At 66.8% G+C, this 56,853-nt stretch carries 49 protein-coding genes (2 of these 49 running past the window's edge); 23 read left to right on the top strand and 26 right to left on the bottom strand.

The genetic code is table 11. From position 1 onward, the window contains the following. Nucleotides 1–355, top strand: the final stretch of a protein-coding gene (locus tag RM543_RS02495) for a polysaccharide biosynthesis/export family protein (RefSeq protein WP_432280430.1). Its footprint begins 1,052 nt before the window's first position; only the last 355 of its 1,407 coding nucleotides appear in the window; its start codon lies off the left edge, out of view; the stop codon is at nucleotides 353–355. 21 nt (nucleotides 356–376) lie between these two features. Here the strand turns inward: RM543_RS02495 and RM543_RS02500 are convergent, their stop codons facing one another. From RM543_RS02500 to RM543_RS02515, 4 genes are all read right to left on the bottom strand, one after another. Next, the gene (locus tag RM543_RS02500) at nucleotides 377–1,813 is read right to left on the bottom strand and encodes a mannose-1-phosphate guanylyltransferase/mannose-6-phosphate isomerase (RefSeq protein ID WP_311689304.1); all 1,437 of its coding nucleotides are present in this window, start codon (nucleotides 1,811–1,813) and stop codon (nucleotides 377–379) included. 119 nt (nucleotides 1,814–1,932) lie between these two features. Beyond that, nucleotides 1,933–2,217, bottom strand: coding sequence for a hypothetical protein (locus RM543_RS02505; protein WP_311689306.1), 285 nt, complete (start codon nucleotides 2,215–2,217; stop codon nucleotides 1,933–1,935). Between the two features lie 123 nt (nucleotides 2,218–2,340). Continuing rightward, entirely contained in the window at nucleotides 2,341–2,961 is a 621-nt protein-coding gene (locus tag RM543_RS02510) for a YjbF family lipoprotein (protein ID WP_311689308.1), read from the bottom strand. After that, nucleotides 2,958–5,144: a YjbH domain-containing protein gene (locus RM543_RS02515; RefSeq protein ID WP_311689310.1), complete on the bottom strand. Its 2,187-nt coding sequence runs from the start codon at nucleotides 5,142–5,144 to the stop codon at nucleotides 2,958–2,960. Before RM543_RS02515 ends, RM543_RS02510 begins: the two co-directional genes overlap by 4 nt. A 160-nt stretch (nucleotides 5,145–5,304) precedes the next feature. Here RM543_RS02515 and RM543_RS02520 point away from each other — a divergent pair, with 160 nt between their 5' ends. Further along, a complete protein-coding gene (locus RM543_RS02520) occupies nucleotides 5,305–6,120 on the top strand; it encodes a metallophosphoesterase family protein (protein ID WP_311689312.1) in 816 nt (271 codons plus the stop codon). On the opposite strand, the gene RM543_RS02525 is transcribed toward RM543_RS02520, so the two are convergent. Continuing rightward, nucleotides 6,108–8,222, bottom strand: a complete 2,115-nt coding sequence (locus RM543_RS02525; protein WP_311689314.1) for a GumC family protein — start codon at nucleotides 8,220–8,222, stop codon at nucleotides 6,108–6,110. The genes RM543_RS02520 and RM543_RS02525 overlap by 13 nt on opposite strands. A gap of 408 nt (nucleotides 8,223–8,630) precedes the next feature. On the opposite strand from RM543_RS02525, the gene RM543_RS02530 reads away from it, so the two are divergent. The 8 genes from RM543_RS02530 (at nucleotide 8,631) to RM543_RS02565 (ending at nucleotide 13,987) form a co-directional block, all read left to right on the top strand. After that, on the top strand, nucleotides 8,631–9,203 hold the full coding sequence (locus RM543_RS02530; RefSeq protein WP_311689316.1) for a sugar transferase: 573 nt from the start codon (nucleotides 8,631–8,633) through the stop codon (nucleotides 9,201–9,203). A gap of 84 nt (nucleotides 9,204–9,287) precedes the next feature. Next, a complete protein-coding gene (locus RM543_RS02535) occupies nucleotides 9,288–9,899 on the top strand; it encodes a ribonuclease D (RefSeq protein ID WP_311689318.1) in 612 nt (203 codons plus the stop codon). A gap of 1 nt (nucleotide 9,900) precedes the next feature. Then, nucleotides 9,901–10,905 (top strand): KpsF/GutQ family sugar-phosphate isomerase, encoded by a 1,005-nt coding sequence (locus tag RM543_RS02540; RefSeq protein ID WP_311689320.1) that lies wholly within the window; start codon nucleotides 9,901–9,903, stop codon nucleotides 10,903–10,905. A gap of 2 nt (nucleotides 10,906–10,907) precedes the next feature. Further along, complete coding sequence (lptC, locus tag RM543_RS02545; protein WP_311689322.1) at nucleotides 10,908–11,522, top strand: LPS export ABC transporter periplasmic protein LptC; 615 nt, start codon at nucleotides 10,908–10,910, stop codon at nucleotides 11,520–11,522. Then, nucleotides 11,519–12,037 (top strand): lipopolysaccharide transport periplasmic protein LptA, encoded by a 519-nt coding sequence (gene lptA, locus RM543_RS02550; protein ID WP_311689324.1) that lies wholly within the window; start codon nucleotides 11,519–11,521, stop codon nucleotides 12,035–12,037. Before lptC ends, lptA begins: the two co-directional genes overlap by 4 nt. A gap of 8 nt (nucleotides 12,038–12,045) precedes the next feature. Beyond that, nucleotides 12,046–12,783 (top strand): LPS export ABC transporter ATP-binding protein, encoded by a 738-nt coding sequence (gene lptB / locus RM543_RS02555; RefSeq protein WP_311689326.1) that lies wholly within the window; start codon nucleotides 12,046–12,048, stop codon nucleotides 12,781–12,783. Nucleotides 12,784–12,907: 124 nt separating this feature from the next. Beyond that, on the top strand, nucleotides 12,908–13,486 hold the full coding sequence (hpf, locus tag RM543_RS02560) for a ribosome hibernation-promoting factor, HPF/YfiA family (RefSeq protein WP_311689328.1): 579 nt from the start codon (nucleotides 12,908–12,910) through the stop codon (nucleotides 13,484–13,486). A gap of 36 nt (nucleotides 13,487–13,522) precedes the next feature. Beyond that, nucleotides 13,523–13,987: a PTS sugar transporter subunit IIA gene (locus RM543_RS02565; RefSeq protein WP_311689330.1), complete on the top strand. Its 465-nt coding sequence runs from the start codon at nucleotides 13,523–13,525 to the stop codon at nucleotides 13,985–13,987. A 2-nt stretch (nucleotides 13,988–13,989) separates the two neighbouring features. Here RM543_RS02565 and RM543_RS02570 read toward each other — a convergent pair whose 3' ends face one another. The 9 genes from RM543_RS02570 to cysQ form a co-directional block, all read right to left on the bottom strand. Further along, nucleotides 13,990–15,426 (bottom strand): nodulation protein NodH, encoded by a 1,437-nt coding sequence (locus RM543_RS02570; protein ID WP_311689331.1) that lies wholly within the window; start codon nucleotides 15,424–15,426, stop codon nucleotides 13,990–13,992. Next, nucleotides 15,423–17,126: a DUF5927 domain-containing protein gene (locus tag RM543_RS02575; protein WP_311689332.1), complete on the bottom strand. Its 1,704-nt coding sequence runs from the start codon at nucleotides 17,124–17,126 to the stop codon at nucleotides 15,423–15,425. Before RM543_RS02575 ends, RM543_RS02570 begins: the two co-directional genes overlap by 4 nt. Continuing rightward, nucleotides 17,123–18,109 carry a glycosyltransferase family 2 protein gene (locus tag RM543_RS02580; RefSeq protein WP_432280431.1) on the bottom strand — a complete coding sequence of 329 codons (987 nt, stop codon included), beginning with the start codon at nucleotides 18,107–18,109 and terminating at the stop codon, nucleotides 17,123–17,125. The genes RM543_RS02575 and RM543_RS02580 overlap by 4 nt, the downstream gene beginning before the upstream one ends. A 64-nt stretch (nucleotides 18,110–18,173) precedes the next feature. Further along, nucleotides 18,174–19,370 (bottom strand): glycosyltransferase family 4 protein, encoded by a 1,197-nt coding sequence (locus tag RM543_RS02585; RefSeq protein ID WP_311689334.1) that lies wholly within the window; start codon nucleotides 19,368–19,370, stop codon nucleotides 18,174–18,176. After that, nucleotides 19,360–20,343, bottom strand: coding sequence for a UDP-glucose 4-epimerase GalE (gene galE, locus RM543_RS02590; protein WP_311689335.1), 984 nt, complete (start codon nucleotides 20,341–20,343; stop codon nucleotides 19,360–19,362). Before galE ends, RM543_RS02585 begins: the two co-directional genes overlap by 11 nt. 73 nt (nucleotides 20,344–20,416) lie before the next feature. Then, nucleotides 20,417–21,310: a UTP--glucose-1-phosphate uridylyltransferase gene (locus tag RM543_RS02595; protein ID WP_311689336.1), complete on the bottom strand. Its 894-nt coding sequence runs from the start codon at nucleotides 21,308–21,310 to the stop codon at nucleotides 20,417–20,419. 65 nt (nucleotides 21,311–21,375) lie between these two features. After that, nucleotides 21,376–22,668, bottom strand: coding sequence for a glycosyltransferase family 2 protein (locus RM543_RS02600; RefSeq protein WP_311689337.1), 1,293 nt, complete (start codon nucleotides 22,666–22,668; stop codon nucleotides 21,376–21,378). Beyond that, nucleotides 22,665–23,456, bottom strand: coding sequence for a 3-deoxy-manno-octulosonate cytidylyltransferase (locus RM543_RS02605; protein ID WP_311689338.1), 792 nt, complete (start codon nucleotides 23,454–23,456; stop codon nucleotides 22,665–22,667). The genes RM543_RS02600 and RM543_RS02605 overlap by 4 nt, the downstream gene beginning before the upstream one ends. Continuing rightward, nucleotides 23,453–24,265: a 3'(2'),5'-bisphosphate nucleotidase CysQ gene (gene cysQ / locus RM543_RS02610; RefSeq protein WP_311689339.1), complete on the bottom strand. Its 813-nt coding sequence runs from the start codon at nucleotides 24,263–24,265 to the stop codon at nucleotides 23,453–23,455. Before cysQ ends, RM543_RS02605 begins: the two co-directional genes overlap by 4 nt. 158 nt (nucleotides 24,266–24,423) lie before the next feature. On the opposite strand from cysQ, the gene RM543_RS02615 reads away from it, so the two are divergent. Both RM543_RS02615 and RM543_RS02620 read left to right on the top strand, forming a co-directional pair. Beyond that, nucleotides 24,424–25,248 (top strand): ABC transporter permease, encoded by an 825-nt coding sequence (locus RM543_RS02615; RefSeq protein WP_311689850.1) that lies wholly within the window; start codon nucleotides 24,424–24,426, stop codon nucleotides 25,246–25,248. After that, a complete protein-coding gene (locus RM543_RS02620; protein ID WP_311689340.1) occupies nucleotides 25,248–25,832 on the top strand; it encodes a COG3650 family protein in 585 nt (194 codons plus the stop codon). The genes RM543_RS02615 and RM543_RS02620 overlap by 1 nt, the downstream gene beginning before the upstream one ends. On the opposite strand, the gene RM543_RS02625 is transcribed toward RM543_RS02620, so the two are convergent. Continuing rightward, nucleotides 25,829–26,455, bottom strand: a complete 627-nt coding sequence (locus tag RM543_RS02625) for an alpha-ketoglutarate-dependent dioxygenase AlkB family protein (protein ID WP_311689341.1) — start codon at nucleotides 26,453–26,455, stop codon at nucleotides 25,829–25,831. The genes RM543_RS02620 and RM543_RS02625 overlap by 4 nt on opposite strands. 168 nt (nucleotides 26,456–26,623) lie before the next feature. On the opposite strand from RM543_RS02625, the gene dnaK reads away from it, so the two are divergent. The 3 genes from dnaK (at nucleotide 26,624) to radC (ending at nucleotide 30,674) form a co-directional block, all read left to right on the top strand. Then, nucleotides 26,624–28,549, top strand: coding sequence for a molecular chaperone DnaK (dnaK, locus tag RM543_RS02630; RefSeq protein WP_311689342.1), 1,926 nt, complete (start codon nucleotides 26,624–26,626; stop codon nucleotides 28,547–28,549). 83 nt (nucleotides 28,550–28,632) lie between these two features. After that, on the top strand, nucleotides 28,633–29,793 hold the full coding sequence (dnaJ, locus tag RM543_RS02635) for a molecular chaperone DnaJ (RefSeq protein ID WP_311689343.1): 1,161 nt from the start codon (nucleotides 28,633–28,635) through the stop codon (nucleotides 29,791–29,793). 74 nt (nucleotides 29,794–29,867) lie between these two features. Continuing rightward, nucleotides 29,868–30,674: a RadC family protein gene (gene radC / locus RM543_RS02640; protein ID WP_432280425.1), complete on the top strand. Its 807-nt coding sequence runs from the start codon at nucleotides 29,868–29,870 to the stop codon at nucleotides 30,672–30,674. Nucleotides 30,675–30,677: 3 nt separating this feature from the next. Here radC and RM543_RS02645 read toward each other — a convergent pair whose 3' ends face one another. Both RM543_RS02645 and secA read right to left on the bottom strand, forming a co-directional pair. After that, complete coding sequence (locus RM543_RS02645) at nucleotides 30,678–31,577, bottom strand: hypothetical protein (protein ID WP_311689344.1); 900 nt, start codon at nucleotides 31,575–31,577, stop codon at nucleotides 30,678–30,680. A gap of 112 nt (nucleotides 31,578–31,689) precedes the next feature. Beyond that, nucleotides 31,690–34,449, bottom strand: coding sequence for a preprotein translocase subunit SecA (gene secA, locus RM543_RS02650; RefSeq protein WP_311689345.1), 2,760 nt, complete (start codon nucleotides 34,447–34,449; stop codon nucleotides 31,690–31,692). A 169-nt stretch (nucleotides 34,450–34,618) separates the two neighbouring features. Here secA and RM543_RS02655 point away from each other — a divergent pair, with 169 nt between their 5' ends. The 4 genes from RM543_RS02655 (at nucleotide 34,619) to RM543_RS02670 (ending at nucleotide 37,462) form a co-directional block, all read left to right on the top strand. Further along, on the top strand, nucleotides 34,619–35,497 hold the full coding sequence (locus RM543_RS02655) for a foldase protein PrsA (protein WP_311689346.1): 879 nt from the start codon (nucleotides 34,619–34,621) through the stop codon (nucleotides 35,495–35,497). 9 nt (nucleotides 35,498–35,506) lie between these two features. Next, nucleotides 35,507–36,754, top strand: coding sequence for a bifunctional glutamate N-acetyltransferase/amino-acid acetyltransferase ArgJ (gene argJ / locus RM543_RS02660; protein WP_311689347.1), 1,248 nt, complete (start codon nucleotides 35,507–35,509; stop codon nucleotides 36,752–36,754). Next, nucleotides 36,751–37,149, top strand: a complete 399-nt coding sequence (locus tag RM543_RS02665; RefSeq protein ID WP_311689348.1) for a (deoxy)nucleoside triphosphate pyrophosphohydrolase — start codon at nucleotides 36,751–36,753, stop codon at nucleotides 37,147–37,149. Before argJ ends, RM543_RS02665 begins: the two co-directional genes overlap by 4 nt. Before the next feature lie 172 nt (nucleotides 37,150–37,321). Beyond that, nucleotides 37,322–37,462 carry a hypothetical protein gene (locus tag RM543_RS02670; RefSeq protein ID WP_311689349.1) on the top strand — a complete coding sequence of 47 codons (141 nt, stop codon included), beginning with the start codon at nucleotides 37,322–37,324 and terminating at the stop codon, nucleotides 37,460–37,462. Between the two features lie 225 nt (nucleotides 37,463–37,687). Here the strand turns inward: RM543_RS02670 and infB are convergent, their stop codons facing one another. The 6 genes from infB to pip all read right to left on the bottom strand — a co-directional run bounded on the left by infB (nucleotide 37,688) and on the right by pip (nucleotide 46,149). Next, nucleotides 37,688–40,228, bottom strand: a complete 2,541-nt coding sequence (gene infB, locus RM543_RS02675) for a translation initiation factor IF-2 (RefSeq protein ID WP_311689350.1) — start codon at nucleotides 40,226–40,228, stop codon at nucleotides 37,688–37,690. Then, a complete protein-coding gene (locus RM543_RS02680; RefSeq protein ID WP_311689351.1) occupies nucleotides 40,215–40,859 on the bottom strand; it encodes an RNA-binding protein in 645 nt (214 codons plus the stop codon). The genes infB and RM543_RS02680 overlap by 14 nt, the downstream gene beginning before the upstream one ends. 22 nt (nucleotides 40,860–40,881) lie before the next feature. Then, nucleotides 40,882–42,522, bottom strand: coding sequence for a transcription termination factor NusA (gene nusA, locus RM543_RS02685; RefSeq protein WP_311689352.1), 1,641 nt, complete (start codon nucleotides 42,520–42,522; stop codon nucleotides 40,882–40,884). A 3-nt stretch (nucleotides 42,523–42,525) separates the two neighbouring features. Then, nucleotides 42,526–43,146, bottom strand: a complete 621-nt coding sequence (gene rimP, locus RM543_RS02690; protein ID WP_311689353.1) for a ribosome maturation factor RimP — start codon at nucleotides 43,144–43,146, stop codon at nucleotides 42,526–42,528. 210 nt (nucleotides 43,147–43,356) lie between these two features. Then, nucleotides 43,357–45,144 (bottom strand): gamma-glutamyltransferase family protein, encoded by a 1,788-nt coding sequence (locus RM543_RS02695; protein WP_311689354.1) that lies wholly within the window; start codon nucleotides 45,142–45,144, stop codon nucleotides 43,357–43,359. 12 nt (nucleotides 45,145–45,156) lie between these two features. Next, nucleotides 45,157–46,149, bottom strand: coding sequence for a prolyl aminopeptidase (pip, locus tag RM543_RS02700; RefSeq protein WP_311689355.1), 993 nt, complete (start codon nucleotides 46,147–46,149; stop codon nucleotides 45,157–45,159). A gap of 80 nt (nucleotides 46,150–46,229) precedes the next feature. Between pip and ubiG the strand changes: the two genes are divergently transcribed. Continuing rightward, nucleotides 46,230–46,982: a bifunctional 2-polyprenyl-6-hydroxyphenol methylase/3-demethylubiquinol 3-O-methyltransferase UbiG gene (gene ubiG, locus RM543_RS02705; protein ID WP_311689356.1), complete on the top strand. Its 753-nt coding sequence runs from the start codon at nucleotides 46,230–46,232 to the stop codon at nucleotides 46,980–46,982. On the opposite strand, the gene RM543_RS02710 is transcribed toward ubiG, so the two are convergent. Beyond that, a complete protein-coding gene (locus RM543_RS02710) occupies nucleotides 46,973–47,776 on the bottom strand; it encodes an undecaprenyl-diphosphate phosphatase (protein WP_311689357.1) in 804 nt (267 codons plus the stop codon). The two genes, ubiG and RM543_RS02710, sit on opposite strands and share 10 nt — an antisense overlap. 217 nt (nucleotides 47,777–47,993) lie before the next feature. On the opposite strand from RM543_RS02710, the gene RM543_RS02715 reads away from it, so the two are divergent. The 3 genes from RM543_RS02715 (at nucleotide 47,994) to gltB (ending at nucleotide 54,930) form a co-directional block, all read left to right on the top strand. Next, complete coding sequence (locus RM543_RS02715) at nucleotides 47,994–49,430, top strand: NAD(P)-dependent oxidoreductase (RefSeq protein WP_311689358.1); 1,437 nt, start codon at nucleotides 47,994–47,996, stop codon at nucleotides 49,428–49,430. A gap of 79 nt (nucleotides 49,431–49,509) precedes the next feature. Further along, the gene (locus RM543_RS02720) at nucleotides 49,510–50,244 is read left to right on the top strand and encodes a hypothetical protein (RefSeq protein ID WP_311689359.1); all 735 of its coding nucleotides are present in this window, start codon (nucleotides 49,510–49,512) and stop codon (nucleotides 50,242–50,244) included. Between the two features lie 147 nt (nucleotides 50,245–50,391). Beyond that, the gene (gltB, locus tag RM543_RS02725) at nucleotides 50,392–54,930 is read left to right on the top strand and encodes a glutamate synthase large subunit (RefSeq protein ID WP_311689360.1); all 4,539 of its coding nucleotides are present in this window, start codon (nucleotides 50,392–50,394) and stop codon (nucleotides 54,928–54,930) included. A gap of 170 nt (nucleotides 54,931–55,100) precedes the next feature. Here gltB and RM543_RS02730 read toward each other — a convergent pair whose 3' ends face one another. Together RM543_RS02730 and RM543_RS02735 are read right to left on the bottom strand one after the other, a co-directional pair. Next, nucleotides 55,101–56,471 carry a glutamate--cysteine ligase gene (locus RM543_RS02730; protein WP_311689361.1) on the bottom strand — a complete coding sequence of 457 codons (1,371 nt, stop codon included), beginning with the start codon at nucleotides 56,469–56,471 and terminating at the stop codon, nucleotides 55,101–55,103. A gap of 37 nt (nucleotides 56,472–56,508) precedes the next feature. Next, nucleotides 56,509–56,853, bottom strand: partial view of a hypothetical protein gene (locus RM543_RS02735; protein ID WP_311689362.1) — the 3' portion only. 192 nt of this gene lie beyond the right edge of the window; 345 of the gene's 537 nt are visible here — the last part of the coding sequence; the start codon falls outside the window, past its right edge — the gene reads right to left on this strand; it ends in the stop codon at nucleotides 56,509–56,511.

Below are 56,853 nucleotides of genomic sequence, written 5' to 3' on the forward strand. Positions count from 1 at the left end.
CGTCTATCTCGCGGGGGAGGTTCAGACCCAGAGCCGCTTCGCCATGCCCTACGAGAACGACACCACGCTCGCCGATGCGCTCTATGAGCAGGGCGGCTACTCGAACCAGACGGGCAACTCGCGGCAAATCTATGTGCTGCGCGGCTCTGCCGATCCGCGGGACTTCTCCGCCGTGACGGCGTGGCATCTCGATGCCACCAACGCGGCCAACTTCGTGCTGGCGACACGCTTCGAACTCCGGCCGAACGACGTGATCTTCGTGGCCGAGCAGCCCGTGACGCGCTGGAACAGGGCAATCTCCCAGATCCCGCCGGCGATCCTCAACCCGGTCAACCGGGCCGTCAACGACACCTGATGCAGATCCGCCGGCGCCGCCTTATTCGGCGGCGTCGCGGCGATAGACGTCTTCGTAGCGGATGATGTCGTCCTCCCCGAGATAGGCTCCGGTCTGCACCTCGATCAGGTGCAGGTCGAGCTTGCCGGGGTTTTCCATCCGGTGAACCGAACCGAGCGGCACGAAGATCGATTCGTTTTCTGTCACGAGCCGCACCTCGTCGTCCACGGTCACGCGCGCCGTGCCCGACACGACGACCCAGTGTTCCGCGCGATGGACATGGCTTTGCAGCGACAGCGCAGCGCCCGGATGGACCATGATGCGCTTGACCTGGAAGCGCGGAGCGAGCGCAAGCGTCTGGTACCAGCCCCAGGGCCGGTAATCCCGCGGCAGCTGTTCCGCCTGCCTGGCGCCCTTCGCCTTCAGCGCCGAGACGGCGTGCTTCACCTCCTGCGTGCGGCCCCGATCCGCGATGAGCACCGCATCCGGCATGGCGACGGCGACGATGTCGCTGAGGCCAAGACCGACGATCTCGAGGTCGGGATCCTCGGAGCGCAGCAGCGTATCGCGGCACGCGATCGCCGTCGCCGCGCCGGACAGGGAGACGCCGTTTTCATCCGGTCCGGTCTCACGCCAGACGGCATTCCAGTCTCCGAGGTCAGACCATCCCGCGGCGAACGGCACGACGGAGAGGTTGCCGGCCTTTTCCATCACCGCGTAGTCGATCGACACGTCCCGCGCCTCGGCGAACGGGCCGGGGGCGAGACGGAGAAAGCCCAGATCCTGTGTCGCCTCATCGACCGCACGCGTTACGGGGTCCACAAGGTCCGGCGAATGGGCTTCGAACGCGGCGATGATGGCGTCCACAGGGAGAAGGAAGATGCCGGCGTTCCACAGGTGCCGGCCGCTTGCGATCATCTCGGCGGCCGCGGCGGCATCCGGCTTCTCGACGAAGCGGGCAAGGGGGCGGGCGCCGGCTCTCTCACCGTCTCCCAGTTCGAGATAGCCATAGCCCGTCTCGGGCCGATCCGGGGCGATCCCGAAGGTGACGAGCTGGCCCGAGGCCGCGGCGGGCCGGGCCTCCTCCACGGCCGCGCGAAAGGCGGCGTCATCGGGAATCACATGGTCGGAGGGGGCGACGAGCATCAGCCCGCCTGGATCGGTTTTCCTGAGCCAGAGCGCCGCGGCGAGAATAGCGGGTGCGGTGTTGCGGGCTTCCGGCTCGATCAGGATCGCACCGGGGTCGATCCTCGCCGCAAGGAGCTGCTCGGTCACGATGAAGCGGAAATCGGCGGCTGTAACGACAACGGGCGGTGCATAGGACGGCCCGGTCAGACGCTTCGCCGACTGCTGGAAGAGGGTGTCCTCCCCGGTCAGTTTCGCGAACTGCTTGGGGTAGGACTTGCGGGACAGAGGCCACAGCCGCGTTCCGGATCCACCGCAGAGAATCACAGGAACGATGGTCGCCATATCTTTCATCCCGCAGCTACGGTCACGAAACCGGGCCCGCGCAGAACGGCGCGGGCCCGGTTTGAGGTCATTTCAGGCTATCCCCCGCGGACTGCTCCACATGGAGCGTTCCGGAGGTCACGTCCGACTTAGTCGATCGTGCCGGAGGGGATATCCGATTCGCTATCGTTGTCGTCATCGTCGTCGTCGCTCAGGGCGCTCGCTGCGACGGTCACGGCGGCGAGAGTGGCGACGCTGATCCCGATGATCGCACCGGTGCCGAGAGCGCCGGCCCCGGCAGCAGCGCCTGCGCCAGCGCCTGCACCCGCTCCGGCAGGAAGGGGCGCGTTGCCTTGCGCTTGCACTTGCTGAGCGCTGGCAGCGTTCGAAAGCGCAAGGGCGGCGACGCTTGCGAGAAGGGCAATTCTCTTCATGGTGCCTCCATTCTGGAAGTTGGGGCGCGATTGCCCCGTGGTAGTCCAATTTCAACCAAAGGTATCAGTTCCACCGCGAATACACCACGAAGAAACGGGGCTCTCGCGGAATTCCGCGCCTTGTCAGGGCCTCAAATGCGTTATTTCCGCATATCCAGTCTCCGGACCGACCCATTCGATGCTCTTGCGAAGCGTTCCGCCGGGGGCGATCCAGTACTTGTTGACGAAATCCGCCTCCGGGCCCGTGCATGATTCGCGCAGGAGTTGAGTGCGGACGGACTGACCGGCTATGGCCAGCGTGTCCGTCCCCGCGGGACGAAGATCGCAGACGAATGACGAGATGACCTCGTGGCGCTCCCCGTCCAGCGTGCGGTGGACCCGGACCAGGGCGGAGCCGCCGCCACTGCGAAGGGCGGTGCGGGTCTCCTCGTTATCCGCGAACATCAGATCGTAGGAAAAGCCGCGCGTGGCGACGAGCGTACCGTCCCGGAGGACGAGGCCGATCTGGTCGGGGCTGATATAGGTGCGGTGCGGTCCGTTCGTCGCGGCAAGGCCGAGCCGGGCCGACGCGCCGGTGACCGGCAGGTCCACCCGGATCAGGGGGCCGGGGAGCGCGGCGAGTTCCGCCGCCGTGATCGGCGGCAGTGGCTCGGGCGCGGCGCCGCCGAAAAGAGGGATCGCTTCGCGGACGCGGTCGCAGCCGGTGAGCAGGGTCAGGGCGAGGCAGAGGACGAGCGATCTCATTTCCAGAAGGCTCCAGAGCGGTCTTCGTATTCCGGGCGGTGGTAATCGCGAACCGCCCCGTAGAGCCTGTTGCGCACGTTCAGCCGCTGACCGCCATCACGCTGCACGAGCCGAAGCGACGTGCCGGTGGAGGACCGGTCGGGCTGGCCCGTGAGGTAGTTGAGGGGAATCGACACGCGGATGCCCTTGTCGAACGACCCTTCGCCGAACTCCTCGGCGGAAACGTCCGTCCGGGTGAAGAACGCGCCGACCCGGGCTCCGTTGTCGAACTCCCGGTCGAGCGAGAAGGTCGCGCCCCAGTCCCCTGCCAGGTACCGCCCGGCATCGATCTGGCCGAGATAGCCGCCGCCGAAATCGTAGTAGGCGGAGGCATGACCCGTGGCTGTCTCGTAGTCCTGGAAGTCGAACAGGATGTCGTAGTCCCGCTTCCGTGCGTAGTTCAGCTCGACGCCGAGGCCAAGGCGGCTGTCCACCGGCTTCCACAGGACCTCCCCGGAGACGCCGCCGTACATGCGCTCCAGAAGGCCCGCCGTGACACGACCGTAATAGTCCTGGCCGGGGCGGAAGAAGTACTCCCCGGTCAGGTATTCCAGCGCGGGATCGCCTTCCTGGGCGTAGCGGGCGATGTCAGACCGGACGACGGGCAGCTCGGAGGGGTCGTCCCTGTCCGCCTCGTCCCGGTTGCCGAGAAGCCTCTTCTTGAGCGAGCCGGACAGGACGAGGCCCGGCGATGGCTCGTAGGAGGCGGTAAACCTCAGACCCACATCGGCGCGGAGCGGATCGTCCGGATCGAAGAGCGCGGGCTGAAGATAGGGGGAAATGCCGAAATCGAGCTTCGGATAGAGGTCGTCCGGGTAAGCGGCAGGCGGCAGTTTGCCTTCCGCGGCGCCGCCGGTCAGGCGGGACCGGGCGTAGATCGTCCACGCATTGTCGGGGGCGTATTCCAGATCCTCGAGATCCCCGCGGCGGAGGGTGACGGCGCTCGCCGGAATGCCGTTGACGATCGGCACGATGACGAACGTGTCCACCTGCGAGGGCATCACGGCGGTGAGGACGCGGGCCGCCCGGCCCACGGCCATCGGCGCCGATTCGTACGTGGTGTTGTACATCCGCAGCGTGGCGCGGCGGCCGGAGATCTCGAGCGCATCGAGGCCCAGCCCGTAGGCGTCCAGCGCCGTGCTGACGGCGTCCCGCAGGGCCGTCGACACGGCCGGGGTCACGCTCAGGGGCTCGGCGCCGGGGGCGCGGCGCAACACCGGAAGCGGCGCGCCGGCGGCAAAGCCGTTCGGCGGCGTCTTGGGATTGAAGGAAATGCTCGCGGTAATGCCGATCTCGGTGCCGTAGAGCGCGTAGCCACCTAGCGTAATGCTGTCGTTCACCTTGTACTTGGCGCCGAAATTGAAGGGCGACTCGCGCTCGAAGAGGCCCCGGCCCGTCTCGTAGACGTAGTCGTCGGTCGAGTATTCGGCGACGACGCTGAGCCGGTCCGTCGGCCGCCATTCGACGCCGCCGAAGACCGCCGCATCGCCCTGGAAATAGTTCCCGGAGAGCTGCCCGCCGGGATCGTCCCGCTCGGTCTCGCGCACATCGAAACCGTCATCGAGCGCGCCGAGCGGATTATCGAACCCGTCGTAGGTGCCGAGCCGCCCCCAGCCGAGACCGGCGGTGATGGCGACCTTCGGGGAGAGGTGCTTGGTCGCGGCGACATACTCGCTCGACAAGACGCTCGTTCCGCCGATGTCCCGCAATCCGATGGCGATGCCGGGCAGGCGCCGGTCCTCCTCGACGAGTTGAAAGGCAAGGTCGAGGCTGCGGTCGTAGAGCGTTCTTCCGCCGGCGTTCTCGTTTTCGATGATCGAGTAGCGGAACGCGCCGGCGAGCCGGGGGAAGATCTGGAAGGTCAGCGTATTGCGGGTGGAGCCGGCGAAATATGCGGTGGAGAAGGCGAGTTGCCCGTCCGGCAGGGCCTCTGCCGTCGGCATGTCGATCAGGCCGGGCGTGCCGTAGAAGGAGAGCGTCGGCGGAGGGGGCGCGGGCGGAAGCGCCCCGGCGGCGAGGCGGATATCGGTCTCACCGGTCATGTACTGCCCGAGCGTGGCCACGGGAGCCAAGAGGGCCAGAAGCGCGGCCGACATGGCCAGTACCCTTCGCCCCGCTCGCCTCGTGCCGATCGCTGCCATCATGCCGGATGTGTCCTCCGTTTGGCCCGGTCCATTCGCCGGCTCTCTGAACGCTCCGGTTGTAACCACGATTGCGTCGCGTCACCAAGCCGGGAACGCCCGGATCCGGACCTCTACCGGGCCTGATTGCGTTCTTGCATCACCTCGAGACCACGGAGCCCGGATGAGACATCTGATCGGCAGGATCCTGCGCAGGGTTCGACGAAAACGCCAGGCGGCAGTCCTTCCGTTCGAAGGCGGCCCGCCCGCGCCCGAGCGCGACGTCTATGCGATCGGCGATGTGCACGGCTGTTCCCGGCTTCTGGAGCAGTTGCTGGAGACGATCGACGCGGATGCCAAGTCCACTGCCGGCGCTCCGCCGATGCTCCTGTTCCTCGGCGATTATATCGACCGCGGCGATAGTAGCCGGGAAGTCCTGGAGATCATTCACCGCCGGGTGCGGGCCGATCCGGAGAACGTCATCGCACTGCGCGGCAATCATGAGCAGATGCTGCTCGATTTCCTCGCCGATCCCGAGGGGCGCGGGCCGCGCTGGCTCGCCAATGGCGGGCTGCAGACGCTTGCCAGTTTCGGTGTGGGCCTCGGCGGCGGGGCGGAGCGCGACGCCGGAGACGCGGCGGTTCGCCTGTCGGAGACCCTGGGGGAGGCGGGCCTTCTGAGCTGGCTGTCGGACCTGCCGCTCTCCTGGCGGTCGGGCAACGTCCTTGCGGTGCATGCCGCGGCGGACCCGGCCCTTCCAGCCGGCGCGCAGGAGCCGCGGACGCTTCTCTGGGGCCACCCGGACTTCGGCACGTCGCCGCGGCCGGACGGCATCTGGGTTCTGCACGGCCACGTGCCGGTCGAGCGGCCAGCGGCGGAGAACGGCGTCATCCCGGCGGACACCGGAGCCTACTTCTCGGGCCAGTTGACGGCCGCCGCGATCTCGCCCGGCGGCGGCGTTCGGTTCCTGACCGCCGCGGCGGGCCGTCAGTTCTCGTAATAGCCAGCGTAGGCCTTGCCGTAACCGTACCCGTATCCCTCGTACCCGTAGCGTTTCATCCCCTTGGGATCGACGCGGGAGAGGACGGTTCCGGCGATCGGAACCCCAACGGATCGCAGCAGATCGAGGCCCTGCGCCACCTGTTTCTGCTTCGTCTTGTCCCAGAGCACGACATAGAGCGCCGCATCGCAGATCCGCCCGATCACGCGCGCATCGGGCACGGCGAGGACGGGGGGCGTATCGATGATGACGTAGTCGTAGGTAGCCTCGCATTCGCGGATGAACCCGGCGAATCGCTCCGATGCGTAGAGGTCCGCCGCGTTCACGTTCGGCCGCTCGCCGATCAGCAGATCGACACCCGTGTCCTCATCCCGCACGACGACGTCCTCGAAGCACGCCTCTCCCGACAGGATGGAGACAATGCCCCTCGCTCCCTGGACATCGAAATATTCGGCGAAGACGCGACGACGGAGATCCCCTTCGATCAGCAGGACGCGCTTGCCGAGATCGGCTAGATTGTGCGCCAGCAGGATGGAAGCGGTAGTCTTGCCCTCGCCCGGCGTCGAGGAGGTCAGCATCACCGTCTTCGGCGGATTGTCCACGTTGGACAGCAGAAGCGAGGTCCTGAGGTTGCGCACGGCTTCGGAGAGTGCGGAGTTGGGTTTGGACGAGACATAGTCGAGCACCGAACGTCGATTTCTGGCGGCGAGGCGCGGCAGCGTGCCCATGACGGCATAGCCCGTGCCGGTATGCAGATCCTCCGTGGTGCGGAAGGTGTTCTGCATCATCTCTCGCAGCAGGATGAGGCCGGCCCCGATCATCAGTCCCAGGATCGCCCCCAGAATGACGATCCGCGAACGGTTGGGGGCCGATGGGCTTCCCGGAACGTTCGCGGCGGAAAGAAGCCGGACATCCGCCTGCTGAATGCCCTGCTGAACAGACGTTTCCTTCAGCCGCGACAGGAAGTGCTCGTAGATCAGCCGGCTCGCCTCGGCTTCGCGCTCCAGCTGCTGGAGTTGAACAAGGTCGCCGGACTGGTCGGAGATCTGACCGTCCACCTGTGCGGCGGAGCGCTCCAACGTGCCGAGCTGGGCCTCCGCGCGGGCAAGCTCGGCTTCGGCGCGTTCGAGGACGGTGGCAACTCGGGTTTCGAAAAGATCGCCATCGGTCTCGCCCGTGGCGGCGATGCGCGACAGGGTCGGATCGGCGGCGAGGTCCGCGAAGGCGGCGGGGTCGTTCGAGGCGGCATCGAGCGCGGCGAGGCGCGACCCGGCGCTCTCGACCTCTGCACGCGCGGCGGTGATCCGGCTTCGAAGATCCCGAGCCTGCGCATTGAGGCCCGTCAGGGCTTCCGTGCTGGCAAGATTGGTCTGGGCGCGGAACGTGTTCACTGCCGCCACGGCCTGCTCCAGCTCGATCTTGAGTTCCGAAACCCGTGTCGAGAGCCAGGCTGTCGCCTCTTCGGTCGCCTCCTGTTTGAGGGTGAGCTGATCGCGGATGTAGAACTCGGCCAGCGTGTTCGCGAGACGGGCGGCAAGCTGGCGGTCCTCGCTCGTCGCCTCGATGCGGAAGACATAACTCGATCGCAGAAGGGAGATGTCGATCTTGCCGCGCAGGATGTTTGCCGCGGTCAGAAGCTGGCTGTCCCGGTTCGGGGGCGCGACCACGACATCGTCTGCGTCTCCGAGAAGCCCGCGCACCCACTGGACTGCCCTGCCGATGCTGAACGTCGGTTCTTCCCGGAGGCGGGGCGCGAATTCGGGATATTGCGGCAGATCGAGAGCGTCGGCGACCCGGGTCAGCAATTGCGCCGAGCGCATGATCTCGATCTCGGTGTTCATCGAGGCGCTGTCGTTCGAGACCCCGGACACCACGCTCTGAAAATCCACGACCTGCGGCTGCTCGCGCTGGAGGGCGACAGTCGTGCTCGCGCTGTAGACGGAGGTCGTCTGGAAATAGGCGTAGTATCCGGCGAGCAGGATGCCGAGCGCGGTCGCGAGCGCGATCCAGAGGCGACCGCGCCAGAGCGTGCCCGCAAGGGCGAGCAGGTCGATCTCGTCGTCCTCGTCCGGGGCCGCGCCGGGGTGCGTCTGGTGGGGCATATCAGGGCCGCGCGCATCCCTCAGAGGATCGTCATGGCGGATCTTGGATAAGTTGTTATGAATCAAATCTTGTTCCGTCAAAGATGTATGCGCGCATGCCACAACCTATGCGGGCAGTTATGATCCGGCGCAACTGAACCCGCGCCTCCAGCGTTAATTAACCTAGATAGAATAGATCGTGTTTCGTTCGAGGCCTCAACCAAGGGCGATGAAAGGTCACAATTTCGACAGGTCGAAGTGCGAGACTCTCCGCACGTGCCATTGCACGTCGGAGGCGTGTGGACCTAAGGTCACCGCGGACCAGCCGTCCCGTGGGGGGAATGGATGCAAACAATTCAACACCATGATAATATTGCATTTTCATGCGCCCGTCCGCCTGATCAGGTGGGAGGGTCGTCCGCGTTCTGGGTGTTCAAGAGGCTGTTCGACGTCGTGGTTTCTCTCCTTCTGCTTGTTCCGATGGTCGTGCTGGGCGTCGGTCTCCTGATCGTGAACCCGTTCCTCAATCCCGGACCGCTGTTCTACCGGCAGGTGCGCATGGGGCGAGACTGCCGCGCGTTCTGGGCCATCAAGTTCCGGTCCATGCGGCCGACGGAACGGATCTCCCGCTCCGTCGAGGATCCCGTCGAGATTGATCGAATCACCCCTCTGGGACACGTCCTGCGCCGCAGCCGCCTCGATGAGCTCCCGCAGGTGCTGAATGTCCTGGCCGGGCAGATGAGCCTGATCGGGCCGCGCCCGGATTATTTCTCCCACGCCAAGGTGTTCGCGCGCTCGGTGCCGGGCTACCGGGAGCGTCACAGGGTCCGGCCGGGAATCAGCGGTTACGCGCAGGTCGAGCTTGGATATGCCGAAGGGATGGACGCGACGCGCGCCAAGGCCGAGGCGGACTTGTACTATATCCGCAATGCCTCCTTCGCCCTCGATACGCGTCTTCTGTTCAAGACGATACGGGTGGTGCTCGGGCGCAAGGGCGCCTGATCTCCGCCGGGACGCCTTCGGTGGACAGTCGAGGGGTCAGTCCATAGATGCTTCGCCAAAGGCCACGTCAGGACCGGGGGCGGCATGAGCATACATCTTCACAAGACCGATCTGCCCGACGGGCTGGATCTCGGCGCGTCGGTCGCGATCGATTGCGAAACGATGGGGCTCAACCCCCTGCGCGATCGTCTCTGCCTCGTGCAACTCTCCGCCGGCGACGGGGATGCGCATCTCGTGCAGATCGAAAAGGGGCAGGATGCGGCGCCGAACCTTGCGCGCCTTCTGAGCGATCCGGCCCGCCTGAAGCTGTTCCATTACGGCCGCTTCGACATCGCCGCCATGTACCATGCCTTCGGAGCGCTCGCCGCTCCGGTCTGGTGCACGAAGATCGCCTCGAAGCTGGTTCGCACCTACACCGATCGCCACGGACTGAAGTCCCTGACCCACGAACTCCTCGGCGTGGACATCTCCAAGCAGCAGCAGAGCTCCGACTGGGGCGCGCCGGATCTGTCCGAGGCGCAGCAATCCTATGCCGCATCGGACGTGCTCCACCTCCACCGCCTGAAGGATGTGCTGAGCGAGCGGCTCCGGCGCGAGGGGCGGATGGAGATCGCGGAAGCCTGCTTCGAATTCCTGCCGACGCGCGCGCGGCTCGATCTGGCCGGATGGCCGGATCAGGACATCTTTACCCACTGACATGACAAAGGACGATGCGCAGAACAAAGCGGCGGTCACCGCCGGCGACGATGCCCTGATCGAGACGGGCCGCAGGGTCGTCGAGACAGAGAGCGCCGCGCTGACGGCCCTGTCGGGCGCGCTCGGCGCATCCTTTGCAGAGACTATCCGAACCATCCTCGCCGCCACCGGGCGGGTGATCGTCTCCGGGATGGGCAAGTCGGGACATATCGGCCGGAAGATCGCGGCCACCCTCGCCTCGACCGGCACACCCGCGCATTACGTGCATCCGGGGGAGGCCAGCCATGGCGACCTTGGCATGATCAAGGAGGGGGACGTCGCGCTCCTTCTGTCCAATTCCGGCGAGACGACCGAGCTTGCCGACATGATCGCCTATACCCGCCGCTTCGGCATTCCGCTGATCTCCGTCAGCAGCGTGCCGGGCAGCACGCTCATGACGCGGTCGGATATCGCGTTGGTGCTGCCGGAGGCCGCCGAGGCCTGCGGGCGTGGTATCGTGCCGACCACGACCACCACGATGATGCTTGCGCTCGGCGATGCGCTGGCCGTCGCGCTGATGGAGCAGCGGGCATTCACGCCGGAGCGGTTTCGGGACTTTCATCCTGGCGGAAAACTCGGCCGGCGGCTCTCCAAGGTCGAGGATCTGATGCACGGGCGGGACCAGCTGCCGCTCGTCGCCGAGCACACGGCGATGGGCGAGGTCCTGATCGTCATGTCGCAGAAGGCGTTCGGCGTCGCCGGCGTGACGGATGGTGGCGGGTGCCTGTCCGGGATCGTCACGGACGGGGACCTCCGCCGTCACATGGGCGGCCTCCTGGAGCTGAATGCAGGCCAGGTCATGACGCCCGGCCCCCGCACGATCCGCCCCGAAGCGCTCGCCGAAGAGGCGCTGGCGGAGATGCAGCGCCGCCGTATCACCTGTCTCTTCGTGGTGGACGGCGAGATGCCGTCGAGCCCCCTCGGCCTTCTGCATATCCATGACTGCCTCCGGGCCGGGCTGATCTGAGAATGCCCCGCGCGGACAATCCCTATTCCCGCTTCGTGGCCTGGGCGAAGGTCATCCTGCCCCTGGCGGCGCTGGCGCTCCTCTCCTCCCTCTTCCTGTTGCCGGGGCGGGGCGAACGCACCGCGATCCCCTTCGCGGACGTGGATATCGACGAGCTGGCACGGGAGCAGCGACTGGGCAGCCCGTCCTATTCGGGAACGACCGAGAAGGGCCGGGACGTGAGCCTGACGGCGGAGACGGCGCGCCCCTCCGCGGCCGGTCCCGGCATCTTCGATGCGCGCATGCTGACGGGAGCGCTCGAGACGGATGGCGGACAGATCGGTCTGCGCTCCGATGGCGGGGTGATCGACACCGAGGCGGACACCGTCGATCTCGCCGGCAACGTCGTCGTTACGACGGCGGATGGTTACGTCGTGCGGTCAGACCGGCTGCGCAGTACGCTCGGCCAGATCACTCTAGACACGCTCGGCCCGGTGGAGGCGGACGGACCGGCCGGAACTCTCACCGCCGGACGCATGACAGCCAGCGAAACCGGGACCGGAAACGTGGTCATGGTTTTCAACGAGGGGGTGAGGCTGGTATATCTGCCTGCAGACCAAGGGAGCGACCCGCAATGAAGATCCTACGCATCGCCGCGGCTCTGGCCGTTTTCATCGCGGGCCCGCTCCATGCGCAGGGCACCGGCATCGCGTTCGGCACACCGCAGGACGGCGATCAGCCCGTCGAGGTGACGGCCGAAGAACTCCAGCTCGATCAGGCCGCGGGAACCGCCGTCTTTTCGGGCAACGTCATCGTGGGACAGGGCGACATGCGCCTGACCGCGCCGCGGGTGGACGTGACCTACATGACCGATGCCGACGGCAATTCCACCGGCGGGATAGACCGGCTCCATGCCACCGGCGGCGTCACCATGACGAGCGGCGGCGAGGCCGCCGAAGGACGGGAGGCCGTCTACACCGTCGGCTCGGGCCAAGTCGTGATGACGGGCGACGTGCTTCTCACGCAGGGGCAGAACGCCCTCGCCGGGGAAAGGCTGACCGTCGGTCTCGATGACGGGCAGGGCGTGATGGAGGGCAATGTCCGCGTCGTCTTCCAGCCGCAGGACGAGGCCGCGGAGCCGGCCGCCCAGTGAGCCTCGCCGTGACAGACGGCACCGGCGGCCTGCGGGTCGTCTCCCTGTGCAAGAGCTACCGCAAGCGACCGGTGATCCGGGACGTCTCGCTGGAGCTTCGGCGGGGCGAGGTGGTGGCGCTCCTGGGGCCGAACGGCTCCGGCAAGACGACGTGTTTCTACTCCATCGCCGGCCTCGTCACGCCCGAAAGCGGGCTCGTGGAGATCGACGGGCGGGACGTGACCACCCTGCCGATGTACCGGCGCGCGCGCTACGGGATCGGCTACCTGCCGCAGGAGGTCTCGATCTTCCGCGGCATGAGCGTGCAGGACAACATTTCCGCCATTCTCGAGATCGGCGAGCGGGACTGGCTGAAACGCAAGGAACGGCTGGAAGACCTGCTCTCCGAGTTCGGCATCGCGCATCTGCGCCGCGCCTCGGCGCTGTCGCTTTCGGGCGGGGAGCGGCGGCGGGTGGAGATCGCCCGCTGCCTGGCCGCCAACCCTAGGTATCTCCTTCTCGACGAGCCTTTCGCGGGCGTCGATCCGATCTCCGTCGGCGATATCCGCGCGCTGGTGACCGAGCTGACCGGGCGGGGCATCGGCGTTCTCATCACCGATCACAACGTGCGCGAAACCCTCGGGATCGTGGATCGCGCCTACATCCTCCATGACGGAACCGTCCTGATGAGCGGCACCGCTGACGAGGTGGTCGCGGACGAGAACGTGCGCCGCGTCTACCTCGGCCAGGGCTTCAGGATCGGCTGATCACACAGACGTCAGGCCGACGATGGGATTGATCGGGCCGTCGCGGAAGTTACCATACAGAGGTCGGACTTGCGCTTGCCGCGGGCAGGCGCCACCCGGCGCCCCTGAAGAATGCGGAGGTCCTATGCGTTACCAGATCAGCGGTCGGCAAATCGACATCGGTGAGGCGCTGCAAACGCACGTGCAGACAGAACTCGACGAGGCTGTCGGCAAGTATGCGGGTCGTCCCACGGATGCCGCGGTGATCTTCTCGAAGACGGGCTTCGAGTATTCCTGCGAGTCCACCGTCCACCTCTCGACGGGGATGACGGCCACGGCCAAGGCTAACGCCACCGAGATCTACGCCTCGTTCGACCAATGCCGGGAGAAGCTCGAAAAGCAATTGAGGCGGTACAAGCGCAGGCTCAAAGACCATGGTCGCGAGCGCAAGCAGCCGGTTGAATCCTTCGGGGAGCCTTCGTATATCCTCGCCGCCACGGCAGAGGACGACGAGAAGGAGCCTGATACGCTCCAGCCCATCATCGTCGCGGAGATGGAAACCAAGGTGCCGACCCTGTCCGTCGGCGAAGCGGTCATGCAGATGGAATTGTCGGGCAGTCAGCTTCTGGTCTTCCGGCACGAGACTCATAACGGCGTTAATGTGGTATACCGGCGCGACGACGGAAATGTCGGCTGGATCGACCCGCGCAGCAACGGAAGGTAGGCCCGCTTACCGGCGGCCCCCCGTTTTTGGAGGCACATGGAACTTGTCAGCATCCTGAAGCCCGAGGCGGTACGGGCCCTGTCCGAAGCCACGAGCAAGAAGCGTCTCTTCCAGCGGATCGCCGAGGTTGCCGAGAGCGCCTACGGCATCCGCACGGCGGAGGCGATGAATGCCCTTCAGGAGCGCGAATCCCTCGGGCCGACCGGCGTCGGCCAGGGGATCGCGCTCCCCCACGCCAGGCTGAACTGCATCTCGTCGGTCACCGGCGTGTTCATGCGGCTCGATCGCCCGATGGCGTTCGGGTCGGTGGATCGCCAGCCCGTCGACCTCGTTTTCGCGTTGTTCGCGCCGAACGATTCCGGGATCGACCACCTCAAGGCGCTGGCCGCGGTGTCCCGCACGATGCGGGACACCGCCATCTGTGCAAAGCTCCGGGCCAACAACGACCCGCTCACGCTGCACGCCGTCCTCACCGAACGCCAGAACACCCGCGCAGCCTGACGTCAGGGGCGCAGCGCCCCGAAGCCGAAGGCCATGTAGTCCCGCGTGTGGGCGTCCCTCGCGGCCGCGTCGATGTCCGCATCCAGAATGTCGGACAGGCGCGGGGCGTCCCCGGTCTCGCTCGTCAGGTCCGGCGCGGGAGGCATGCGGGCGCGTCCTATCTGCTGGCAGAGCTGGGCAAGACCGAGAGCGGCCTGATCGTCCCGGATCACGATATCCGGCAGAAGAAAATCCGACATGCCCTGAAGCGTCGCGGCCTGGGTCGACCAGGCGGGATCCGTTCGCAGGCTCGTCTGCCCCGCGAGATTGCCCTTCACGAAACGCAGGAACCCGAGGAACGCCTCGCGGTGCGTCTTCGGGTCCCAGTCGCGTCCCGGCGCGGTCTCCGGGATCGGCAGGCGATAGGTCGTCCTGAGCGCGCCGCGGATCTCCATGAAAGCGCCCGGGCCGTCATCGAGGATGTAGCGGCGGAAGACGGAATGGAGCCGGCGGACGGGGTGCGACAGAACGGTGAACGCGCGCGCTCCGTCGGAGCGGTTCTTCCACTGCCGCAGGCTCTTCTGGGTGAAGTCGCGCTGGAGAGCGTCCGGCTCGGCCCCGTCCAGCGCCGCGAGCCATTCCTCGATCGCCTCCGTCTGTCCGCCCTTCATCGGCATGAAGAGAAGCGGCGCCGTAGCGGCCGCGACATAGGTCGGCACGGCCGGGCCGCGGCGGGGCTCGAGGTTCGGCGTGCGCGTCAGGCCAAAGCGGTCCAGCCCGTCGAGCGCCGTCTGCATCTCCGCGAAGTTGCGCACCTTCTGGGAATGCGGCTCCGGATTCTGCCGCTTGAGCCGGCCCGGCACCTTCTCGAGCCGCCCCGGAACCCCGAGGAAGGCCGCGAGGCCGTTCAGTACCTCGAGGTCCCCGATATCCTCGTAGGCGATATGAAAGGCGGTCTGCCCGCTGATCTGGAGCGCGCGCTGGAGGCGCAGCTGGAAGGACTGGATCCGCTGGAGATGCGCCTCGAACTCCTCCGGCACGAAGACGGCGCGGGCATCCTTGCGGTCCTTCACGTCGGTCAGTCGCCATTGCCCCGTGGCGGCGGCGATGCGCCTTGAGATGTAGCTGTCGAGCGGATTTCGGGTCAGGATCACCTTCGCGCAGGCGCGGTCGGCCAAGATGCCGTCCAGGATGCGTGGATCATGGTCGTGGAAGTAGCGGAAGCCGGGCAGCCCCTCCGTCCCGGCCCGCATCCGCGCCAAAAGCTCGCCCGGATCGTCCTCCCGCTCCCGAAGCGTAAGGCCGAAAAGCTCGGTCTGGCCCTCCTGCCCGATGAAGTAGGGATTGAAGGCCTCCCCGTGACACCGCACGCCCTCGATCGCGTTCAGGCTTTCCTCGAGGTGGTTCGAGCCCGTCCGCATGTCCGCGAACAGCACGAAGGTGTCGAAGGCGGCGCTCATTCGGCCTGCTTCACGAGATAAGGCATGGTGCGCGGCGGGCCTTCCGGAAAGTCGTCCGCGGGGAAATCCCCGGGGAGGTGGAGGTTCATACCATCGTTCCTGAGATCTTGCAGGAAACGACCGAAGCCGCCGAGATCCGCCATGCGCGGGACCTCGGTCATGCGGCGGCCCTGCAAGGGGACGATCTCGTCGAGGACGTCCTGCAGCTTCTCCATCGGCGCCTCGACGAACTCGGCCAGCGTCCAGATCCGCACGCGCGCCTTCACCCACCGCGCGCGCAGAAGCTCCAGGTGCCCGGCCTCGATCCGCTGGAGGCGGGCCGCCTCCTTGCGCATCAGATCGCGGGGAAGCCCGGAGCGGTGGAGCGGGATGGCCCAGGCCCCCGCGATCACCGAGATCTGCGCGTGGGGGTCGGCGGCCATGAAACCGGCCGGGAAATGGTTGTCCCGCGGCCCGAACATGAAGCACTGCCGCTCCCCGCGCGTCGTCCAGATCAGGTTCGTCAGGAAGGCGCAGGGGTTGTAGTCCCTGAGCGCCGCGCTGTCCGTGAGCGCGCCGTTGTAGACCTGCTCCCCGCCGGCCAGCTCGGCGCGTTCCGGCGCGTAGAGATGCCTGTGGACCCGATGGCCCGTGACACGCGCGAGCCAGGTGTCGAAATCGACGAAGAGCTCGCCGAACCCTTCGAAGACGGAATAGGGACCGGCCGTGCGCCCGTTCTCCCGGTCGTGGCGGGGAAAGCGGCCCTGCATGTAGAGCCCCGGCCGCCCCAGGACCCGCCGTTCTGCGGCATTGGCGAACAGCCGGTCGATGCGGCCGGGGCGCGGCTCGGCGTTCTTGGTGACGTCCGGGTCGTTCGACAGGAAGGCCGAGTAGAGCCGATCCGCGTGGGGCCAGATCTTCCGCGCCATGAAACAGTCGGAGCGGCGCAGAAGCTGAAGGTGATCGTCGTAGAAGACATGTGGCTTGCCCTGCGGGTCGAACTTGGACAGCGTCAGGGACCGGCTTTCCACGGAGGTCGAATGCAGCCGCACGAGGCTCTGGAAATAGCTTTCGTCCGGGATCCAGACGCGCCGGAAGTACCTGTCGTACCGCTCGCGGTCCGGGTCCTCGAGGATGGCGGTCAGGGTCGCCCGGGAGAGACACCACCATTGCGAGCCGAGATGCGGCACGATGGGATCGGGGATCGCGCGATGAAGCTTGAGCCGCCGCTGGATGGCAACCCAGCGGTCGAAGAGCTCCCGGTGGCTCTTCCATGAGAAGGGAAACCGCAGCGTGAACCGCTCCCGCTCGAAACCGCCCTTGGACCAGGCGACGTCCTCGATGGTGACGCTCTCGATGAAGTCGGTCCGAGGGCGCTCCGCGAGATAGGCCTCCAGCTCCTGCACTGGCCGGAGCGGCAGGCAGGACCCCGACGCGAGGTAAACGTGACGGACGTCCGGATACTCCGCCAGCATCGTCTCCGCCGCGGACAGCGTCGCTCCGACGATGCCCCACGTGCCCCAGGCACAATGGCGGCGCGGCGTCACGAAGCGGACGTTGTCCATCCCCTTCACACGGCGCTGAAGCTTGGCATATGCGCTGCGCGTCACCTTCCGGTCGGCATGGATCACGACGGGGCAGCCGCTCAGCGCCCAATGCCGCGCGACCTGCGCCGCCCGGTCCAGCGCCGTGTGCACCAGAAGGATGAAACCGACGGTCATGTCCAGTTGCCCTTGGAGACGAGACCCAGGATCTCGAGCTGCCGCCAGTTGATGTACTGCTCGCTCCACTTCGTCCAGAGGTCGGGCTGCTCCTTCAGGACGGCGTGATAGGCAAGGTATTCCCGGCTTCCCGCGAAATGCTCCCGGCGGGTGATTTCCTCCTCCGTCTTGTCGATGAAGGTGTTCAGGAACTTGGCATGCAGAAGCGCGCCGCACGTCTTCTCCCCGCCCTCCTCGTCGTAGGTGAGATTGAGGCCCCGCGGCAGGAGCATGTGCGTGGAATTGACGTAGCAATAGGCACGATCCCACTTCACGAGCGGGATCTTGTTCAGCGAGGGGGCGTTCAGCGGCGCGTCCGCGAAGAAGGCCCGAGCGCGGGGACCGCCCTGGATCCAGAGGTTCTGGAAGCGGTCGTTGCGGGTGATCATGTAATTGCCGCTGTCGAACCACGAGGCGATCTCGAACGGATCCTGCCCCTCCGCATAGGTCTGTGCGTCGATCGGGCCCTTGGGATACATGTCGAGGAGCATGGCGGAGAAGGAGCGCAGCCCGCTTCCGTCCAGCCAGTCCGTCAGCGCATTGATCGGCCGCGTGTCGCAGAACGGGTAGACGAGGAACTCGTCCACATCGACAGTGAGCGCCCAGTGGCCGTGGGCATGGCGCAGCGCGAGCCAGTTGAGCCAGTCCACCCCGAAGCGGGCCCGGCGGTAGCTCGCCGCCGTCGTCCAGAGGGAGACGTCCTCCTGATCCGCGAGGTACTCGCGGGAGCCGTCATCCGAGGCATTGTCGACCATGAAGAAGTGGCGCACGCCGGCCTTGCGGTAATAGTCGAGGAAGTAGGGCAGCCGGACGCGCTCGTTCCGGAGCGTGGTGAAGGCAAGCAGGTGCCCGCGTTTGATCGCGCCCGTCCGGTCCGCCACGACCTTCAGCTCGCGCCGCTTCCGGAAGGCGCGGATGCGGTACTTCTTGCGCTTCAGACGCATTCGGTATGAGTCGAGTGCGCTCAAGCGAGCTCCCCTGCCGGGCGGATCAAGACACGGTCCTGTATTACATCATGCTTAAGACGGCGTTGAAATGCTCCTGCCAGGACGGCGGGACGATCGGATCGCGCCTGTGACCCGACATCGTCACTTTCGAGACCTCGGCAGCCCAGCGTTCGGGACCCGTGAGGGGAAGGTAGCTGGGGTAGTCGCCGAGAAGCTCCCGGAAGACGGGCAGTTCGGACGCGATGACGGGCGTTCCGAGCGCCGCGGCTTCGAGTGCGGGGAGGCCGAACCCTTCGGCGCGGCTCGGAAAGAGGAGCGCTCGCGCGTGGGCCATCAGCCATGTGACCGCGCTGTCGGGCAGGCCCGGCAATTCCAGTATATCCGCGCCGGCCCGGTCCAGGCGGGCGAAGACGTCCGCGTTCTTCCAGCCGCGCCGGCCTGCGATGGCGAGGATCGGGCGGGGGGAGGGCAGGCTCTCCCAGACGTCGAGGAGCAGCGCATGGTTCTTGCGCGGCTCGATGGTGCCGAGGCACAGGAAGAAGGGGCGCTCCGCGAGATCCGGCGGCAGGGGCGGCATGGCCCTGGACACCTCGGGCCGGGGCACGCCCAGATGGGCGACGAGGCCGGGCGGCACGCGGCCCGCTTTCGCGAAGTGTCGCTCCGCATCGTCCCGTGTGGCGGCTGAATTGTAGATCGCGAGGTCCGCCGCACTGCCGACCCGGCTCAGCATTGCCGCGAATCTCTCCGGGCTCCCGTCTCTCTGCGCCTCGGGCAGATCGAGGGGGATCGTGTCGTGGATCATCGCCGAGATCCGGGCGTCCGGCACGCTCTCCCACGCGGTCAGGACGCGGGCGGTGAGGTTCGAATGACCCACATTGACGTACGAGGTGCCTGCCGGGAGGTGCTTGCGCAGGCTGCGTGCAAGGCCCGGCCTCGGCAGCACGCGCCGCGCCAGGCGGCGCAGGTCGGCTTCCGCGCGCGCCGCCTCCGCGCTCAGGCCGGGCGTGAGCCGCGCGGCGAGGTCGGCGTGACCCCAAGGTCCGCCGAAGAGCCGCCCCGCAAGCTCGTGCGTGCCCTCCGGCGCCAGCAGCGCGTAGCCGAGGCGCATCCGCACCAGCGACCAGAGCGGAACAGGCTCCCGCATCAGCCGCGCGAGATAGGCGGCCTCGACCCGGTCCACCCCCGTCCACGGGCCCTGCCCGAGCCGGCTTACGAGGCGGCTGAGATCGAGACAGCGCGCGGCGGGCTCAGCGCTCAAAGCGGCCCGTCTGGTGCCAGTGCCACGCATCCTCGATCATCCGGTCGAGCGAGGAGCGCGCCGGGGTCCATCCCAGCTCCGCCTTCGCCCGCTCGCTGCCCGAAACGAGGCGCACGGCATCGCCCGCACGCCGCGCGCCCTCCACCACGGGAACGGACCGATTGGTGACGCGGCGGCTGTGCTCGATCACTTCGCGCACCGAGTAGCCGTGGCCCGTTCCGAGATTGAAGGCGCGGCTCGGCCCCCCTTTGTCCAGCCAGCCGTAGCCGAGGACATGCGCATCCGCGAGGTCGCAGACATGCACGTAATCACGGATGCAGGTGCCGTCCGGCGTGTCGTAATCGGTGCCGAAGACGGTCAACGCGTCCCGTTTGCCGTCTATGGCGTCCAGCATCAGCGGGATGAGATGCGTCTCGGGCTCGTGCTGCTCGCCCACCTCGCCCTCGGGATCGGCGCCAGCGACGTTGAAGTACCGGAAGATGACATGGCGCAGCCCGTGGGCGGCCTCGAAATCCCGCAGGATCTCCTCGATGGCCCGCTTCGAGGCGCCGTAGGGGTTCTCGGGCCGCTGGGGTGTCTCCTCGTCCAGAACGACCCCGTCCTGGTCCCCATAGGTCGCGCAGGTGGAGGAGAAGATGAAACGGCCGCATCCGGCGGCGACGGCGGCTTCGGCGAGGTTCACCGCTCCGGTGACATTCTCCAGCCAGTAGCGGCCCGGCTCCCGGACCGATTCGCCGACCTGGCTGAGCGCCGCGAAATGCATGACGGCATCCGGCGCATGGGCGGCAAAGACCTCGTCCAGGCGGGCGCGGTCCATGAGGTCGCCCTCCTCGGCCGGGCCGAACCTGACAGCATCACGCCAGCCGGTGCTGTAATTGTCGAAGGTGATGGGGGTGTGCCCGGCGCGGGACAGCGCCTTGCAGGCATGGGCGCCGACATAACCGGCACCGCCCGTGACGAGTATCTTGCCCAATCCGCGACCACCCCTCGCTTGCCCGTGCGCCGACGGCCCGGCCACCCAAGGCCGGGCCACTTGATGACGCAGCTTACTGAGCCGGCTCGGGCACGGCCACGATTTCCCTCAGATACTCCGAGAACTCGTCGCGCAACTCGTCGCGGGCAAGGCCGAACGCGACCGTCGCCTGCAGGAAACCGGCCTTCGAGCCGCAGTCGAACCGCTCGCCGCGGAACCGGAAGCCGTTGACCGGCCGCCCGTGATCGATCTCAGACGCGATGGCGTCCGTCAGCTGGATCTCGCCGCCGGCTCCCTTGTCCTGATTGTGCAGCGTCTCCAGCACGTCCGGCGTCAGGATATAGCGGCCGATGACGGCGAGGTTCGAGGGCGGGTTCTCCTTCGGCTTCTCGACCATGCGGCGGATCGGAAGCACGTCCGAATCCGTCTCCTCGACGTCGAGGATGCCGTAGGAGCTGGTCTTGTCCATCGGGACTTCCATCGCCGCGACCATGGAGCCGCCGCCACATTCCTCGTGGGCCTCGACCATCTGCTGGAGGCAGGGCTTCTCGGCGGCGATCACGTCATCGGGGAGAATGACCGCGAAGGGTTCGTCGCCGATCATGCGACGCGCGCACCAGACGGCATGACCGAGACCAAGAGCCTTGTGCTGGCGGACATAGGCGATCTGGCCGCTTTCCATGTAGGTGGACTTCATGATCTCCTGAATGTCCGTCTTGCCCTTCTCGGCAAGTGCGGCTTCCAGTTCCGGCGCGTTGTCGAAATAGTCCTCGAGCGCGGATTTGCCCCGCGACGTGACGAAGATGAATTCCTTGATGCCGGCGGCGCGGGCCTCGTCTATCGCGTATTGAATGAGGGGACGGTCGACCAGGGTCATGATCTCCTTCGGGATCGACTTGGTCGCCGGCAGGAATCGCGTTCCGAGTCCGGCGACGGGGAGAACCGCCTTGCTGATCTTACGTGTCATTCGCTTTGGTACCTCGTTTCGGTCGGCGCCGGGCAGTGCGACCGGCGACCGGTCAATGCCTCATTCTAGGCCCTAGTTCCGACAGTGTCTTGCGATTTCAATGAAATGCGCCGCAATGCGGCATCCCCCGCCGATGTCGGCGTCCCCCGCACGGCCTCGGTGCGGGCCACTTCGGCAGAGAGACGCTCCGGGAAGCTGACGAGGCGGAGCCGCGGCGTGTCCCTGTCGGAGCGGCCGAAGAGGCCCCCGCGCTGCAGCCAGATCCCGGGCCGGACGAAACGCACGGAATGCGGTCGTCCCGTGGGAGAGAAGACGTAGAGCGATACTGTGCCGCCGGCCTTCGCCGCCGCCTTCGCCTTCGCCATCAGCGCCCGGATCTGCCACGTCCGCCCGGCGAGGACGGTGTGGGTCAGGGGGGGCGGCGGCAGCGGGGTGAATGGCGGGGGGGCGTCCATCCGGCTGGCGCGAAGATTGGGAGCAGGGCTCTGCGCCGGTTCGGCCGCGCCCCGGTCGAACGTCTCCAGAAGCGCGGCGATATCCCGGCGTCTCAGGCGGCGCGCGGCGGCATGTGCCCTCAGACGGCTCTCCTGAAGGGCGCGGTGCGCGGCGAGGGCGCCCTCACGCTCCTTCGGCTCGCAGTGCCGTGCGAGAAACGCGGCGACGCTGGCCCCGACGGGGCCGAGGTCCGCCGGGGCGCGGCTCTGCGTGCGCGTGGCGTTCGCGGCGGCGGCGTGATGCACCACGGCGTCCTTCGCGATGGCGGTGTAGGCGCCCAGGCGGGCGAGCCGCTGGTTCACGTCCGTCTCGTCGAGATAGTAGCGGAAGGCCGGGTCGAACCCACCGATGGCGACGAGATCGGCGCGACGGAAGGCGCAGTTGGTGCCGACCGTCTTCACCGCCGAGCCGTCCGAGCCGGGACCGAAGAGCACACCGTCCTTGAGCGGCAGGTCCAGCCCGTCCCGGCCCACGCGGACCGGCGTCCATTGCGGGGAAATGCCGTTCCGCCCCAGAACGGGCCCGGTGGCGCAGCTCACGCGCGGATCGGCAAACGGGGCGGCGAGGCGCTCGGCCCAGAGCGGTTCGGCCACCGCATCGTCGTCGATGAAGGCAACTACGTCGCCCGCGGCAAGGGCGAGACCGGTATTCCGGGCCTCGGAGATATTCGCGACGTCGAACCGGGCGAGCTTGATCCGGCCGCGCAGATGCTCGACCGACGGCTCGCCCGCGGGGTCGGTGACGACGATCAGCTCGAGCGCGCCATGGGTCTGCCGTGCGAGGCTCTCGACGCAGAGGCGCAGGTGCTCCGGCCTCTGACGGCTGACGACGATGACGGAGAGTGTGGGCAGGCCCGCGATCACTCCATCCCCATCGTGGCCATCATTTCCTCGAGGCGGGTCACGTCGGAGGGGTTGTTCAGCTCCCAGAACTGGCGCCCCCGCGTCTCCACCTCGACGCAGCTCATGGTGCGGCCGTTTTCGAGGAAGCGGAGCTGTTCGAGCCCCTCTGTGCGCTCGAGCGGGCCGATGTCCCAGCGGGGATAATCGGTGAGCGCCTCGGGCCGGTAGGCGTAGAGGCCGACGTGATGAAAGACCGCCGCGGCCTTCTCCGCGTCGGCGGTATAGGGGACCACTTCCTTGGAGAAGTAGAGTGCGCGGTGATCGCGGTCGAAGATGGCGGTGGTTCCTCCGACGCGGCCTGCCTGCCTGTCCATCTTGAGCCCGTTCAGCGTTTCCGCATCGCAACGGATCACCGGTGTCGCGGCGCCGGCATCCGGAGCGGCGCGCAGGCCTTCGATGGTCTCGGGAATGAACCAGCGCGGGGTCAGCGGTGCATCCCCCTGGAGGTTCACCACCATCTCGAATCCGCCGCCGAGCGCGTCGGACGCTTCGGCGCACCGCTCGGTCCCGTTGCGGCAGTCGGAACTGGTCATCACCACCTCGGCGCCGAATCCCTCGGCGGCCTCGCGGATCCGGTCGTCATCGGTGGCGACCACGACGCGGGAGACGCCGTCGATCCCGCGCGCGGCTTCCCACGTGCGCTGAACGAGGGTCGCCTGCCGGCCGGACGCGCCGCGCAGGGGCACGAGAGGCTTTCCGGGATAGCGTTCGGAGGCGTAGCGGGCGGGGATGACGACGAGGACGCTCATTCCGCCGCGCCTTCCGGGGCCGGCAGATCGACGCCGGGCGCATGGGCGATGAAGAACGGGTTCTCGTAGCCGGGCTTGCCGTAGGCGAAGGGGGCGTGGTCGTCGAAGCGGATCATCTTCCCGCCGGCGCCGCGCAGGACCGCGTCCCCAGCGGCCGTGTCCCACTCCATGGTGCGGCCGAGCCGGGGATAGAGGTCCGCCTCCCCCGCCGCGACGAGGCAGAACTTGAGGGAAGACCCGGCGCTCGTCATGTCCGCGACCGAGAACTGGCCGATATAGGCATCCGTCGCCGCATCGCGGTGGGACTTGGACGCGACGACGACGAGGGCGCCGTTGTCCGGCGTCTTGACGGCAAGGGGCGTCGTCTCCCCGGCCCTGTCCAGCGCGTGATCGCCCGTCTCCTCGACGGCGCTGCCATCGGCCAGCGTGTAGAACAGACGTTTCCGGGCCGGGGCGTAGACCACGCCGCGCACGGGAACGCCGTTCTCGACATAGGCGATGTTGACCGTGAAATCGCCGCGGCGCTGGACGAACTCCTTCGTGCCGTCGAGCGGATCGACGATGAGGAAGGCCTCCGCGCTCTCGGTGTGGCTCTCGGCCTGCTCCTCGGTCACGACCAGCGTATCCGGGAACGCCTCCGTCAGGCCGGCGGAGATCAGCGCGTCCGCCGCCTCGTCCGCTTCGGTGACCGGGCTTGCATCCGACTTGGAGCGCACCTCGAAATCGGGCGCGGCGTAGATCTCCATGATCCGGGCGCCCGCCTGAAGCGCGAGGCGTCGCATCACTGTGACGAGGCGGTCATGATCCAAGGCGCTCTCCAATCCGTTCGTTGACCCGATGGGCGTGTTCTCCTTATCGTCAACAGGTAAAGGAACGGCAAGGAATTGGTCGTATTCCGTGCAAGCGGGCGCCCCCGTTGTGCCGGGCGCGACGGCCGGACATGACGCCACGGGATCTCGAGATGACGATGCACAGCTCCTCGGACCGGCCGCCCTCGGCGCTCCACTCCGCCCTCGTGCTGTGGGAGCTGACCTATCACTCCATAGTCCGCACGCTTCGCAAGGAGCATGGCAACGCCGTCATCGGGCTCGCGCTGAACGTGATGCAGACGGTGATCTTCGTCGGCGCGTTCTACTTCATGTTCACCGTTCTCGGCATGAAGAGCTCGGCGATCCGGGGCGATTTCCTGCTCTACATCATGTCCGGGATCTTCCTCTACATGACGCACACGAAGGCGATGAGCGCCGTCGCCTCGTCCGAAGGGCCGGCGTCCCCGATGATGAAGCACGCGCCCATGAACACGGTGATCTCGATCTCCGCCGCGGCGCTGACCTCGCTCTACATCCAGGTGCTGTCCATGGCGGTGGTCCTCGGCTTCTACCACATCGCGATGAACCCGATCACGATCGACGATCCGATCGGCGCCATGGCGATGGTCCTTCTGGCGTGGTTCTCGGGCGTCGCCGTCGGGATGGTGCTTCTCGCGATCCGGCCCTGGTTTCCGGGCTTCGTGAAACTGATGACGACGATCTATTCCCGCGCGAACATGATCGCATCGGGCAAGATGTTCGTGGCGAACCAGTTGCCGGGATACATGCTGGTGATGTTCACCTGGAATCCGATCTTCCACATCATCGACCAGTCCCGCGGGTTCGTCTTCATCAACTACAATCCGCATTACTCGAACACGACATATCCGCTCGTCGTGTCCCTGATCCTCATTTTCATCGGCCTTCTGGGTGAGTTCTACACCCGGCGAAACGCCTCGCTGAGCTGGCAGGCGAAACGGTGATGCGGGTCGCGGCGGCCCTCTTCATGCTGCTGGCCGCCTCGGCGGCGGGCGCGCAGGGCGAGCTGCCGGCGCTCTACGATGTCAGGGGCGTCGGGGCGAACGATGTTCTGAACGTGCGGGCGGGGCCCGAGGCGTCCGCTTCGCTGGTGGCCACCCTTGCGCCGGACGAGACGGGCGTCGAGATCGTGCGCCGCTCCGGCGGATGGGGCCTCGTGTCCCTGCCCGAGACGCGTGGATGGGCGTCGCTCGACTATCTCGCGCGGCAGCCGGGACAGGGAGATGGATTCCCGATGCCGCTGCGCTGCTCGGGCACGGAGCCGTTCTGGTCACTCAGCTTGAACGAAAGCCCCGTCTTCTCGGTGCCGGAGCGCGAGACGCAGTTGCACGGCCGCGTCGAGGCGAGTGCAGAGGATGCGACCCTTCTGACGTTCGGTGGGGTGGGCGCGGGGTTCGACGTCCTCCTGGAGCGGCAGGAATGTTCGGACGGCATGAGCGACCGGGCGTACGGCATCCGCGCAGCTCTCATCGGGACCATGCCGGGCGCGGGCGCCTATCTTCGCGGCTGTTGCACGCTCCGGCCCTAGGCGCCGGCCACCCGCAACGTGAGGTTCAGCCGTCCGCCTCCGGCCAGCAGATCCGAGCTGCCCGCCCGGATCCGGTCGATCCCGTGGTGGAGCATACGGCCCTCTCCGCCCAGCACGGCCACGTCTCCCGAGCGCAGCCATAGCGACTGGGTCCTGCCGCCGCGCTCCTCGTTCCCGATGCGGAACAGCGCCTCGTCTCCGAGGCTGATCGAAACGACGGGCCAGCGCAGATCCGCCTCGTCCCGGTCCTGGTGCATCCCCATCTTCGCATCCGCATCGTAAAAATTGACGAGACAGGTGTCCGGCTGGCGGTCCACGCCGGCCACCTCGTCCCAGATCGCGAGAACGGACCGGGGAATGGCGGGCCAGGGCACGCCTGCGGGATGTTGCGGCTCGTAGCGATAGCCCCGCCTGTCGCTGACCCAGCCCACGGATCCGGCCGACGTCATGCGCACGCTCATCTTCTGCCCACGCCGCGTTTCGGGTCGGAAGAGCGGTGCCGCCTCGACGAGCGTCCGCACATCGCGAACCAGCGCCTCCTGTGCGGCGCGGTCCAGAAGGCCGGGGTGCACGATCACCCCGCGAATGTCCCGCGGCGGGGCAGCTTCTCCGAAAAGATCCACGATTGACCTCCAGATCGGTCGGGGAGGGGGCGTTGCAGCCCCAAAGCGCCCTCCCTATATACGCTCCGTCGCCGCGCCGGGAACCGGAGGGGCGGACAGGGATCGGGGGCGGGTGCCTCCAAGAGGGCCCGCGCCCACAAAATCGCCGAAGAGAAGAGGTAGAAATACATGGCCAAAGTCATCGGGATCGACCTTGGGACCACCAACAGCTGCATCGCCATCATGGACGGTGCGCAGCCCAAGGTCGTGGAGAACGTCGAAGGCGCACGGACGACCCCGTCCATCGTCGCCTTCACCGAGGAAGAGCGTCTGGTCGGCCAATCCGCGAAGCGGCAGGCCGTGACCAACCCGACCAACACGATCTTCGCCGTCAAGCGCCTGATCGGGCGTCGCTTCGACGACGAGGATATCGCGAAGGACAAGAAGAACCTGCCGTACGACGTGGTCGACGGCGGTAATGGCGACGCGTGGGTCGAATCCCGCGGCGAGCGCTATTCTCCGAGCCAGATCAGTGCCTTCATCCTGCAGAAGATGAAGGAGACCGCCGAGTCCTATCTCGGCGAGGAAGTGACCCAGGCGGTCATCACCGTCCCGGCCTACTTCAACGACCAGCAGCGTCAGGCGACGAAGGACGCGGGCAAGATCGCCGGCCTCGAAGTCCTGCGCATCATCAACGAGCCGACGGCCGCCGCGCTGGCCTACGGTCTCGACAAGAAGGAATCCAAGACGATCGCGGTCTATGACCTCGGCGGCGGTACCTTCGACATCACGATCCTCGAGATCGACGACGGCCTCTTCGAGGTGAAGTCCACCAACGGGGACACGTTCCTCGGCGGCGAAGACTTCGACATGACGATCGTCAATTACCTCGCCGCCGAGTTCAAAAAAGAGAACGGCGTCGACCTGACGAAGGACAAGATGGCCCTTCAGCGGCTCAAGGAAGCTGCGGAAAAGGCCAAGATCGAGCTGTCCTCCAGCCAGCAGACCGAGATCAATCAGCCGTTCATCTCGATGGACCCCAAGGGCGGCCAGCCGCTTCACATGGTCATGAAACTGACGCGTGCGAAGCTGGAGAGCCTCGTGGGCGATCTGATCAAGGCCTCCATCGGGCCCTGCAAGGCGGCGCTCAAGGATGCCGGCATGTCTACCGGCGAGATCGACGAGGTCGTCCTCGTCGGCGGCATGACGCGGATGCCCCGCGTCGTCGAGGAAGTGACGAAGTTCTTCGGCAAGGAGCCCCACAAGGGCGTGAACCCGGACGAGGTCGTGGCGCTCGGTGCGGCGATTCAGGCCGGTGTCCTCCAAGGTGACGTGAAGGACGTGGTCCTGCTCGACGTGACCCCGCTCTCCCTGGGCATCGAGACCCTGGGCGGCGTGTTCACCCGGCTGATCGATCGCAACACCACGATCCCGACCAAGAAGAGCCAGGTCTTCTCGACCGCCGAGGACAACCAGGGCGCCGTGACGATCCGGGTCTTCCAGGGCGAGCGCGAGATGGCCGCGGACAACAAGATGCTCGGCCAGTTCAACCTGGAAGACATCCCGCCCGCGCCGCGCGGCATGCCGCAGATCGAGGTGACCTTCGACATCGACGCCAACGGCATCGTCTCGGTGTCGGCCAAGGACAAGGGCACCGGGCGCGAGCAGAAGATCACGATCCAGGCGTCCGGCGGTCTTTCCGACGACGAGATCCAGAACATGGTCAAGGAGGCCGAGGAGAACGCCGAGGCCGACAAGGACCGCCGCGAGCTCGTCGAGACGAAGAACCAGGGCGAGAGCCTCGTGCACTCCACGAAGAAGTCCCTCGAGGAGCATGGCGACAAGGTCGACCAGTCCACCGTCGAGGCGATCGAGCTGGCGATGCAACCGCTCGAGGAGGCCCTTCAGAACGAGGACGTCGGCAAGATCAAGTCCGGCATCCAGAACCTGACCGAGGCCGCGATGAAGCTCGGGGAGGCGATCTACAAGTCCGAGCAGGAAAAGGCGGACGGCGGCGATGATTCGTCCGATGAGGGGGAAGACCCCCGCAACGTGGACGAGGACATCGTCGACGCCGATTTCGAGGATCTGGGCGACGACAAGCGCAACTCGTGAGCGCCGGTCCGTCCTGACCTTTCTCTGGGCCGGCCCGATCCCGGGCCGGTCCTCGTCTTTTTCGTGTGACAAGGTAAATGCCGATGGCCAAACGCGATTTCTATGAAGTTCTCGGCGTTGCCCGCGGTGCCGATGCCGATGAACTCAAGAAAGCCTATCGCCGCAAGGCGAAGGAGCTTCACCCCGACCGCAACTCCGACAATCCCGATGCCGAGGCCCAGTTCAAGGAAGTGAACGAGGCCTACGACGCGTTGAAGGATCCCGAGCGCAAGGCGGCTTATGATCGCTTCGGTCACGCCGCCTTCGAAGGTGGCATGGGGGGCGGGCGCCCCGGCGGCGCGCGCGGCGGCTTCGGCCAGCAGGGCGATTTCGCCTCCGCCTTCTCCGACGTGTTCGACGATCTCTTCGGAGATTTCATGGGCGGGCGCGGCGGCGCCGGCGGACGGCAGCGCGCGGCGCGCGGCTCCGACCTGCGCTACAATCTTCAGATCCCGCTCGAGGACGCGTTCACCGGCACCCAGAAGCAGATCCAGGTTCCGACCGCGGTGGCCTGCGGCTCCTGTGGGGGCACCGGGGCCGAAGGCGGCGCAGAGCCCGTCACCTGCCCGACCTGCTCCGGCATGGGCAAGGTCCGCGCGCAGCAGGGCTTCTTCACCGTGGAGCGCGTCTGCCCGACCTGTTCCGGCGTGGGCCAGATCGTCAAGAATCCCTGTAATGAATGCGGCGGCGCGGGCCGGATCGAGAAGAACCGGTCGCTTTCCGTGAACATTCCCGCCGGCGTCGAGACCGGCACCCGCATCCGGCTTGCCGGAGAGGGGGAGGCGGGGCTGCGTGGCGGCCCGACCGGCGATCTCTACATCTTCATCGACGTGGCGGAGCATGACCTCTTCCAGCGTGATGGCGCGCATCTCTATTGCAGTGTTCCGGTCTCCGTCACCACGGCGGCACTCGGCGGCGACATAGAGGTGCCGACGATCGACGGAGGACGGTCTCGCGTGAAGGTCCCGGCCGGCAGCCAGTCCGGACGGCAGATGCGCCTGCGCTCCAAGGGGATGCCGGCCCTGCGCGGTGCGGGAACGGGGGATATGTTCATCGAGCTGTCCGTCGAGACGCCCGTCAGCCTGACATCGCGCCAGAAGGAGCTCCTGCGGGAGTTCGAGAAGATCGGCGAGGAGGCGAACAATCCCAACTCGTCCAACTTCTTCCGCAAGGTGCGAAGCTTCTGGGACGGCATGAAGGGCTGACCCGGCCGATCAATCTGTAGACGCCCGCTTCGCGCTTAAGCGGGCGTTTACCACCGCGCTGGCACAACGGTGCCATGAACGCGTTGAACCTCTTCAGAGAGCTGTCACCCGGCCTGTTCCGGGGCGCATCCGCCCAGGGCGCCCCCCGGCGCCGGGAGGTCAAATCAGACGCGCCCGTGCAGAGCGACTGGTCTCCGCGGGGCGGGCCTCCCTCCTACATCAAGGGGCATCGCAAAAGGCTGCGGGAGCGCTTCCTGTCGGGCGGTGCGGCGGCGATGCCGGATTACGAACTGCTGGAGCTGCTGCTTTTCCGCACCATCCCCCGGCAGGACGTGAAACCCCTCGCCCGGCTCCTGCTCGACACGTTCGGAGACTTCAACCGCGTCCTCTCCGCGCCGGCACAGCGGCTGCGGGCGGTGGACGGGGTGGGGGACGCCATCGTGACGGACTTCAAGATCATGGAAGCCGCCGCCCACCGCATGGCGCGCTCGAAGATCATGCAGCGGCCGATCCTGTCGGGCTGGACCGAGCTGATCGATTATTGTCACACCGCCATGGCGCACCGGGAGACCGAGCAGTTCCGCGTGCTTTACCTCGACCGCAAGAACGTCCTGATCGCCGATGAGGAGCAGGCCGAAGGGACGGTGGATCACGTCCCCGTCTATCCCCGGGAGGTCGTGAAACGGGCGCTCGAGCTGAATGCGAGTGCACTCATAATCGTGCACAACCACCCCTCTGGCGATCCGACCCCCTCCTCCGCGGATATCCAGATGACAGCGGCCATCGACGATGCAGCCCGGGCCCTCGGTCTCGTGCTGCACGACCATATCATCGTCGGCAAGGAGCGGGAGCTGAGCTTCCGGGCGGAGAGCTACCTCTGAGGTTCAGCCGGCTTCGGCCTCTGCGACCTCGCGCTCCGCCGCGTCCGTGACCGGCGCCGGGACAGGCATGACGAGCAGATCGCCTACCGCATCGCAGCCGGGCATGGTCAGCGTCACGCGGGCGGGCTCACCTGCGTCAGCGCCGCTATCCTTCAGGACGGCGAGAGCGCCGAGCCGGCGGCCACAGCTTGCAAGCGTGATCTCCGCGTCGATGGTGACCGCGGGTGCATCCTCTGCGGGGTAGGTGAACACCTGGAGGAGGGCGCCGCCGGGGATGCTCGCATCTCCCAGACGGATGACGCTCTGCGCGTCGTCTCCCGACCGCAGGTCGATTCCGCTGCCCGACTGAAGCGCAATGCGGGCGGGGCCGGACGTCTCGAGCGCGATCCGCGAGGTCGTGCGGGCGCCATCGGGAAGCGTGAGGGCGAAGGAGGCGGTCTGCGACAGGGCGGGAACTGCGAGGTCCAGCTCGCCCGCCTCGTCCAGCCGCACGGAAAACGAGAGGCCTTCATGCTCGATGCTGGCGGCCGAATTGGGATAGCAGGGCGCAGAGATCGACAGAGAAACGGTGTTCTCCTCACCCGGCGCCAGGGCCAGAGCAGCGTCGCAGTCCAGCCCGTAATCGTTGAGATCCGCACCCGGATCCGCCACGGCCATATCGGTGGTCGACGCCGACAGGCGCAGGCTCAGCAGGTCCGGCTCGGGCGCGTCGGGAAGGGAGGCTGCACGCGGCTCCGAAGGCAGGGCAATTCCGCCATCTTCCGGTGCCGATGCTTCCGCCGGCCCCGCGCCGAAAACGTTCGGAAACGACCAGTCGGACCAGCCTGCGCGCGCCTCGTCCGCGACGCCCATGGACAGGGCGAGCGCGGTCGCGGCGATGAACGTCGTACGGGCCTGTGTCATATCGTGCCTCCTCGTCCGCATGGCGGTTCGAGCCAGACAGATGGGCATGAAAGGCGGCAGGATCTTGACGCGCGTCAGGTCATTTGGCGCCTGACGCGCGCGAAAATGCCGCTCAGACCAGCTGGCCGTGGCAGTGCTTGAACTTCTTGCCCGACCCACAGGGGCAGGGGTCGTTCCGGGAGGGATTACCCCAGGTCGAGCTGTCGGTCTCGTCGAAACCGGCGGTCTCCGTCGTCTCGGCGGGACGGGGCTCCGCGCCCGCAGCGACGGTGCCGGGCGCGGCGTCGGCTTCCGCTTCGGCGCGTGTCTCGGCCGGAGCAGCCCCCTCCTCCCCCCGCTTCGCGCGTTGCTGGGCGACCATCTGGCGGAGCATATCCTGCTGCTCTTCCTGGGAGATCGGCCGGATGTTGGCGAGCTTCTTGGTCACGTCCGTTCGCAGCGAATCGAGCATGGATTCGAAGAGCTGGAAGCCCTCGGTCTTGTACTCGTTCAGCGGATCACGCTGCGCGTAGCCACGGAAGCCAACGACGGACCGCAGATGCTCCAGCGTCAGAAGGTGCTCGCGCCACTTCGCATCGATGGTTTGGAGCAGGATCTGCTTCTCGATGGAGCGCATGGTGTCCTGACCGAAGATTTCGGCTTTTTCCGCCATCATCTTGTCGGACGCCTCGTCGAGGCGATCGCGGATGTCCTCGTCCGCCACGCCTTCCTCGGCGGCCCAGGCGCCGATGGGCACATCCAGGCCCAGAAGTTCCTTCGCCTGGGTTTCGAGGCCGTCGGTATCCCACTGGTCGGCATAGGTCTTCGGAGGCATGTGCTCGGCCACGAGGTCGTCGATGACCTGGTGGCGCATGTCGCCCACGATCTCCGCGAGGTCGGCCGCTTCCATGATTTCGCGGCGCTGGCTGAAGATCACCTTGCGCTGATCGTTCATCACGTCGTCGAACTTGAGGAGCTGCTTGCGGATATCGAAGTTGCGACCCTCGACCTTCGCCTGGGCGCGCTCGAGGCTCTTGTTCACCCACGGGTGAACGATGGCCTCGCCCTCCTTCATCCCGAGCGTCGACAGGACCTTGTCCAGCCGCTCGGAGCCGAAGATCCGCATCAGGTCGTCCTCGAGGGAGAGGAAGAAGGACGAGCGGCCAGGGTCGCCCTGACGGCCCGAGCGGCCACGAAGCTGGTTGTCGATCCGGCGGCTTTCGTGCCGCTCGGTGGCGAGGACGAAGAGGCCGCCCGCTTCCAGCACCTTGTCCTTCTCACCGCGATGCTGGGCCTCGATCCGGGCGCGAACCTCCTCGGGATCGGCCTGGGGATCTGCCTCGAGCGCTTCGAGCACCTTCATGTCGACATTGCCGCCAAGCTGGATGTCCGTACCGCGGCCGGCCATGTTGGTGGCGATGGTCACTGCGCCGAGCTTGCCGGCATCGGCGACGATCTGCGCCTCCTGCTCATGCTGCCGGGCGTTCAGGACGTTGTGGCGGATGTCCTCCTTCTTGAGCAGGTCGGAGAGCATTTCCGACTTCTCGATGGAGGTGGTGCCGACGAGGACAGGCTGGCGCCGCTCGTAGGCTTCCTTGATGGTCTGGACCACGGCCGTGTATTTCTCGCCGGCCGTCCGGTAGACCGCGTCGTGTTCGTCCTCCCGGGCGATCGGCCGGTTCGTCGGAACCTCGACGACACCGAGCTTGTAGATCTCGGCGAATTCGTCGGCCTCTGTGAGCGCGGTGCCGGTCATGCCGCCGAGCTTGTCGTAGAGGCGGAAATAGTTCTGGAAGGTGACCGAGGCGAGGGTCACGTTCTCGGGCTTGATCTCCACGCCTTCCTTGGCCTCGATCGCCTGGTGCAGGCCGTCGGACAGGCGCCGGCCGGCCATCATGCGTCCGGTGAACTCGTCGATCAGCACGATGTCGCCATCGCGGACGATGTAGTCCTTGTCCCGCTGGAAGAGCTTGTGCGCTTTGAGGCCCTGGTTGACGTGGTGCACCACGGTGGTGCTTTCGGGATCGTAGAGGCTCTGGCCTTCCGGCAGGATCCCGGCGGCGAGGAGCCGCTGTTCTAGGAACTCGTTGCCCTCGTCGGTGAAGGTGACGTTCCGCGTCTTCTCGTCGAGGGTGAAGTGCTCGTCCGTCAGCTCCGGGACGATCTGGTCCACCGAGCGGTAGAGGTCCGAGCGGTCCTGGGAGGGGCCGGAGATGATCAGGGGCGTGCGGGCCTCGTCGATCAGGATGGAGTCGACCTCGTCCACGATGGCGAAGTTGTGCCCGCGCTGCGCCATGTCCTTCAGCTCGGACTTCATGTTGTCCCGGAGGTAGTCGAAGCCGAGCTCGTTGTTCGTGGCGTAGGTGATGTCCGCGGCATAGGCCTGCCGCTTTTCCTCTTCGGGCTGTTGGGGATAGACGACGCCGGTCGTCAGGCCGAGCATGCCGTAGACCTTGCTCATCCACTCCGCGTCGCGCTTCGCGAGGTAGTCGTTCACCGTGACGATATGGACGCCCTTGCCGCTCAGGGCGTTCAGATAGGCCGGGAAGGTGGCGACGAGCGTCTTGCCCTCGCCCGTCTTCATCTCGGCAATGTTACCCTGGTGCATGAAGAGGCCGCCGAGGAGCTGCACGTCGAACGCGCGGAGGCCGAGGGCACGCTTGCCCGCCTCCCGGCAGTTGGCGAAGGCTTCGGGGAGCAGGTCATCGAGGCTTTCGCCGCCCCGAGCGCGCTCGGCTAGGGCTCCGGTGCGGGCCTTGAGGTCCTCGTCGGACAGGGCCTCGAACTCGGGCTCCAGATCGTTGATCTTCGCGACGATCGGGCGCGACGCCTTGACCTTGCGGTCATTGGCCGTGCCGAAAACCTTCTTCGCGATCGAGCCGATACCCATCATGTGCGCTCCCGCCTGTGCTTCTGGTCGGCGGGACGGTTGCCCGCCTCTACGCGCGGCCCTAAGTAGCGGACGAAACGGCGGCACCGGCCCCTGCCGAGGCAAGGGCGATGTAAGGTCCGCCCCCATCAGTGTCAACGCCGCGCACGATCGCGGCAGGGAAGGAGACCACATGACGCGAGTCATCACAGCACCCTGGACGGCCGGATTGCTCACACTGGCCCTGGCCATGCCCGCCGCCGCTCAGGACGAGACCGCCGAAGGCGCCTCCACCGGCGGCGACGTGACGGCCGATACCGTCGTCGCCACCGTGAACGGTACCGAGATCACCGTGGGCAACATGATCGTCGCCCGCTCCACCCTGCCGCAGCAGTACCAGCAGCTCCCGCCCGAGGTGCTGTTTCAGGGCGTCCTCGACCAACTCGTGCAGCAGACCGTTCTCAGCCAGGAGGCCGACGAGCCGTCCCGCCTGACCGAGCTGACCCTTGCCAACCAGCGCAGCGCCCTGATGGCCGGCGAGGTTCTTCTCTCCGTGGCGGAAGACGCCGTGACGGACGAGGCGATCCAGGAGGCCTACGACGCGCAGTATTCCGATGCCGAGCCCACCCGCGAGTGGAACGCATCGCACATCCTCGTCGAGACCGAGGAAGAGGCGCAGACGCTGAAGACCGAACTCGAGGAGGGCGCCGATTTCGCCACCCTCGCGCAGGAGCGCAGCACCGGGCCCTCCGGCCCGTCCGGCGGCGAGCTCGGCTGGTTCGGTCCAGGCATGATGGTCCCCGAATTCGAGGAGGCCGTGACCGGCATGGAAGAGGGCGACGTCTCCGATCCCGTCCAGACCCAGTTCGGCTGGCACGTTGTCAAGCTGAACGAGACCCGGATGCAGGATGCGCCGGCGGTCGAGGACGTCCGCGCCGAGCTGGCCGCGCAGGTCGAGCAGAACGCCGTGCAGCAATACGTTGCCGACGCCGTCTCCGGTGCCGATGTCGAGGAGAGCGAGGCCGAGATCGACCCGTCCATCCTCGGCGACCTCAACCTCGTTCAGGAGTAAGAGCGCTCCATGGCCGGTAAGCTGCCCGTCTCGCCGCTCGCTCCCGCGAGCTTTCCGGACCTGCCCGTGATCGAGGGTGCGTCCTTCGCGACGGCGGCAGCGGGCGTCCGCTATGCCGGCCGAACCGACGTCATGCTGTGCCGGCTCGCGCCGGGCAGCACCGTGGCGGGGGTGTTCACCACCTCCGCCACGCGGTCCTCTTCAGTGCTCGACTGCCAATCCAAGCTCGCCGCGCCGGCGGAAAGCGACCTGGGGGCGGCCATTCTGGTCAATTCCGGCAATGCGAACGCCTTCACGGGCCGTGCCGGGGATGACTCGGTCGAGGCCGTCTGTGCCGGCGTCGCAGGCGTTCTGGATCTTCCGGCCTCGCGTGTCTTCACCGCGTCTACCGGCGTGATCGGGGAGCGGCTGGCGCATGACAGGATCGTGGCCGCACTCCAAACCCTCTCGACCAACCTCTCCGAAGATGCGGGCGAAGATGCGGCCCGCGCGATCATGACGACGGATACCTATCCCAAGGGCGCAGGCCGCGTGATCGAGACGGAGGCCGGCCCGATCCGCATCGCCGGCTTCGCCAAGGGGTCCGGCATGATCGCGCCCGACATGGCGACCATGCTCGTCTACATCTTCACCGACGCCGCCGTGCCGCAGCCCCTCCTCCAGGAGATTCTGGCCGGTGCCACGCCCTCCACCTTCAACGCGATCACGGTGGACGGCGACACCTCGACCTCCGACAGCCTCATGCTCGCCGCGACCGGCAAGGGCCCCGCTCGCGTGGAGGAGGCTGTCAGCGCGACCGGCACGGCCTTCGCAGAGGCGCTTCATGCCGTGATGCTCGACCTTGCGCATCAGGTCGTGCGGGACGGAGAGGGGGCCACCAAGTTCGTCGAGGTGGCCGTGTCCGGCGCCAGGGACGACGCCGATGCCAGGCGCGTCGCGCTGTCCATCGCCAATTCCCCGCTCGTGAAGACCGCCATCGCCGGGGAAGATCCCAACTGGGGGCGCGTCGTCATGGCCGTCGGCAAGTCCGGAGCCGAAGCAGATCGGGACGCTCTCACCATCCGCTTCGGTGACATTCTCGTTGCCGAGAAGGGATGGGTTTCCCCCGATTACAGCGAGGACACCGCGGCCGCCTACATGAAAGGGCAGGACCTTCGCATCGCCGTCGATCTCGGCCTCGCATCCGGCGCGTTCACGGCATGGACCTGCGACCTCACCCACGCCTATATCGACATCAACGCCGATTACCGGTCGTGACGATCCTCCTCGTTTCGGCGGTCGCCCTGATCGACAGGGACGGACGCGTGCTGCTCGCGCAGCGCCCGGAGGGAAAGTCCATGGCGGGGCTATGGGAATTTCCGGGCGGCAAGGTCGAGGCTGGGGAGACGCCCGAGGAGACGCTGGTCCGTGAACTGAAGGAGGAGCTGGGGATCGACACCTGGTCGAGTTGCCTCGCACCCCTGACCTTCGCAAGCCACGCCTACGAGAGCTTCCACCTGCTCATGCCGCTCTTCGCCTGCAGGAAGTGGGAGGGAATCCCTGCCGCGCAGGAAGGGCAGACTTTGGCGTGGGTCAAACCGCAGAAGCTCCGCGACTATCCGATGCCCGCTGCGGATATCCCGCTCATCCCCATCTTGCGCGACTGGCTATGACAAGCCGCGGCGCCCCGTCCTGTTCCACCTGAAGATGAAAATTCTGTGTCTTTTTCGGTGAATGCCGGCAAAATAAGCGTTATTTGACAGTATGTGACTTTTTTATACGTGATCCGCGATCCGGTTGCCGTTAACGTTTATGAACGACATCAATGCAGCCGGAGGGAAGCCAATGCTGAAAACCATCATCGTCGGGAGCTGTGTCTCCGTTCAGGGCACGTTCGTGCAGGATCTCGCCAACGGGAAGATCCTCGTGAAGGTCGGCGAGCGGCTGTATCAAGGAATGCCCGTCAGTCGCGCCCTCGTGGCCTGAGTCAGCAGAGCACGCGCTCGCGGCGACAGCACTCCGGTTGCCGGCGGCAATCAACGGACTTCATGAAAACGGGGCGGCCTGCGCAGGGCCGCCCCGTTTTCGTTTGGGGGGACGGGGGGCAGCAGGTCCGTCAAGTGACCCGAGCTCCCCGGAACCTCGGTCCGCAAGAAAAAAGCGCGCCGTCCGGAGACGACGCGCTTTTCCGTAGCAGTCTCGCTGTAGCGATCAGGCGAGCGTTCGCTCGACCTCTTCGCGCTCGAAGATCTCGATGACATCGCCCGGGCGGATGTCCTCGTAGTTCTCGAAGGCCATGCCGCATTCCTGGCCGGACTGGACCTCGGCGACCTCGTCCTTGAACCGCTTGAGCGTCTTGAGGTTGCCTTCGTGGATCACGACGTTGTCCCGCAGCAGACGGACACCGGCAGCGCGGCGGGCGTTGCCCTCGGTCACGAGACAGCCGGCAACCTTGCCGACGTTCGACACCTTGAACACTTCGCGGATCTCCGCGTAGCCGATGAAGTGCTCCCGAACCTCGGCGGACAGAAGGCCCGATGCAGCGGCTTTCACGTCGTCCACGAGGTCGTAGATCACGCTGTAGTAGCGGATCTCCACGCCCTTCTGGTTCGCCGTGTTCCGCGCCGATGCGTTGGCACGGACGTTGAAGCCGATGACCGGAGCGCCGGACGCTTCGGCAAGGCCGACATCCGTCTCGGTGATCGCGCCGACACCGGAATGCAGCACGCGGACGCGAACCTCGTCGTTGCCGATCTTCTCCATCGCCTGGACGATCGCCTCGGCAGAGCCCTGAACGTCCGCCTTCACGAGGATCGGAAGTTCGGAGACGTTCTGATCCGCCTTGGCCTTGGCCATCAGCTGATCGAGCGTCGTGGCTGCGCCGGCTGCGGCGCGCTTGTCCTTCGCGGCCTTCTGGCGGTACTCGGCGATTTCGCGGGCCTGCGCTTCGGTCTCGACGACGTTGAGAACGTCGCCCGCCTCGGGCGTGCCGTTGAGGCCGAGAACTTCGACAGGGACGGAGGGACCGGCCTGATCGACACGGTCGCCCGAGTCGTCGATCAGCGCCCGCACCTTGCCCCACTGCTCGCCGACGACGAAGATGTCACCGCGCTTCAGCGTGCCGTTCTGGACGAGAACCGTGGCAACCGGGCCGCGACCGACGTCGAGTTGCGCCTCGATCACCGCACCGGATGCGTTCCGGTTCGGATTCGCCTTCAGTTCGAGGAGTTCCGCCTGGAGGGAGATCGCCTCGAGAAGAGCGTCGAGACCCTGCCCGGAGATCGCCGAGACTTCCACGTCCTGAACATCGCCGGACATCTTCTCGACGATCACCTCGTGCTGGAGCAGATCCGTGCGGACCTTGTCCGGCGTCGCATCGTATTTGTCGATCTTGTTGATCGCCACGATCATCGGAACGCCGGCCGCTTTCGCATGATGGATCGCCTCGATGGTCTGCGGCATGACCGCATCGTCCGCGGCGACAACCAGGACCACGATATCCGTCACCTGCGCGCCACGGGCCCGCATGGAGGTGAAGGCGGCGTGGCCCGGCGTGTCGAGGAAGGTCAGCGTCGTGCCATTGTCGGCTTTCACCTGGTAGGCGCCGATATGCTGGGTGATGCCGCCGGCTTCGCCGGAGACGACCTTCTCACTGCGGATGGCGTCGAGGAGCGACGTCTTGCCGTGATCGACGTGGCCCATCACGGTGATGACGGGCGCACGCGGCTGGAGTTCCTCGGCCTTGTCGTCGACCGAGTGCAGCACGTCTTCGACGTCCGAATCGGACACCCGCTGCGAGCGGTGGCCGAAATCTTCGATGATGAGCTCGGCCGTATCGGCGTCGATCGTCTGGTTCTGGGTCGCCATGATGCCGTTCTGCATCAGCGCCTTGACCACATCGGACACGCGTTCGGCCATGCGGTTCGCGAGTTCGGAGACGACGATCGCCTCGGGGAGCCTCACCTCGCGCACGACCTTTTCGCGCGCCTCGTTCTGGCCCATCGCCTTCTGGCGCGCACGTTCCTGCTTCCGCTTCATCTGGGCGAGGGAGCGTTGCCGCCCGCCCTCGTTCCCGGACAGAGCCTGGTTCAGGGTGAGCTTGCCGGACCGGCGGTCGCCCTTTTCGCCGCCCTTGCCGCTTTTCTGATCGCGGTCGCGGCGATCGTCGCGGTCCGTCTTGCGGGGTCCCGTGGCGCCGCCCTTGGCAGCCCGGCCCTGAGCGGCCTCCGCATCGGCGGGGCTGGCAGCGGCGGCGGAACTGGGTGCGGCGGATGCGGCCGGCTTCGCGCTCGCTTCCTTGGCGCGGCGCTTCTCGGCTTCCGCTTCCTGGCGCGCGCGCTCTTCGGCCTCGGCTTTCGCCTTCAGCGCCTCTTCGCGCTCGCGCTCTTCGCGTTCCTTGGCCTCGGCTTCATCGCGGCGACGCTGGCGTTCTTCGTCGCGCGCCTTCTCCTCGGCGGCGCGGCGCTCAGCATCTTCGGACTCGCGCGCCTTGGCGGCGGCGAGTGCCTTCATGCGGCGTTCCATCTCCGCGTCGGAAATGCCAGCGGGACGGCGCGAGGGATCGCCCGCGGGAGCAGGGCCGGCACCGCCGGTCTTCCCTCCGGGCGCGCCGGGCTTGGGAACCACGACCCGCTTGCGCTTCGTCTCGACGACCACGTTCTTCGTGCGGCCATGGCTGAAGCTCTGCTTCACTTGCCCCGACCGGGGTCCACTACGCAGTCCGAGTGTCTTCTTGCCGTCATTCTCGCTCATGCGATCCATTCGTCCTTTCCGGAGCATCGGCTCCGTGATCTTGGCGCAGACCGGATAGCCTCGAGGCGTCTTCTACAATACGCCTGGCGAGTCCGCCAGCGGCCAGCGCGGCGTGTATTGCATGGTCCCGGCCAAAGGACAAACCCAATTCCCGGGCCGTCAGGCAGCCGATCGACCGACCCATCTCCGGTCCGGCGCGGAGTTTCGTCTTGCCCCGCTCGGACCCGTCAGAGGCCTGGATCAGGACCCGGGCGCGGCCGGTCTCGATCCATCCCTTCACTTTCTCGTATCCGCAGACCGCGTGTCCGGCCTTCCGGGCCATCGACAGCAGGTCCACCACCCGGGCGGCCATCAGCGCCTCGACCCGCTCCGGCAGGTCTGCCGGGGCCGTGACGGGCGCCTTGGCCGATCGGGCAAAGGCCTTCTTCTTCACCGCGAGCCGCAGCGCGGTCAGGTCCGCGGTGATCCAGATGCCCCGGCCGGGCAACTTGCCGGCCAGGTCGGGTACCGCTTCGTCTTCGGGACCGACGACGAAGCGGATCATCTCCGAGATCGGAAGGGTGTTGCCCGTCGCGGCGCAGCGCCGTTCGGGGATTCCATCCCGGTCCTTGTCGCGACCACCTCTACTCATCGTCCGGACCTCCCGAGGCCGATCAGGCCCCGGTCTCTCCGTCACTCGCCTCTTCGGCCTCCGCGTCGCCTTCTTCGCCCTCGTCCTCGGCGCTTCCCGCCAGTTCCTCGGGATCGACCCAGCCGAGCTGGACCCGGGCGGTCATCACGAGATCCTGAGCCTCGGCGAGAGAGAGGCCGAAGGGTTCGAGGACGCCGTCGTCCTTGACGCGCTCTCCGTTGGTCGTCGTCCAGCCGCCGGCAAGTTCCCAGTCGGCGCAGGTGGCGAAGTCCTCGAGGGACTTCACGTCGTCCTTGGCGAGCGCCTCGATCATTTGGGGCGTGAGGCCGGCAAAATCAATGAGGGACTGTTCGACACCGAGTTCGCGCGCGGCTTCGAGTGCCTTGCGGTTCTGTTCCTCGAGATAGTCACGGGCGCGGGCCTGGAGTTCTTCGGCAGTGCCGTCGTCCACGCCATCGATGACGAGAAGCTCGTCCAGCTCGACATAGGCGACTTCCTCGAGGTTCGTGAACCCTTCGGCGACGAGAAGCTGGGCGAAGAATTCGTCGAGGTCCAGCGTATCCATGAAGAGCTGCGTGCGGCTCTCGAACTCGGCCTGACGACGCTGGCTCTCCTCCTCCTCGGTGAGGATGTCGATGTCGAGGCCGGTAAGCTGCGAGGCGAGGCGCACGTTCTGGCCGCGGCGACCGATGGCGAGCGACAGCTGCTCGTCCGGCACGACGACCTCGATGCGCTCGGCTTCCTCGTCCAGAACGACCTTGGAGACCTCGGCCGGCTGAAGCGCGTTCACCAGGAACGTCGGCAGGTCCTCGTTCCAGGGGATGATGTCGATCTTCTCGCCCTGAAGTTCGTTCACCACGGCCTGGACGCGGCTGCCCCTCATGCCGACGCAGGCGCCGACAGGGTCGATGGAGCTGTCATAGGAGATGACGCCGATCTTCGCGCGGGAGCCGGGATCGCGGGCCACGGCCTTGATCTCGATGATGCCGTCGTAGATCTCGGGCACTTCCATCTTGAACAGCTCGGACATGAACTCGGGCGCCGTCCGGGAAAGGAAGATCTGCGGGCCGCGCACTTCGCGACGCACGTCCTTCACGAAACAGCGGATGCGATCGCCGATGCGGTAGGCCTCGCGGCCGATCTTCTCGTTGCGGCGCAGGATGCCTTCGCCACGGCCGATATCGACGATGACGTTGCCGTATTCCTCGCGCTTCACCTGGCCGTTGATGATCGTTCCGACGCGGTCCTTGAACTCCTCGAACTGCCGATCGCGCTCGGCCTCGCGGACCTTCTGCAGGATCACCTGCTTGGCCGACTGGGCGGCGATCCGGCCCATCTCGACGGGCGGGACCTCGTCGCGGATCTCGTCGCCGACCTTGGGGTCTGAGAGATGCTGGCGCGCCTGCTCGACGGTCAGCTCGGCCTGGTAGTTCTCCAGCTCCTCGTCCTCGACCACGGTGCGCACGCGCGTGAAGGTCGCCCGGCCGGTGCGGCGGTCGATCGAGACGCGGATATCCATTTCGGCGCCGTAGCGGGACTTCGCGGCGCGCGCGAGGCTCTCCTCCATCGCGTCCACGACGAGGCCCGGATCGATCATCTTCTCGCGAGCGACGGCCTCGGCGGTCTGCAACAGTTCAAGCTGGTTGGCGGAGGTGATCGCCATCTGTCAGTGCTCCTTCGCTTCGCCGCGCGGGGCGGTTTCGTCACCCTCTTCGGGCAGTTCGGTTATGACTTCGTCGTACTGGGCCTCGTCGATCTGGCCCGTCTCCTTGCGGCTCTTCAGGACATCGCGAATCAGCTCGTCGGTGAGGACGAGCTTGGCGTCCGAAAGCCAGTCGAACTGCAGGCCGATCACGACCTCGCCGTCCGTGTTGTCCTCGATCTCCACAAGAACTTCCGACCCTTCGGTGCCCTGCAGCGTGCCCTTGAAGCGGCGGCGCCCGTCGATCAGCTCGGTCGTCTCGAGCTTGGCCTCGTACCCCTGCCAGTCGTCGAAATCCTTGAGCCGGGTCAGGGGGCGGTCGATCCCGGGGGAGGACACTTCGAGCGTGTAGGTGTCCTCGATGGGGTCTTCCACGTCCAGCGTGGCCGAAACCATGGTGGAAATCTCGCCGCACTCGTCGACCTCGATTCCCCCGTCCGGTCGCTGCGCCATGATCTGAAGCGTCTTGGATTTGCCGGACATCAGGCGCACGCGCACCAACTCGAACCCCATCCCCTCGATCACCGGGGTGAGGATCTCGGCCAGGCGGCTGTCGATATTGGTCTTGGCGATCAGGTCGGTCATGGTGGTCCCAGTGATCCTGCGGGTGGGCGCAAGGCACAAAAAAACGGGCCAGCGGCCCGTTCGTGTGTGCCGGTGGTGCCGAGGTTTGGAAGCCCGACATCCGCTGTTGATGCGGGATATAGAAGCGCCGGGCGGGAAATGCAAGCTCGCGGGTGGATCGGAGCCGCCTCGTGGGGCGGCCGTCGGCGCGCCCGCGCCGACGGTGCGCCGCTACCGTCCAACCGCGTAGGCCTGCATCAGGCGCGGCGTCGCGGCGGCCCGGAGCATCCCGTCCGGCTCCCGCAGAGCACAGGTCAGCCGTCCGATGGACCATGGCGGCGTCACGGTGACACGGTGGCCCCGCCGCTTCAGCTCCTCGATCACGTCCTCGCCGGCGGACGGCTCGATCAGCATGGCGCCGGGCTTGGCGTGGCGCGGGTAGAAGGAGGCGGTGAAGTGTTGCGTGTGAAAGAGCGGCGCATCGATTCCCTCCTGGAGACCGAGGCCGTGATGCACGAATCGCAGGAACCAGATGAGCTGCCATTGATCCTGCTGGTCTCCGCCGGGTGTGCCGAGGGCGAGGCGGCGTCCGTCCTTCTCCGCCAGCGTGGGCGTCAGCGTCGTGCGCGGGCGGGTGCCGGGACGCAAGGAGGTGTTCAGCCCCTCTTCCAGCCAGAACATCTGCGCGCGGCTGTTGAGCGCGAACCCGAGGCCGGGGATGACCGGTGAGGATTGCAGCCACCCGCCGGACGGCGTGGCTGACACGGCATTGCCCCAGCGGTCGATGATGTCGATGTGCACGGTGTCGCCGCTCTTGGGTGCGAGATGTGCCATCGTCGGTTCGGCAGCCACCGGGCCGGTGACGCCGAAATCGTCCGCCGCGCGCGCTATGGCGGCATCGGCGAGGTGCTCGTAGCCCTCGATCCGCCCCGGTCGCTGGTCGAGGGACGCTTCTTCGCCGATCAGCTTGGCGCGCTCGGCGTTGTAGGCGTCCGACAGCAGCGTCGCCATCGGAACGTCGACTGCATCCGGATCGCCGTAGAAGGCTTCGCGGTCCGCATAGGCGAGTTTCATGGCCTCGACGACGGTGTGGACGAACTCGGCGCCCATCGGGTCCATCTCGCCGATCCGCGTGTGCTTCAGGATCGCGAGCGCCTGGAGAAGGACCGGCCCCTGTCCCCACGGCCCGGTCTTGTGCAGGGTCCAGCCCTCGTAGTCGTAGCTTAGCGGCGCCTCGAAGCTCGCGCGCCACTGCGACATGTCCTCGCGCGCCAGAACCGCCCCGTAGGTGCCGCCGGTATTGTCCGCGACCTCGGCGCCGTCCAGGTAGTCGAAGATCGCATCGGCAACGAACCCCTCGCGAAAGGCCTGTCGTGCAGCCTCGATCCCGTCCGTGCGCTCGCCGGCGTCATCGGCGATGGCGGCGAGGCGGTCGTAGGTGCTCGCAAGCTGCGGGTTGCGGAATATCGCGTGAGGCTCCGGCACCTTGCCTTCCGGCGTCCATACCTCGGCGGAGGTCGGCCAGCTCTCCGCGATGAACGCGGCGACGTTCTCGATGGCGGTCACGACGTTCGGCAGGATCGGATGGCCGTCCCGTGCATAGTCGATCGCGGGCTGCATAACCTCCCGCACGCTGAGGGTGCCGTGCTCCGCGAGCATCGCCATCCAGCCGTCGAACGCGCCCGGAACGACGGTGGACAGAAGGCCGGAGCCCGGAATGATCCGGAGGCCCTTTTCCTTGTAATGCGCGATGGTCGCGGCAGCGGGCACGACCCCTTGTGCGCACAGAACGCGGGTCTCACCCGCCTCGGCATCGTGGAGGATCGCCGGCAGATCGCCCGCCGGCCCGTTGAGATGCGGCTCCACCACCTGCAGGACGAGCCCGGTCGCGACGGCGGCGTCAAAGGCGTTGCCGCCCTTCTCGAGAATGCCGAACCCCACCGCGGAGGCGATCCAGTGCGTGGAGGCGACGACGCCGAAGCTGCCCCGGATCTCGGGCCGCGTGGTGAATGTCTGCATGGGAGGCGTCCTTCAGAAACCGAGCTTGATGGCGGACCGCGCGATGGCCCGCGTCGTGCGGACGAGTTCGGCGGAAATCGTGGGTTCGCTGAGCGCATGGCCCGCCATCGGTGCCATCCTGAGCTCACCGCGGGACCAGCGCTCCGTCAGCCGCCACGCGCTGATCGGAGGGCAGATCATGTCGTACCGACCCTGAACCACCGTTCCCGGGATGTGGGAGATGAGCGGCATGTCTTCGAGGATCTGCCCGTCCCGCTCCAGGAACCCGCGGTTGACGAAGTAGTGGTTCTCCAGCCGCGCAAAGGCACGGGCGTAGTCCGCCGGCGCCTCGCCGCCCGGCCCGTCATTCTCGATGGAGGCGAGCGCGTTCTCCCAGGAGGCCCAAGCGCGGGCGAAGCGTGTCTCGGTCGGGATATCCCCCGAGAAGAGCCGGGTGTGGAAGGCCTCGATGACGTTCCCGCGCTCTTCCTCCGGCAGGAGGCCGACGAAGCGCGACCAATGGTCCGGAAAGAAGCGGGCGGCGCCACCCCCGCCGTAGAACCAGTCCAGCTCCCCTTGCGTCATCAGGAATACGCCGCGGAGCGCGAGGTAGGCGGTGCGATCCGGATGGGCCTGCGCATAGACCAGCGCCAGCGTCGCCCCCCAGCTTCCGCCGAATAGCACCCAGCGATCGATGCCGAGTGTCTGCCGGATCATCTCCGCGTCGGCGACGAGGTGATGGGTGGTGTTGTTCTCCACGCCGGCATGGGGCCGGGAGCGGCCGCATCCGCGCTGATCGAACAGGATTATGCGGAATTCCTTCGGATCGAAATAGCGGCGCATCGCGGGGCTGCACCCGCCTCCCGGCCCCCCGTGAAAGACGACCACCGGGATCCCGAGGGGGTTCCCGCATTGCTCGACATAGATTCGATGACCGTCGCCCACGTCCAGCATGCGCTGGTCGTAGGGGTCGATAGGGGGATAGAGATATCCCGATGCGTTGCGACTGCGCGAGACCTGCTCCATGTCGCACCTATATAGCGAGCGGGCCGCCGCTTCCACGCCCTTATCCTGCCCGATACGTCCCAATTGCCCCGGAGGACACCATGACAACGACAATCGACGACGCCGAGATCGCGAAATTCCAGGCGATGGCCGATGCGTGGTGGGACCCGAATGGAAAGTTCAAGCCGCTGCACATGCTGAACCCGTGCCGGCTGGACTACATCACCCGCCAGATCGCCGCCGAGTTCGGCCGGGACCTGTCGGATCCGCGGCCCTTCGCGGGTCTGCGCCTGCTCGATATCGGCTGCGGCGGGGGGCTCCTGTCCGAACCCATGGCGCGTCTGGGCGCGGACGTCGTGGGCGCGGATGCGGCGGAGCGCAACATTCCGGTGGCCCGCCTGCACGCGGAGCAGTCCGGCCTCGAGATCGACTATCGTCACACGTCGGCAGAGGCTCTGGCGGAGGCCGGCGAAGCGTTCGACGGCATTCTCAACATGGAGGTGGTGGAGCATGTGGCCAGCCCGCCGGCCTACCTGCGTGCCTGTCACGATCTGCTGAAGCCGGGCGGGCTGATGGTCTGCTCCACGCTCAACCGCAACGCCAAGAGTTTCGCCATGGCCATCGTCGGCGCCGAGCACGTCATGCGCTGGCTGCCAAAGGGGACCCATGACTGGCGGAAGTTCATCACGCCGGACGAGCTCTTCGACCTTCTGTCCGGCGCCGGCCTGACGCCGGTGGACAAGACGGGGTTCGTCTTCAATCCCCTCGGCTGGTCCTGGTCGCTGTCCGAGCGGGACCTGTCGGTGAACTACGTCACGACCTCGCTTCGCCCCGAGGCGCCCGCTCAGGTATAGGCAACGGCGATCAGGATCACGCCGAGGACACAGCGGTAGATCACGTACGGGGTAAAAGAGACCGAGCGCAGCAGACGCATCATAAGCGTCAGCGCGAGGAGGGCGGAGAGGAAGGCGAAGAGCGCCGCGATCCCGGCATCGGCCCAGAGGCCGGGCGCGGGGTGCCGCAGGGCCTTGGCGCCAACGAGGGCGCCAGACGCGATGATCGTCGGGATCGACATGAGCATGGCGATCTTCGCCGCGCCGTGCCGGTCCATCCCGAGAAGCCTCCCGCCGGTGATTGTGATGCCGGAGCGGGAGGTGCCCGGGATCAGGGCGACGGCCTGCCACAGCCCCATGATCACCGCGCCGCGGATCGTCCAGTCCTCGGCGCTGCGTGTCATTGGGGCCGTCTGGTCCGTCCAGTAGAGCAGAATGCCGAAGAGCAGCATCGCCCAGCCGATCACCGCCACGCTCCGCAGCGCCTCGTCGAGGCCGGTCGCGGACAGGAAGAGGCCGACGAGGATCACCGGCACCGTCGCCACGATCAGCAGAAGCGCCATCCTGGAGCCGTACGTGTCCGTCCGGCCGCGGACGAGGCGCGGAAGGCCGGCGAGAACCGCGGCCACATCCTTCCAGAAGTAGAGAATGACGGCGCCGAGCGTGCCCACGTGAACGGCGACGTCCAGCGCCTGCCCCTGATCGGCGAGCCCGGTCAGGCGGGGCAGCAGGATGAGGTGCCCGGAGGAGGAGACGGGAAGAAACTCCGTGATCCCCTGGATCAGGGCAACGATCAGAAGGTGAAACAGAGGCATGGCGATTCGCGTATCCGGAGGCAATCCCGCGCGTGATACAAGCCGAGTATGACAACAGGTAGGCCGCATAAGGGTATGTGCTACTGACCTATTTCGCGGTAAATTCGCAGCGCGCCAGCGGTCGCGTGCCAAAAAACCTTCAAATAGGTCAGCATGGGTGACTTTATCTCCCCGCGGATCGGCTGTATCAGCGCTGAAGCCCACGGGAGGATTGTCCATGGCTGACGACCGCATGCTGAAATTCGTGACCGTCCAGCGGCAGATGCCCACGAAGCGTCCGCCGGATCTGCGGCGGGACGACTTTGCCGAGATCTATTCCGAATTTGCGGACGATACCGCGGCCGAGCAATCCGGCCGGTGCAGCCAGTGCGGCGTGCCCTATTGCCAGACGCATTGTCCGCTGCACAACAACATCCCCGACTGGCTCCGCCTGACCGCCCAGGGGCGGCTCAAGGAAGCTTACGAGATCAGCCAGTCCACCAATACCTTCCCGGAGATCTGCGGCCGGATCTGTCCGCAGGACCGTCTGTGCGAAGGAAACTGCGTCATCGAGCAGTCCGGCCACGGCACGGTCACCATCGGCGCGGTCGAGAAATACATCACTGACACCGCGTTCGACGAGGGTTGGGTGAAGCCCGTCTCCCCCGCTGTCGAGCGCGAGGAGAGCGTGGGCATCATCGGAGCAGGTCCGGGCGGCCTCGCCGCGGCAGACATGCTCCGCCAAGCCGGCATCCAGGTCACCGTCTACGACCGCTACGACCGTGCCGGCGGGCTGATGATCTACGGCATTCCCGGCTTCAAGCTCGAGAAGGACGTCGTGATGCGGCGCAACCGTCTTCTCGAGGATGGCGGCGTGACCTTCCGCCTCAACTGCAACGTCGGCGAGGACATCAGCTTCGAGGAGATCCGGGACAGCCACGATGCGGTCCTGATCGCCACGGGCGTCTACAAGTCCCGCGGGCTTCAGGCGCCCGGCGTCGGAGCAAAGGGGATCGTCCGCGCGATCGACTATCTCACCGCGTCCAACCGCAAGAGCTTCGGGGACGATGTGCCGGAATACGAGAGCGGCGAGCTGAACGCGGAAGGTCGCAACGTGGTCGTGATCGGCGGCGGCGACACGGCGATGGACTGCGTCCGCACCGCGATCCGCCAGGGCGCCAAGAGCGTCAAGTGCCTCTACCGCCGGGACAAGTCCAACATGCCGGGCTCGCAGCGCGAGGTTGCCAATGCCGAGGAAGAGGGCGTCCAGTTCGAATGGCTGACCGCACCCAAGGGCTTCTCGGGCGACGTGGTCGAGGGGGTCATGGTCAGCCGGATGCGCCTCGGTGCTCCGGACGCGACCGGCCGCCAGAGCCCCGAGATCATCGAGGGCGGTGACTATGTCGAGGAGGCCGACCTCGTCGTCATGGCGCTGGGGTTCGAGCCCGAGGAGCTGCCGACGCTCTGGGGCGAGGAGGCGCTTGAGGTTACCCGCTGGGGCACCATCAAGGCCAACTTCCGCACCCACGAAACCAGCCTGCCCGGCGTCTACGCGGTGGGTGACATCGTGCGGGGCGCCTCTCTCGTGGTCTGGGCGATCCGGGACGGGCGCGAGGCGGCGCAGGCCATGCTCGACCGCTTCGGCGCCGCCGCCACGGCCGTGGCCGCCGAATAGCGCCACCCTTTTTCCCGGGCGGGCATGACGCGGCGCCCTGGCCTGTCTCTTTCCTCTTCTGTCCGAAGGGATCACGACGATGACGATGTCTCGGCTCACGTGTCTTGGCGCTGCACTGCTCTGTGCGGGGCTCCCGGCCCTCGCGCCGACGCCGGCCCCCGCGCAGACCCCAGCGGTCCCGGAAGGCTGCGAAGCGGTCCTCTCCGTCCAGTCGCAGGGCTGCGCGGCGACGCTCTACTGGCGCTGCGAGAGCGCGCCCGAGGGCACGCTCTTTCAGGCCACCTACGGCGAGGAGGGGGCCAGGGCCGTCTCCGTTTTCGACGCGGAATTCCAGTGGCTCGATTCGCGCCACTTCGCTGATGGCGCCCAGGAGGTGCTTCAGCTCCCCGCCGAAGACCCGGCCTCACTCTCCGAGCTTCTCGAGGAGGGCCGGGACAGCTACGAGTTCATCATCGAGGAAAGCGGTCCCGGCTACGAGCGGGAGATCATGCATCGCGGGTTCGACCAGCTGACCGGCAACACCCGCGAGATCGACGGTGAGGAGCTTCTGGAGACCGAGTTCACCGCAACCGCAAGCGATCTCGGCACCGGCGAGGTGCTCTACAGCGTGTCCGGCCTCCAGTATGTCCTCGAGGACGAGCGCCTGTTCCTCCTCGGAACGGAGGTGTTCGAGCAGGGCGGGCAGACGATCGAATCGAGCCTCGACCCCGTGCGCATCCGCCGTCCCGGCGAGGCGGGGTTCGGCGACGTCGTGCCGCGCTACGGCTGCGACGCCCCGGCGGACATCTCCTACCGCATCGAGGCGCTGCGATGAGCGCGCCTTGCACGGGCGGACTGCCCGCCAGGTCCGGGACGGTCACCCACCGCAAGACAGACAGTTTCGCCTTCGCTGGCGACCACGCAAGACGGACCGAAGCAGAGACGTTCGCGACGTTCGATCCGACATTGGAAGGAGCCTGACATGAGCCACTTCGATCAATCCTGGGTCGAGACCGAGAGCGAAAAGCGCGCTCGCATGGCCGAGAAGAGCCTCTGGCGCCCGGAGCACGAGCACAGCTCCTGCGGCGTCGGTCTCGTCGTCTCCATCGACGGCTCCCGCTCCCGCGACGTGGTCCAGAAGGGTATCGACGCGCTGAAGGCGATCTGGCACCGCGGCGCGGTGGATGCCGACGGCAAGACCGGCGACGGCGCGGGCATCCACGTCCAGATTCCCGTCGCCTTCTTCCAGGATCAGATCCGCCGCACGGGCCACGAGCCGCACGAGGATCAGATGATCGCCGTGGGACAGGTCTTCCTGCCGCGCACCGACTTCGCCGCGCAGGAAGTTTGCCGGACCATCGTCGAGGCCGAGGTCCTGCGGATGGGCTATTACATCTACGGCTGGCGCCACGTCCCCGTGGAGATCGGCTGTCTCGGCGAGAAGGCCAACGCCACGCGGCCCGAGATCGAGCAGATCCTCATCTCCAACTCCAAGCACGTGGACGAGGAAACGTTCGAGCGGGAACTCTACGTCATTCGCCGCCGGATCGAGAAGGCGGCCGCCGCGGCCCGCGTCCACGATCTCTACATCTGCTCGCTGTCCTGCCGCTCGCTGATCTACAAGGGCATGATGCTCGCCGAGCAGGTGGCGGAGTTCTATCCCGACCTTCTCGACGAGCGCTTCGAGAGCGCCTTCGCGATCTACCACCAGCGCTACTCGACCAACACGTTCCCGCAATGGTGGCTCGCGCAGCCGTTCCGGATGCTCGCGCATAACGGCGAGATCAACACGCTCAAGGGCAACGTGAACTGGATGCGCAGCCACGAGATCCGAATGGCCTCCGGCACGTTCGGGGACCTCGCTGAGGACATCAAGCCGATCATTCCGGGCGGCTCCTCCGACAGCGCCGCGCTCGATTCGGTGTTCGAGGTGCTGGTTCGCGCCGGCCGCTCGGCCCCCATGGCCAAGACGATGCTGGTGCCCGAGAGCTGGTCCAAGCAGGCGGTCGAGCTGCCCCAGGCGTGGCGCGACATGTACTCCTACGTGAACTCGGTCATGGAGCCGTGGGACGGTCCGGCCGCGCTCGCGATGACCGATGGCCGCTGGGTCTGCGGCGGTCTCGACCGCAACGGCCTGCGCCCCATGCGCTACGTCGTGACCGGGGACGGCATCCTGATCGCGGGCTCAGAGGTCGGCATGGTGCCGACGGACGAGGCGACCGTGGTCGAGAAGGGCGCGCTCGGCCCCGGCCAGATGATCGCCGTGGACATGACCGAGGGCAAACTCTTCCGCGACGAGGAGATCAAGGACACCCTCGCCGCCGCGCAGCCCTTCGGCGAGTGGGTCGGGAAGATCAACGAGCTGGACGAGACGCTGGCCGAGGTCGAGGAGAATCCGATCTTCGAGGGCGCGGACCTGCGCCGCCGCCAGCTCGCCGCGGGCTACACCATCGAGGAACTGGAGCAGATCCTGGCCCCGATGGCCGAGGACGCCAAGGAGAGCATCGCCTCCATGGGCGACGACACGCCCTCGGCTGTCCTGTCCGAGAAGTACCGCCCGCTCAGCCACTTCTTCCGGCAGAGCTTCAGCCAGGTCACCAACCCGCCGATCGACAGCCTGCGCGAGTTCCGCGTCATGAGCCTGAAGACGCGGTTCGGAAACCTCAAGAACGTGCTGGACGAGAGCTCGGCCCAGACAGAGATCATCGTCCTCGACAGCCCCTTCGTCGGCAACTCGCAATTCGACCGGCTGGTCGAGATGTTCTCCTCCGAGATGGTCGAGATCGACTGTACGTTCCCCGCCGGCGGTGGCGCGGGCGAGTTGCGTCGCCACCTCGACCGGATCCGCTCCGAGGCGGAGGATGCCGTGCGCTCCGGCGCCGGGCACCTCGTCCTGACCGACCACGCACAGGGCGAGGAGCGCGTCGCGATGCCGATGATCCTCGCGACGAGCGCGGTGCATTCGTGGCTGACGGCGAAGGGCCTCCGCACCTTCACCTCCGTGAACGTGCGCTCCGCCGAGTGCATCGATCCGCATTACTTCGCCGTGCTGGTCGGCTGCGGCGCCACGACGGTGAACGCCTACCTCGCCGAGGACAGTCTCGCGGACCGGATCGGACGCGGGCTACTCGACATGACCCTGACCGAAGCGGTCGGGCGCTACCGCAAGGCCATCGACCAGGGCCTTCTGAAGATCATGGCGAAGATGGGGATCTCGGTGATCTCCTCCTATCGCGGCGGTCTGAACTTCGAGGCGGTGGGCCTCTCGCGCGCGATGGTCGCCGAGTTCTTCCCCGGCATGCTCTCCCGCATCAGCGGCATCGGCGTGGCCGGGATCCAGCGCAAGGTGGAGGCGGTGCACCGCCTCGGCTTCGGTGGCGGCTCGGACATCCTTCCCATCGGCGGCTTCTACAAGTCCCGCCGGTCGGGGGAGACGCATGCCTGGGAAGCGACGACGATGCACATGCTGCAATCGGCCTGCGACCGCGCCTCCTTCGAACTCTGGAAGCAGTACTCCGCGAAGATCCGCGCGACCGCACCGATCCACCTGAGGGACCTTCTCGACTTCAAGCCGCTCGGCAAGCCGGTCGCGCTCGACGAGGTCGAGAGCATCACCTCGATCCGCAAGCGCTTCGTGACGCCGGGCATGTCCCTGGGCGCGCTGTCTCCCGAGGCCCACAAGACGCTGAACGTCGCGATGAACCGCATCGGAGCCAAGTCCGACAGCGGCGAGGGCGGCGAGGATCCGGCGCATTTCGTGCCCGAGGCGAACGGGGACAACCCCTCCGCCAAGATCAAGCAGGTCGCGTCCGGCCGCTTCGGCGTGACGGCGGAGTACCTCAACCAGTGCGAGGAACTGGAGATCAAGGTCGCACAGGGCGCCAAGCCCGGCGAGGGTGGCCAGCTCCCGGGGATGAAGGTCACGAAGCTGATCGCCAAGCTGCGGCATTCGACTCCGGGGGTCATGCTGATCTCCCCGCCGCCGCACCACGACATCTACTCCATCGAGGACCTTGCGCAGCTCATCTACGACCTCAAGCAGATCAACCCGCGCTGCAAGGTCACGGTGAAACTCGTCGCCTCGTCCGGGGTCGGCACGATCGCGGCGGGCGTGGCCAAGGCGAAGGCGGACGTCATTCTCATCTCGGGCCATAACGGCGGCACGGGGGCGTCGCCGGCGACCTCGATCAAGTATGCCGGCCTGCCGTGGGAAATGGGCCTGACCGAGGCGCACCAGGTCCTCGCGATGAACAACCTGCGCTCCCGCGTGACACTGCGCACCGATGGCGGCCTGCGCACCGGGCGGGACATCGTGATGGCGGCGATGATGGGCGCCGAGGAATACGGCATCGGCACCGCTGCGCTCATCGCCATGGGCTGCATCATGGTCCGGCAGTGTCAGTCGAACACCTGCCCGGTGGGGGTCTGCACACAGGACGAGCGGCTGCGGTCGAAGTTCACCGGCAACGCGGACAAGGTGGTGAACCTCATCACCTTCTACGCCCAGGAGGTGCGCGAGGTGCTCGCGTCCATCGGTGCGCGCAGCCTCGATGACGTGATCGGGCGGGCGGATCTTCTGACCCAGGTCAGCCGCGGCTCCGCCCATCTCGACGATCTGGACCTCAACCCGCTCCTGATCACCGTCGACGGCGCCAAGGACATCACCTACGACCGGACGCGCGCGCGCAACCCGGTGATGGACACGCTCGACGCCGCTATCGTCAAGGATGCCGCCCGCTTCCTCGAGGACGGTGAGAAGATGCAGCTCTCCTACGCGGTGCAGAACACGCAGCGCACGGTGGGCACGCGTGTCTCCAGCCACATCGTCCGCAAGTTCGGGATGCGCAATTCGCTCCAGCCGGACCACCTGACGGTCAAGCTCAAGGGCAGCGCGGGCCAGTCCCTCGGCGCGTTCGGCGCGCCGGGCCTCAAGATCGTGGTCGAGGGCGATGCCAACGACTATGTCGGCAAGGGTCTGTCCGGCGGCACGGTCGTGGTGCGTCCGGCGATGAACTCTCCCCTGAAGGCGGACGAGAACGTCATCATCGGCAATACCGTGCTTTACGGGGCGACTGAGGGCGTCCTCTTCGCCTCCGGCCGGGCCGGCGAGCGCTTCGCGGTCCGCAACTCCGGCGCCCACGTGGTGATCGAGGGCTGCGGCTCCAACGGCTGCGAGTACATGACCGGCGGGATCGCCGTGATCCTCGGCGGGATCGGGGCCAACTTCGGCGCCGGCATGACCGGCGGGATGGCGTATCTCTACGATCCGAAGGGCGAGGCGCAGGCCATGATGAACATGGAAACGCTGGTCACGTGCCCGGTAACGGTTGCCGAATGGGAGGCCGAACTCAAGGGCCTCATCGAGCGCCACCAGCTCGAGACCGGCAGTCAGCGGGCCGGGGAGATCCTGCGTCACTGGAGCGACGAGCTGCCGAACTTCCTGCAGGTCTGCCCGAAGGAAATGCTGGTTCACATTCCGCACCCGCTGTCGCTCGAGCAGGGCGCGATCCCCGCGGAGTGAGCGGCCCGGAGACCGTGCGTTCGATTGCATGACGAACAATCCCCCCGCAGGCAGCTGCGGGGGGATTTTTTATCAGGGGGGGGGGAGGTGCCGGCCGCCTGGGCCGGGGTGTGTGCCGCCGCCCCGCCGCCGCCAACCAGTGAAGCGGGCGGCGTGCGGGCGTCGGCGCCCTAGTAGCTGTGCTCGGCGTAGATGCGGGACAGATCGCCGTCCCAGGGGCCCTCGTATTCCGCCAGAAGCTCGTCCGCCGGCGTGCGGCCCGTCTCGACGCTTTCGCGCAGGGCATTGAGGAAATGCGTTTCGTCGGGAATGAGCCCGCCCGAGCCGGTCCTGCCGCGGGCGCGCAGGCCCCCTTCGGCGATGTCCACGGCGGCGCGCGCCAGGTCGTGCAGCTTGACGCCGTTCGCCTCGCCCTGGAGGCCGTCGACCGACGCCGCGATGCGCAGGGCCTGCCGCGTCTCCTCGTCGAGGTCCTTCACGAGATCCCAAGCCGCATCGAGAGCGCCCTGGTCGTAGAGAAGGCCGACCCAGAATGCGGGCAGCGCGCAGAGCCGCCGCCACGGGCCGCCATCGGCCCCGCGCATCTCGATGAACTTCTTGAGGCGGACCTCGGGGAAAAGCGTCGTCAGATGGTCGGCCCAGTCCGACAGGGTCGGCTTCTCGCCCGGCAGCGCCGGCAGCTCGCCCTTCAGGAAATCGCGGAAGGACTGGCCGAGCGCGTCGATATACTGTCCGTCGCGATAGACGAAGTACATCGGCACATCGAGCGCGTAATCCGCATAGGCCTCGAAGCCGAAGCCTTCGTCGAAGGCAAAGGGCAGCATTCCGGTCCGCGCGGGGTCGAGGTCCCGCCAGATTCGGCTCCGCCAGCTCTTGTGCCCGTTGGGCTGCCCATCGAAGAACGGTGAATTCGCGAAGAGCGCGGTGGCGACCGGCTGAAGCGCGAGGCCGACGCGCATCTTGCGGACCATGTCGGCTTCGGAGGCGAAGTCGAGATTCACCTGAACCGTGCAGGTGCGATACATCATCTGCGTGCCGTGCGTGCCGACCTCGCCCATGTAGCGGGTCATCAGCTTGTAGCGGCCCTTGGGCATCATGTGCATCTGTTCGTGCGCCCACTCGGGCGCGGCGCCGAGGCCGATGAAGCCGATGCCGATCTCGTCAGCCACGCTCTTCACCTGCGCGAGGTGATCGTTCACCTCGTCGCAGGTCTCGTGGATGGTGCGGAGCGGCGCGCCGGACAGCTCGAACTGCCCGCCCGGCTCGAGGGAGACGTTTGCGCCGTCCTTCTCCAGCCCGATGAGCTTTCCGGCCTCCTCGACCGGGGACCAGCCGAAGCGGTCCCGCAGGCCCTCCAGCATGGCACGGATGGAGCGGTCGCCCTCGTAGGGCAGGGGCAGGTGATTGTCCCGGCAATAGCCGAACTTCTCGTGCTCGGTACCGATGCGCCAGTCGTCCTTCGGCTTGCAACCTGATTCGAGATAGGACGCGAGCTGGTCGAAGGACTCGATCGGTCCGCCCCCGGATTGTGGTATGGACATGACGCGCAGCTCCCGGGTCGTCGCGATGGCTAGGGTCCTAGGTGTCCCGCCCGATCCGGTTCGTCAAGGTATGGTCGGACCTGCGCCACAGTACAACGCGCTCGGCAAGGGGCTCGCCCGGCACCCGGGAGAGGCGCCGCGCATCCATGCCGGGCAGCGCGATGAGGGCATCGTAGAGCGATTCCGCCCCCGCCGCGGCGAGCGGAACGAGGAGGGCCTGTCCGTCCGTCTGCCTGATGCGCCAGCACCGCATCCCCTGAACCATCAGCGCCTGCACCTCGGCGATGTCCGACAGGTCGATGGATGCGCCCGCATTCGGCCCGTAATAGGAGACGCGTCCTTCAACGACCTCCACCACTCCCTGCGCCGAGACCTCCGGGCG

It is taken from the genome of Tropicimonas omnivorans, assembly GCF_031846565.1.
Taxonomy (GTDB): Bacteria; Pseudomonadota; Alphaproteobacteria; order Rhodobacterales; family Rhodobacteraceae; genus Tropicimonas_B; species Tropicimonas_B omnivorans.

What these genes read in the sequence shown, in the direction of transcription:
- RM543_RS02655 (WP_311689346.1), top strand. Translation starts at nt 34,619, where the DNA reads ATGACGCGAGTCATCACAGCACCCTGGACGGCCGGATTGCTCACACTG.
- RM543_RS02715 (WP_311689358.1), top strand. Translation starts at nt 47,994, where the DNA reads ATGGCTGACGACCGCATGCTGAAATTCGTGACCGTCCAGCGGCAGATG.
- RM543_RS02670 (WP_311689349.1), top strand. Translation starts at nt 37,322, where the DNA reads ATGCTGAAAACCATCATCGTCGGGAGCTGTGTCTCCGTTCAGGGCACG.
- RM543_RS02710 (WP_311689357.1), bottom strand. Translation starts at nt 47,776, where the DNA reads ATGCCTCTGTTTCACCTTCTGATCGTTGCCCTGATCCAGGGGATCACG.
- lptA (WP_311689324.1), top strand. Translation starts at nt 11,519, where the DNA reads ATGAAGATCCTACGCATCGCCGCGGCTCTGGCCGTTTTCATCGCGGGC.
- RM543_RS02620 (WP_311689340.1), top strand. Translation starts at nt 25,248, where the DNA reads ATGCGGGTCGCGGCGGCCCTCTTCATGCTGCTGGCCGCCTCGGCGGCG.
- lptC (WP_311689322.1), top strand. Translation starts at nt 10,908, where the DNA reads ATGCCCCGCGCGGACAATCCCTATTCCCGCTTCGTGGCCTGGGCGAAG.
- gltB (WP_311689360.1), top strand. Translation starts at nt 50,392, where the DNA reads ATGAGCCACTTCGATCAATCCTGGGTCGAGACCGAGAGCGAAAAGCGC.
- secA (WP_311689345.1), bottom strand. Translation starts at nt 34,449, where the DNA reads ATGATGGGTATCGGCTCGATCGCGAAGAAGGTTTTCGGCACGGCCAAT.
- RM543_RS02525 (WP_311689314.1), bottom strand. Translation starts at nt 8,222, where the DNA reads ATGCCCCACCAGACGCACCCCGGCGCGGCCCCGGACGAGGACGACGAG.
- RM543_RS02500 (WP_311689304.1), bottom strand. Translation starts at nt 1,813, where the DNA reads ATGAAAGATATGGCGACCATCGTTCCTGTGATTCTCTGCGGTGGATCC.
- RM543_RS02595 (WP_311689336.1), bottom strand. Translation starts at nt 21,310, where the DNA reads ATGACACGTAAGATCAGCAAGGCGGTTCTCCCCGTCGCCGGACTCGGA.
- RM543_RS02680 (WP_311689351.1), bottom strand. Translation starts at nt 40,859, where the DNA reads ATGAGTAGAGGTGGTCGCGACAAGGACCGGGATGGAATCCCCGAACGG.
- ubiG (WP_311689356.1), top strand. Translation starts at nt 46,230, where the DNA reads ATGACAACGACAATCGACGACGCCGAGATCGCGAAATTCCAGGCGATG.
- dnaJ (WP_311689343.1), top strand. Translation starts at nt 28,633, where the DNA reads ATGGCCAAACGCGATTTCTATGAAGTTCTCGGCGTTGCCCGCGGTGCC.
- RM543_RS02540 (WP_311689320.1), top strand. Translation starts at nt 9,901, where the DNA reads ATGACAAAGGACGATGCGCAGAACAAAGCGGCGGTCACCGCCGGCGAC.
- RM543_RS02615 (WP_311689850.1), top strand. Translation starts at nt 24,424, where the DNA reads ATGCACAGCTCCTCGGACCGGCCGCCCTCGGCGCTCCACTCCGCCCTC.
- RM543_RS02695 (WP_311689354.1), bottom strand. Translation starts at nt 45,144, where the DNA reads ATGCAGACATTCACCACGCGGCCCGAGATCCGGGGCAGCTTCGGCGTC.
- RM543_RS02575 (WP_311689332.1), bottom strand. Translation starts at nt 17,126, where the DNA reads ATGACCGTCGGTTTCATCCTTCTGGTGCACACGGCGCTGGACCGGGCG.
- RM543_RS02605 (WP_311689338.1), bottom strand. Translation starts at nt 23,456, where the DNA reads ATGAGCGTCCTCGTCGTCATCCCCGCCCGCTACGCCTCCGAACGCTAT.
- radC (WP_432280425.1), top strand. Translation starts at nt 29,868, where the DNA reads ATGAACGCGTTGAACCTCTTCAGAGAGCTGTCACCCGGCCTGTTCCGG.
- dnaK (WP_311689342.1), top strand. Translation starts at nt 26,624, where the DNA reads ATGGCCAAAGTCATCGGGATCGACCTTGGGACCACCAACAGCTGCATC.
- RM543_RS02520 (WP_311689312.1), top strand. Translation starts at nt 5,305, where the DNA reads ATGAGACATCTGATCGGCAGGATCCTGCGCAGGGTTCGACGAAAACGC.
- RM543_RS02580 (WP_432280431.1), bottom strand. Translation starts at nt 18,109, where the DNA reads ATGCGTCTGAAGCGCAAGAAGTACCGCATCCGCGCCTTCCGGAAGCGG.
- infB (WP_311689350.1), bottom strand. Translation starts at nt 40,228, where the DNA reads ATGAGCGAGAATGACGGCAAGAAGACACTCGGACTGCGTAGTGGACCC.
- RM543_RS02645 (WP_311689344.1), bottom strand. Translation starts at nt 31,577, where the DNA reads ATGACACAGGCCCGTACGACGTTCATCGCCGCGACCGCGCTCGCCCTG.
- argJ (WP_311689347.1), top strand. Translation starts at nt 35,507, where the DNA reads ATGGCCGGTAAGCTGCCCGTCTCGCCGCTCGCTCCCGCGAGCTTTCCG.
- RM543_RS02505 (WP_311689306.1), bottom strand. Translation starts at nt 2,217, where the DNA reads ATGAAGAGAATTGCCCTTCTCGCAAGCGTCGCCGCCCTTGCGCTTTCG.
- pip (WP_311689355.1), bottom strand. Translation starts at nt 46,149, where the DNA reads ATGGAGCAGGTCTCGCGCAGTCGCAACGCATCGGGATATCTCTATCCC.
- rimP (WP_311689353.1), bottom strand. Translation starts at nt 43,146, where the DNA reads ATGACCGACCTGATCGCCAAGACCAATATCGACAGCCGCCTGGCCGAG.
- RM543_RS02730 (WP_311689361.1), bottom strand. Translation starts at nt 56,471, where the DNA reads ATGTCCATACCACAATCCGGGGGCGGACCGATCGAGTCCTTCGACCAG.
- RM543_RS02535 (WP_311689318.1), top strand. Translation starts at nt 9,288, where the DNA reads ATGAGCATACATCTTCACAAGACCGATCTGCCCGACGGGCTGGATCTC.
- RM543_RS02510 (WP_311689308.1), bottom strand. Translation starts at nt 2,961, where the DNA reads ATGAGATCGCTCGTCCTCTGCCTCGCCCTGACCCTGCTCACCGGCTGC.
- nusA (WP_311689352.1), bottom strand. Translation starts at nt 42,522, where the DNA reads ATGGCGATCACCTCCGCCAACCAGCTTGAACTGTTGCAGACCGCCGAG.
- RM543_RS02565 (WP_311689330.1), top strand. Translation starts at nt 13,523, where the DNA reads ATGGAACTTGTCAGCATCCTGAAGCCCGAGGCGGTACGGGCCCTGTCC.
- RM543_RS02570 (WP_311689331.1), bottom strand. Translation starts at nt 15,426, where the DNA reads ATGAGCGCCGCCTTCGACACCTTCGTGCTGTTCGCGGACATGCGGACG.
- hpf (WP_311689328.1), top strand. Translation starts at nt 12,908, where the DNA reads ATGCGTTACCAGATCAGCGGTCGGCAAATCGACATCGGTGAGGCGCTG.
- RM543_RS02515 (WP_311689310.1), bottom strand. Translation starts at nt 5,144, where the DNA reads ATGATGGCAGCGATCGGCACGAGGCGAGCGGGGCGAAGGGTACTGGCC.
- RM543_RS02720 (WP_311689359.1), top strand. Translation starts at nt 49,510, where the DNA reads ATGACGATGTCTCGGCTCACGTGTCTTGGCGCTGCACTGCTCTGTGCG.